This is a genomic window from Amaricoccus sp. W119, assembly GCF_047275745.1.
In the GTDB taxonomy this organism is placed as follows: Bacteria; Pseudomonadota; Alphaproteobacteria; order Rhodobacterales; family Rhodobacteraceae; genus Amaricoccus.
Map to the genome: position 1 here is coordinate 54,572 of NZ_JBKQWU010000008.1, position 53,352 is coordinate 107,923.

Annotated in this window: 60 protein-coding genes, 1 tRNA gene and 1 pseudogene (1 of these 62 running past the window's edge); 34 read left to right on the top strand and 28 right to left on the bottom strand. The window is 68.8% G+C overall.

What is annotated here, in order from left to right; all coding sequences use genetic code 11:
• Positions 1-310: 310 nt before the first annotated feature.
• The gene (locus ACLJK8_RS06880) at positions 311-1,849 is read left to right on the top strand and encodes a CHAD domain-containing protein (protein ID WP_413149365.1); all 1,539 of its coding nucleotides are present in this window, start codon (positions 311-313) and stop codon (positions 1,847-1,849) included.
• Positions 1,850-1,963: 114 nt separating this feature from the next.
• Here ACLJK8_RS06880 and ACLJK8_RS06885 read toward each other — a convergent pair whose 3' ends face one another.
• Both ACLJK8_RS06885 and phaR read right to left on the bottom strand, forming a co-directional pair.
• The gene (locus tag ACLJK8_RS06885; RefSeq protein ID WP_413149366.1) at positions 1,964-2,728 is read right to left on the bottom strand and encodes a Bax inhibitor-1 family protein; all 765 of its coding nucleotides are present in this window, start codon (positions 2,726-2,728) and stop codon (positions 1,964-1,966) included.
• Between the two features lie 396 nt (positions 2,729-3,124).
• On the bottom strand, positions 3,125-3,730 hold the full coding sequence (gene phaR, locus ACLJK8_RS06890) for a polyhydroxyalkanoate synthesis repressor PhaR (RefSeq protein ID WP_413149367.1): 606 nt from the start codon (positions 3,728-3,730) through the stop codon (positions 3,125-3,127).
• A 323-nt stretch (positions 3,731-4,053) separates the two neighbouring features.
• On the opposite strand from phaR, the gene ACLJK8_RS06895 reads away from it, so the two are divergent.
• From ACLJK8_RS06895 to ACLJK8_RS06910, 4 genes are all read left to right on the top strand, one after another.
• Complete coding sequence (locus ACLJK8_RS06895) at positions 4,054-5,322, top strand: alpha/beta fold hydrolase (RefSeq protein ID WP_413149368.1); 1,269 nt, start codon at positions 4,054-4,056, stop codon at positions 5,320-5,322.
• A 143-nt stretch (positions 5,323-5,465) separates the two neighbouring features.
• Positions 5,466-6,641: an acetyl-CoA C-acetyltransferase gene (locus tag ACLJK8_RS06900; RefSeq protein ID WP_413149369.1), complete on the top strand. Its 1,176-nt coding sequence runs from the start codon at positions 5,466-5,468 to the stop codon at positions 6,639-6,641.
• A gap of 117 nt (positions 6,642-6,758) precedes the next feature.
• Complete coding sequence (gene phbB / locus ACLJK8_RS06905; RefSeq protein ID WP_413149370.1) at positions 6,759-7,484, top strand: acetoacetyl-CoA reductase; 726 nt, start codon at positions 6,759-6,761, stop codon at positions 7,482-7,484.
• Positions 7,485-7,627: 143 nt separating this feature from the next.
• A complete protein-coding gene (locus ACLJK8_RS06910; protein WP_413149371.1) occupies positions 7,628-8,368 on the top strand; it encodes a glutamine amidotransferase-related protein in 741 nt (246 codons plus the stop codon).
• Between the two features lie 3 nt (positions 8,369-8,371).
• On the opposite strand, the gene ACLJK8_RS06915 is transcribed toward ACLJK8_RS06910, so the two are convergent.
• A complete protein-coding gene (locus ACLJK8_RS06915; protein WP_413149372.1) occupies positions 8,372-8,590 on the bottom strand; it encodes a hypothetical protein in 219 nt (72 codons plus the stop codon).
• A 136-nt stretch (positions 8,591-8,726) separates the two neighbouring features.
• Between ACLJK8_RS06915 and ACLJK8_RS06920 the strand changes: the two genes are divergently transcribed.
• Both ACLJK8_RS06920 and ACLJK8_RS06925 read left to right on the top strand, forming a co-directional pair.
• Positions 8,727-8,984 carry a DUF2312 domain-containing protein gene (locus ACLJK8_RS06920; protein WP_413149434.1) on the top strand — a complete coding sequence of 86 codons (258 nt, stop codon included), beginning with the start codon at positions 8,727-8,729 and terminating at the stop codon, positions 8,982-8,984.
• Between the two features lie 187 nt (positions 8,985-9,171).
• The gene (locus ACLJK8_RS06925; protein WP_413149373.1) at positions 9,172-9,348 is read left to right on the top strand and encodes a hypothetical protein; all 177 of its coding nucleotides are present in this window, start codon (positions 9,172-9,174) and stop codon (positions 9,346-9,348) included.
• 98 nt (positions 9,349-9,446) lie between these two features.
• On the opposite strand, the gene ACLJK8_RS06930 is transcribed toward ACLJK8_RS06925, so the two are convergent.
• Positions 9,447-9,857, bottom strand: coding sequence for a secondary thiamine-phosphate synthase enzyme YjbQ (locus ACLJK8_RS06930; protein WP_413149374.1), 411 nt, complete (start codon positions 9,855-9,857; stop codon positions 9,447-9,449).
• Between the two features lie 177 nt (positions 9,858-10,034).
• On the opposite strand from ACLJK8_RS06930, the pseudogene ACLJK8_RS06935 reads away from it, so the two are divergent.
• Positions 10,035-10,798 (top strand): annotated as a pseudogene (locus ACLJK8_RS06935) (dienelactone hydrolase family protein).
• Between the two features lie 46 nt (positions 10,799-10,844).
• Positions 10,845-11,513 (top strand): hypothetical protein, encoded by a 669-nt coding sequence (locus ACLJK8_RS06940; protein ID WP_413149375.1) that lies wholly within the window; start codon positions 10,845-10,847, stop codon positions 11,511-11,513.
• A 10-nt stretch (positions 11,514-11,523) separates the two neighbouring features.
• On the opposite strand, the gene recQ is transcribed toward ACLJK8_RS06940, so the two are convergent.
• A complete protein-coding gene (gene recQ / locus ACLJK8_RS06945) occupies positions 11,524-13,614 on the bottom strand; it encodes a DNA helicase RecQ (RefSeq protein WP_413149435.1) in 2,091 nt (696 codons plus the stop codon).
• 11 nt (positions 13,615-13,625) lie between these two features.
• Entirely contained in the window at positions 13,626-14,195 is a 570-nt protein-coding gene (gene rsmD / locus ACLJK8_RS06950; protein WP_413149376.1) for a 16S rRNA (guanine(966)-N(2))-methyltransferase RsmD, read from the bottom strand.
• A 169-nt stretch (positions 14,196-14,364) separates the two neighbouring features.
• Here rsmD and ACLJK8_RS06955 point away from each other — a divergent pair, with 169 nt between their 5' ends.
• Positions 14,365-14,853, top strand: coding sequence for a peroxiredoxin (locus ACLJK8_RS06955; protein ID WP_413149377.1), 489 nt, complete (start codon positions 14,365-14,367; stop codon positions 14,851-14,853).
• Positions 14,854-14,855: 2 nt separating this feature from the next.
• Here ACLJK8_RS06955 and ACLJK8_RS06960 read toward each other — a convergent pair whose 3' ends face one another.
• Positions 14,856-15,221: a 4a-hydroxytetrahydrobiopterin dehydratase gene (locus tag ACLJK8_RS06960; protein ID WP_413149378.1), complete on the bottom strand. Its 366-nt coding sequence runs from the start codon at positions 15,219-15,221 to the stop codon at positions 14,856-14,858.
• Between the two features lie 26 nt (positions 15,222-15,247).
• Here ACLJK8_RS06960 and ACLJK8_RS06965 point away from each other — a divergent pair, with 26 nt between their 5' ends.
• Both ACLJK8_RS06965 and ybaK read left to right on the top strand, forming a co-directional pair.
• Positions 15,248-15,625: a DUF4186 domain-containing protein gene (locus ACLJK8_RS06965; protein WP_413149379.1), complete on the top strand. Its 378-nt coding sequence runs from the start codon at positions 15,248-15,250 to the stop codon at positions 15,623-15,625.
• The gene (gene ybaK / locus ACLJK8_RS06970) at positions 15,622-16,098 is read left to right on the top strand and encodes a Cys-tRNA(Pro) deacylase (RefSeq protein ID WP_413149380.1); all 477 of its coding nucleotides are present in this window, start codon (positions 15,622-15,624) and stop codon (positions 16,096-16,098) included. Before ACLJK8_RS06965 ends, ybaK begins: the two co-directional genes overlap by 4 nt.
• 20 nt (positions 16,099-16,118) lie before the next feature.
• Here ybaK and ACLJK8_RS06975 read toward each other — a convergent pair whose 3' ends face one another.
• Positions 16,119-16,571, bottom strand: coding sequence for a MarR family winged helix-turn-helix transcriptional regulator (locus ACLJK8_RS06975; RefSeq protein WP_413149381.1), 453 nt, complete (start codon positions 16,569-16,571; stop codon positions 16,119-16,121).
• Positions 16,572-16,641: 70 nt separating this feature from the next.
• On the opposite strand from ACLJK8_RS06975, the gene ACLJK8_RS06980 reads away from it, so the two are divergent.
• Both ACLJK8_RS06980 and ACLJK8_RS06985 read left to right on the top strand, forming a co-directional pair.
• The gene (locus ACLJK8_RS06980) at positions 16,642-17,307 is read left to right on the top strand and encodes a glutathione S-transferase family protein (protein WP_413149382.1); all 666 of its coding nucleotides are present in this window, start codon (positions 16,642-16,644) and stop codon (positions 17,305-17,307) included.
• A 29-nt stretch (positions 17,308-17,336) separates the two neighbouring features.
• A complete protein-coding gene (locus ACLJK8_RS06985; RefSeq protein WP_413149383.1) occupies positions 17,337-18,056 on the top strand; it encodes a DUF1428 domain-containing protein in 720 nt (239 codons plus the stop codon).
• 16 nt (positions 18,057-18,072) lie between these two features.
• Here ACLJK8_RS06985 and ACLJK8_RS06990 read toward each other — a convergent pair whose 3' ends face one another.
• From ACLJK8_RS06990 to ACLJK8_RS07000, 3 genes are read right to left on the bottom strand one after another with little or no spacing between them, the layout of a single operon-like run.
• Positions 18,073-19,257, bottom strand: coding sequence for a GNAT family N-acetyltransferase (locus tag ACLJK8_RS06990; protein WP_413149384.1), 1,185 nt, complete (start codon positions 19,255-19,257; stop codon positions 18,073-18,075).
• A 45-nt stretch (positions 19,258-19,302) separates the two neighbouring features.
• Positions 19,303-20,091, bottom strand: a complete 789-nt coding sequence (locus ACLJK8_RS06995) for a glycerophosphodiester phosphodiesterase family protein (RefSeq protein WP_413149385.1) — start codon at positions 20,089-20,091, stop codon at positions 19,303-19,305.
• 21 nt (positions 20,092-20,112) lie between these two features.
• Positions 20,113-20,577: a RidA family protein gene (locus tag ACLJK8_RS07000; protein ID WP_413149386.1), complete on the bottom strand. Its 465-nt coding sequence runs from the start codon at positions 20,575-20,577 to the stop codon at positions 20,113-20,115.
• A gap of 254 nt (positions 20,578-20,831) precedes the next feature.
• On the opposite strand from ACLJK8_RS07000, the gene ACLJK8_RS07005 reads away from it, so the two are divergent.
• The 3 genes from ACLJK8_RS07005 to pdxH are packed head-to-tail and all read left to right on the top strand — an operon-like array spanning position 20,832 to position 22,785.
• A complete protein-coding gene (locus ACLJK8_RS07005) occupies positions 20,832-21,572 on the top strand; it encodes a VacJ family lipoprotein (RefSeq protein WP_413149387.1) in 741 nt (246 codons plus the stop codon).
• A complete protein-coding gene (locus ACLJK8_RS07010; protein ID WP_413149388.1) occupies positions 21,559-22,173 on the top strand; it encodes a phospholipid-binding protein MlaC in 615 nt (204 codons plus the stop codon). Before ACLJK8_RS07005 ends, ACLJK8_RS07010 begins: the two co-directional genes overlap by 14 nt.
• A gap of 6 nt (positions 22,174-22,179) precedes the next feature.
• Complete coding sequence (gene pdxH, locus ACLJK8_RS07015) at positions 22,180-22,785, top strand: pyridoxamine 5'-phosphate oxidase (protein ID WP_413149389.1); 606 nt, start codon at positions 22,180-22,182, stop codon at positions 22,783-22,785.
• Between the two features lie 30 nt (positions 22,786-22,815).
• Here pdxH and ACLJK8_RS07020 read toward each other — a convergent pair whose 3' ends face one another.
• Both ACLJK8_RS07020 and ACLJK8_RS07025 read right to left on the bottom strand, forming a co-directional pair.
• Positions 22,816-23,916 carry an alkene reductase gene (locus ACLJK8_RS07020; RefSeq protein ID WP_413149390.1) on the bottom strand — a complete coding sequence of 367 codons (1,101 nt, stop codon included), beginning with the start codon at positions 23,914-23,916 and terminating at the stop codon, positions 22,816-22,818.
• A 103-nt stretch (positions 23,917-24,019) separates the two neighbouring features.
• On the bottom strand, positions 24,020-24,955 hold the full coding sequence (locus ACLJK8_RS07025; protein WP_413149391.1) for a glutaminase: 936 nt from the start codon (positions 24,953-24,955) through the stop codon (positions 24,020-24,022).
• Between the two features lie 160 nt (positions 24,956-25,115).
• Here ACLJK8_RS07025 and ACLJK8_RS07030 point away from each other — a divergent pair, with 160 nt between their 5' ends.
• The 5 genes from ACLJK8_RS07030 (at position 25,116) to ACLJK8_RS07050 (ending at position 27,792) form a co-directional block, all read left to right on the top strand.
• Positions 25,116-25,442 (top strand): hypothetical protein, encoded by a 327-nt coding sequence (locus ACLJK8_RS07030; RefSeq protein WP_413149392.1) that lies wholly within the window; start codon positions 25,116-25,118, stop codon positions 25,440-25,442.
• Positions 25,443-25,571: 129 nt separating this feature from the next.
• Complete coding sequence (locus ACLJK8_RS07035; protein WP_413149393.1) at positions 25,572-26,306, top strand: SDR family NAD(P)-dependent oxidoreductase; 735 nt, start codon at positions 25,572-25,574, stop codon at positions 26,304-26,306.
• A 238-nt stretch (positions 26,307-26,544) separates the two neighbouring features.
• Positions 26,545-27,063, top strand: coding sequence for a cold-shock protein (locus ACLJK8_RS07040; protein WP_413149394.1), 519 nt, complete (start codon positions 26,545-26,547; stop codon positions 27,061-27,063).
• Positions 27,056-27,649 carry a DUF192 domain-containing protein gene (locus tag ACLJK8_RS07045; RefSeq protein WP_413149395.1) on the top strand — a complete coding sequence of 198 codons (594 nt, stop codon included), beginning with the start codon at positions 27,056-27,058 and terminating at the stop codon, positions 27,647-27,649. The genes ACLJK8_RS07040 and ACLJK8_RS07045 overlap by 8 nt, the downstream gene beginning before the upstream one ends.
• Before the next feature lie 66 nt (positions 27,650-27,715).
• A tRNA-Pro gene (locus ACLJK8_RS07050) sits at positions 27,716-27,792 on the top strand.
• A 21-nt stretch (positions 27,793-27,813) separates the two neighbouring features.
• On the opposite strand, the gene ACLJK8_RS07055 is transcribed toward ACLJK8_RS07050, so the two are convergent.
• From ACLJK8_RS07055 to ACLJK8_RS07075, 5 genes are read right to left on the bottom strand one after another with little or no spacing between them, the layout of a single operon-like run.
• Positions 27,814-29,547 (bottom strand): FAD-dependent oxidoreductase, encoded by a 1,734-nt coding sequence (locus ACLJK8_RS07055; RefSeq protein ID WP_413149396.1) that lies wholly within the window; start codon positions 29,545-29,547, stop codon positions 27,814-27,816.
• A complete protein-coding gene (locus tag ACLJK8_RS07060; RefSeq protein WP_413149397.1) occupies positions 29,544-30,365 on the bottom strand; it encodes a sugar phosphate isomerase/epimerase family protein in 822 nt (273 codons plus the stop codon). Before ACLJK8_RS07060 ends, ACLJK8_RS07055 begins: the two co-directional genes overlap by 4 nt.
• Positions 30,338-30,985: an NIPSNAP family protein gene (locus ACLJK8_RS07065; protein ID WP_413149398.1), complete on the bottom strand. Its 648-nt coding sequence runs from the start codon at positions 30,983-30,985 to the stop codon at positions 30,338-30,340. The genes ACLJK8_RS07060 and ACLJK8_RS07065 overlap by 28 nt, the downstream gene beginning before the upstream one ends.
• A gap of 12 nt (positions 30,986-30,997) precedes the next feature.
• On the bottom strand, positions 30,998-32,722 hold the full coding sequence (locus ACLJK8_RS07070; protein WP_413149399.1) for an FAD-dependent oxidoreductase: 1,725 nt from the start codon (positions 32,720-32,722) through the stop codon (positions 30,998-31,000).
• Between the two features lie 7 nt (positions 32,723-32,729).
• Positions 32,730-33,581, bottom strand: a complete 852-nt coding sequence (locus ACLJK8_RS07075) for an IclR family transcriptional regulator (protein WP_413149400.1) — start codon at positions 33,579-33,581, stop codon at positions 32,730-32,732.
• 267 nt (positions 33,582-33,848) lie between these two features.
• Here ACLJK8_RS07075 and ACLJK8_RS07080 point away from each other — a divergent pair, with 267 nt between their 5' ends.
• Positions 33,849-34,664: a shikimate dehydrogenase family protein gene (locus ACLJK8_RS07080; RefSeq protein WP_413149401.1), complete on the top strand. Its 816-nt coding sequence runs from the start codon at positions 33,849-33,851 to the stop codon at positions 34,662-34,664.
• An 8-nt stretch (positions 34,665-34,672) separates the two neighbouring features.
• Here the strand turns inward: ACLJK8_RS07080 and acpS are convergent, their stop codons facing one another.
• The 6 genes from acpS to folK all read right to left on the bottom strand — a co-directional run bounded on the left by acpS (position 34,673) and on the right by folK (position 40,024).
• Positions 34,673-35,098, bottom strand: coding sequence for a holo-ACP synthase (gene acpS / locus ACLJK8_RS07085; protein ID WP_413149402.1), 426 nt, complete (start codon positions 35,096-35,098; stop codon positions 34,673-34,675).
• Between the two features lie 80 nt (positions 35,099-35,178).
• Entirely contained in the window at positions 35,179-35,952 is a 774-nt protein-coding gene (locus ACLJK8_RS07090; protein WP_413149403.1) for a pyridoxine 5'-phosphate synthase, read from the bottom strand.
• Positions 35,953-36,017: 65 nt separating this feature from the next.
• Positions 36,018-36,665 carry a DUF2062 domain-containing protein gene (locus ACLJK8_RS07095; RefSeq protein ID WP_413149404.1) on the bottom strand — a complete coding sequence of 216 codons (648 nt, stop codon included), beginning with the start codon at positions 36,663-36,665 and terminating at the stop codon, positions 36,018-36,020.
• A gap of 56 nt (positions 36,666-36,721) precedes the next feature.
• Positions 36,722-38,908, bottom strand: coding sequence for a RelA/SpoT family protein (locus ACLJK8_RS07100; RefSeq protein ID WP_413149405.1), 2,187 nt, complete (start codon positions 38,906-38,908; stop codon positions 36,722-36,724).
• Positions 38,909-38,932: 24 nt separating this feature from the next.
• Positions 38,933-39,280 carry a DNA-directed RNA polymerase subunit omega gene (gene rpoZ / locus ACLJK8_RS07105; protein ID WP_413149406.1) on the bottom strand — a complete coding sequence of 116 codons (348 nt, stop codon included), beginning with the start codon at positions 39,278-39,280 and terminating at the stop codon, positions 38,933-38,935.
• 177 nt (positions 39,281-39,457) lie between these two features.
• The gene (folK, locus tag ACLJK8_RS07110) at positions 39,458-40,024 is read right to left on the bottom strand and encodes a 2-amino-4-hydroxy-6-hydroxymethyldihydropteridine diphosphokinase (RefSeq protein WP_413149407.1); all 567 of its coding nucleotides are present in this window, start codon (positions 40,022-40,024) and stop codon (positions 39,458-39,460) included.
• A 150-nt stretch (positions 40,025-40,174) separates the two neighbouring features.
• Here folK and ACLJK8_RS07115 point away from each other — a divergent pair, with 150 nt between their 5' ends.
• The 4 genes from ACLJK8_RS07115 (at position 40,175) to rnhA (ending at position 42,867) form a co-directional block, all read left to right on the top strand.
• Positions 40,175-40,750, top strand: a complete 576-nt coding sequence (locus tag ACLJK8_RS07115; protein ID WP_413149408.1) for an NYN domain-containing protein — start codon at positions 40,175-40,177, stop codon at positions 40,748-40,750.
• 160 nt (positions 40,751-40,910) lie between these two features.
• The gene (ispH, locus tag ACLJK8_RS07120; RefSeq protein WP_413149409.1) at positions 40,911-41,861 is read left to right on the top strand and encodes a 4-hydroxy-3-methylbut-2-enyl diphosphate reductase; all 951 of its coding nucleotides are present in this window, start codon (positions 40,911-40,913) and stop codon (positions 41,859-41,861) included.
• The gene (locus ACLJK8_RS07125; protein ID WP_413149410.1) at positions 41,858-42,316 is read left to right on the top strand and encodes a DUF3429 domain-containing protein; all 459 of its coding nucleotides are present in this window, start codon (positions 41,858-41,860) and stop codon (positions 42,314-42,316) included. Before ispH ends, ACLJK8_RS07125 begins: the two co-directional genes overlap by 4 nt.
• Before the next feature lie 68 nt (positions 42,317-42,384).
• Positions 42,385-42,867 (top strand): ribonuclease HI, encoded by a 483-nt coding sequence (gene rnhA / locus ACLJK8_RS07130; protein WP_413149411.1) that lies wholly within the window; start codon positions 42,385-42,387, stop codon positions 42,865-42,867.
• A gap of 46 nt (positions 42,868-42,913) precedes the next feature.
• Here rnhA and fmt read toward each other — a convergent pair whose 3' ends face one another.
• The 3 genes from fmt to ACLJK8_RS07145 form a co-directional block, all read right to left on the bottom strand.
• Entirely contained in the window at positions 42,914-43,831 is a 918-nt protein-coding gene (fmt, locus tag ACLJK8_RS07135; protein ID WP_413149412.1) for a methionyl-tRNA formyltransferase, read from the bottom strand.
• Between the two features lie 83 nt (positions 43,832-43,914).
• Positions 43,915-44,436 carry a peptide deformylase gene (gene def / locus ACLJK8_RS07140; RefSeq protein ID WP_413149413.1) on the bottom strand — a complete coding sequence of 174 codons (522 nt, stop codon included), beginning with the start codon at positions 44,434-44,436 and terminating at the stop codon, positions 43,915-43,917.
• 85 nt (positions 44,437-44,521) lie between these two features.
• Entirely contained in the window at positions 44,522-45,418 is an 897-nt protein-coding gene (locus tag ACLJK8_RS07145; protein ID WP_413149414.1) for a hypothetical protein, read from the bottom strand.
• A 128-nt stretch (positions 45,419-45,546) separates the two neighbouring features.
• Between ACLJK8_RS07145 and ACLJK8_RS07150 the strand changes: the two genes are divergently transcribed.
• From ACLJK8_RS07150 to ACLJK8_RS07160, 3 genes are read left to right on the top strand one after another with little or no spacing between them, the layout of a single operon-like run.
• Positions 45,547-46,260: a phosphatidylserine decarboxylase gene (locus ACLJK8_RS07150; RefSeq protein ID WP_413149415.1), complete on the top strand. Its 714-nt coding sequence runs from the start codon at positions 45,547-45,549 to the stop codon at positions 46,258-46,260.
• A gap of 3 nt (positions 46,261-46,263) precedes the next feature.
• Positions 46,264-47,067 (top strand): CDP-diacylglycerol--serine O-phosphatidyltransferase, encoded by an 804-nt coding sequence (pssA, locus tag ACLJK8_RS07155; protein WP_413149416.1) that lies wholly within the window; start codon positions 46,264-46,266, stop codon positions 47,065-47,067.
• A gap of 45 nt (positions 47,068-47,112) precedes the next feature.
• On the top strand, positions 47,113-47,745 hold the full coding sequence (locus ACLJK8_RS07160) for a class I SAM-dependent methyltransferase (RefSeq protein WP_413149417.1): 633 nt from the start codon (positions 47,113-47,115) through the stop codon (positions 47,743-47,745).
• 106 nt (positions 47,746-47,851) lie between these two features.
• Here ACLJK8_RS07160 and ACLJK8_RS07165 read toward each other — a convergent pair whose 3' ends face one another.
• On the bottom strand, positions 47,852-48,478 hold the full coding sequence (locus ACLJK8_RS07165) for a TlpA disulfide reductase family protein (protein ID WP_413149418.1): 627 nt from the start codon (positions 48,476-48,478) through the stop codon (positions 47,852-47,854).
• Here ACLJK8_RS07165 and argH point away from each other — a divergent pair.
• The 4 genes from argH to ACLJK8_RS07185 form a co-directional block, all read left to right on the top strand.
• Positions 48,477-49,871, top strand: a complete 1,395-nt coding sequence (gene argH, locus ACLJK8_RS07170; protein WP_413149419.1) for an argininosuccinate lyase — start codon at positions 48,477-48,479, stop codon at positions 49,869-49,871. The genes ACLJK8_RS07165 and argH overlap by 2 nt on opposite strands.
• A complete protein-coding gene (locus tag ACLJK8_RS07175) occupies positions 49,868-50,014 on the top strand; it encodes a hypothetical protein (protein WP_413149420.1) in 147 nt (48 codons plus the stop codon). The genes argH and ACLJK8_RS07175 overlap by 4 nt, the downstream gene beginning before the upstream one ends.
• A gap of 150 nt (positions 50,015-50,164) precedes the next feature.
• Positions 50,165-51,433: a diaminopimelate decarboxylase gene (lysA, locus tag ACLJK8_RS07180; protein ID WP_413149421.1), complete on the top strand. Its 1,269-nt coding sequence runs from the start codon at positions 50,165-50,167 to the stop codon at positions 51,431-51,433.
• A 48-nt stretch (positions 51,434-51,481) separates the two neighbouring features.
• Positions 51,482-53,352, top strand: partial view of a TIGR02302 family protein gene (locus ACLJK8_RS07185; protein ID WP_413149422.1) — the 5' portion only. 688 nt of this gene lie beyond the right edge of the window; 1,871 of the gene's 2,559 nt are visible here — the first part of the coding sequence; the start codon lies at positions 51,482-51,484; the stop codon falls past the right edge of the window.

Here is a 53,352-nt window from a genome sequence, read left to right on the forward strand (position 1 = left end):
CTCGGGTTCATGCGATCGGTTCTGCGGAGCTCCATGGTCACCTCATGCGCGGTTGCCGGGGGGGTCTCGGATTGGTAGGGGGTCTTGGGTTGATGGAAGCCCCCCGCGGGTCTCCGGGGAGCCGGAGGGCGCGGTAACGGGGGGTGCGACAATGGGAGGCGGGAGGACGCGTCTTGAGAATGGCAATATGCGCGGAGATCCCAGCCATCGATTCCCTTGGCAGAAAGCGGTTCCAACGACATAGCGTAACACGCTTTTCGCATTTCAGACAGCATTCCGCCGAGAGGGCATCCAGACGGGAGGGTGGGGCATGACGACCGAGGTCGAACTCAAGATCACGCTCGATCCGGGCGGCGACGCCCGTCTGCGCCGGGCGCCGGCGCTGGAGGATCGCGCGGCTCCGGCGCGCAACGCCGATCTGGTATCCGTCTATTACGACACGCCGGGCGAGGCGCTCGCCCAGGCCGGCATCGCGCTGCGCCTGCGGCGCGAGGGGCGGCGCTGGGTCCAGACGATCAAGATCAAGGCGGGTGAGGAGACCGGCGGGCTCTTCGCCAATCGCGAGGTGGAATGCCCGGCGCCGGGCGCCCGGCTCGTCCTCGAAGGCGAGGACCCCGCTTTCGCCACCGTGGTCGAGACGGCGGGCGACGCGCCGCTCTCGCCGCTCTTCGAGACCCGGGTCAAGCGCCGGATCGAACTGATCCGGGTCCCCGAGGGCCTCGTCGAACTGGCGATCGACAAGGGCGAAATCGTCGCCGGTTCCCGTGTCGAGCCGATCCTCGAGGCGGAGCTCGAACTGAAGGAGGGCGCGGTCGCCGCGATCTATTCACTGGCGCGCAAGCTCTTCCAGTCGGGCCCCGTCCGGTTCGCCCCGCTGAACAAGTCCGCCCGCGGCTACGCGCTTGCGCGGGGCGACGGCGACGCTTCGGTGAAGAAGCCGACAGGCCCCGATTTTTCGGGGGAGACCGGCGTCGAGAAGGTGGCACGCGACATCCTGCGCGACTGCTTCGCCCAGATCATCCGCGAACAGGAACGCCTCGCCGACACCACCGAACCCGAGGGCGCGCACCAGCTTCGCGTCGGGATGCGCAAGCTTCGCACCGCGCTGAAGCTGTTCGAGCCGGTGCTCGGCTCGGGAACCGCCGTGACGCGGCTCTCCGATCAGGCGCGCGAGCTCGGCAAGGCGATCAGCGCGCTGCGCGATCTCGACGTGCTGGAGGGGGAGATCAGCGAACTGACCGAGACCGGCCTCGACGCCCAGGCGCGCGACGCGCTGGTCGCGGCGCTCTCGGTCCGGCGGGAGAGCGAACGCGCGGCGGCGCGCGCGGCCATCGCGGGTCCGGACGGCGCCGCCTTCCTGTTCGATCTCGGCGAGTTCATCGAGACCCGCGGCTGGCTCGAACCCTCGGATTACGACCAGACCGCGCGGCTGGCACGACCGGTCGGCGAGGTGGCGCCGGAGATGCTCGGCAAGCGGTTGAAGGCGGCGCGCAAGCGGGCGAAGCATCTCGACCGGCTCGACGAAGCGGCGCTGCACGATCTGCGGAAGTCCCTGAAGAAGCTCCGCTATGGCGTCGAGATGCTCGCGCCGATCTACGAGGGCCGCGAGGTCGCGCTCTATCTCCGCGCGATCAAGGACATGCAGGACGGTTTCGGCAGCCTCACCGACGCCGCCATGGCCGCCGTCTGGCTGACCGGCGAGGACGCGCTGGGCGCCGGCGACCCGGCGGCGCAGCGCGCGGCGGGCTGGCTCCTCGGAACCATGGCCGCGCGGGTCGCCTCGGACCGGCCGCGGATCTTCGCCGCATGGCAGGAGCTCGCCGACCGCAAGCCCTTCTGGCGGAAATAGCACCCCGACTGGACCTGAATCCCGCATAGGGGGAGCCCAGCGCCCGCCTGTCCAACAAAAAACCCGCCGATCCGGAGATCGGCGGGTTTGGCGGTGGCGATAGACCGGTTCAGATCACTCGCGCTGGCCGAAGAGCTGCAGCAGCATCATGAACATGTTGATGAAGTTCAGATACAGGCTGAGCGCCCCCATGATCGCGGCCTTGCCGAGATAGGCTTCGCCCTCGGCGGCGCGCATCTGGAGGTAGGTGTTCTTGATGTTCTGCGTGTCATAGGCGGTCAGGCCCGCGAAGATCAGCACGCCGATCACGGAGATCGCGAACTGCATCGCCGAGGAGGCGACGAAGATGTTCACGATCGACGCGATGATCAGGCCGATCAGGCCCATGATCAGGAACGAGCCCCAGCCCGAGATGTCCTTCTTGGTCGTGTAACCCCAGAGCGAGAGGCCGGCGAAGGCGATCGCGGTGATGAAGAAGACCTGCGCGATCGACATGCCCGTGAAGACCGCGAAGATCCACGAGATGCTGAGGCCCATCAGCGCCGAGAACAGCCAGAACACGCCCTGCGCCGTGGCCTCGGACATGCGGTTGAGACCCGCGCCGAAGGCGAAGACGACGATGAGCGGAGCGAACATGATCACCCACTTCAGCGGCGAGTTGAACATCGCGACGATCAGCCCCTCCGGGATGATCGCGGTCGGCTGCTGGTCGACCACGCGGGCGAAGTCGCTGCCGACGATATAGGCGACGAGGCCGGTGATGATCATCGCAACGGCCATCAGGCCGTAGACCTTGTTCATATGCGCCCGCAGACCCTCGTCGATCCGCGCGGCGGTGGCGCCGGCTCCAGTCCGACGGATAGTCTCGTATTCGGCCATAAGGTTCCTCCGTGTGAGCCAAAGGCCGCGAGGCGCACTCGCGGACCCGTCTGATATTTGGATATTGCCCCGCCGGATTCAACGGGTCAGTGCTGTCAAGTCTTCGTATTCATGACAAAAATAGGCTGAAGAGTCCAACGCGGCGGAGGCCGCGCTCGCTTCCGTGATCGGCGGCCCGACCCGCCGAAAGCCCGTGATTGCGAATGCGCCGGTTCCGCCGTTTCGCAACGCCGCGACGCGCGCATCCGAAAACCGAGCGATTCGAGCCACTAACGGCGGGACCCGCGCCCGCCAGACCCCAGGAGGCAGGCCCGCCATCGACCCGCCGCCCAGAACAGTGCCGGGGTTGGCGGCCCTCGCGTACCGCCGCGGCGTGGGCGGGCGCCCCCGGGGTGGTCAGGAATCCTTGACGAGCTTCGAGAGCTGATCCTGCATCGCCGCGAGCTGCGCCTTCAGTTTCTCAAGCTCGGCATCCTTGCTCTGCTTGGCATTGTTGCCGCCGGCGCCCGCCGCTCCACCACCGCGCGCGTTCATGCCGCTCGCGAAGGGGGCGAACATCCGCATCGCATTCTCGAACCACTCCATGTTCGACCGCGCCAGAGCCTCGAAGTTGGCGAGCGCCGGATTGGCCTCGAAGGCCGAACGCACCTGCTCGCGCATCGCTTCCTGATTGCGCGCGAAGGTCTCCATCGACGCGTCGAGATAGCCGGGCACGAAGCCCTGCAGCGTATCGCCGTAGAGCCGGATCAGTTGACGCAGGAAATTCGCCGGCAACATCGTCGGCCCCTTGGCCTCCTCCTCGAAAATGATCTGGGCGAGCACGGCGCGGGTGATGTCCTCACCCGTCTTCGCATCATTCACGACGAAATCGTGTCCGTCGCGCACCATCTGCGCGAGGTGGTCCAGGGTGACGTAGCTCGACTTCGCGGTATTGTATAAGCGGCGGTTCGCGTATTTTTTGATGATGATCGGCTCGCCCGCGGTTTCGTTCTTTTCAGCCACGCGCGTGTCTCCTAAGTGAATATGAACTCCCTGCGGCCAGCTTACCGCCCGCGCGACGGTGCGGAAAGACATTTATCGCAGGTGCGAATGACCGCGGCGGGCAAATGCGGGGCGACGCGAGCGATGGACGTGAGGGCTCGGGAAAGGACAAGGCCGGCGGATATCTCGCCGGAGTCTCGGGCATCCGGACCCGGCGACGGCCGGCCGCGCCCGCCCGCGCGGACCGAGCGCGAAAGGGCCGCCGCCTATCTCGATCTCTGGGAACGCCATGTTTCCGGCACCGCGGTTCAAGGACACGGGCCCGTCACGCCCATGACCAAGCCTTGACGGCGATCGCCGCGACGCGCGACGCCTTGCCCGCGGCGGCGCATCGGATCGGCGAGCCGAGCCCGCTCATCTTCCACCTCAGCGCCGCGCTGGCGGCCTATGCCCAGGCCCTGTTCGCGGCGCCCCGCGCGGATTCGCCGCGGTTCCCCTGGCTCGACGAATGCGCCGCCGACGCGGCCGCGCTCGGCCCGGACCTCAGCCAGGTCGAAGTCGCGGCGGAGATCGCCGCCCGGCTCGGCGCGACGATCCGGGGTCTGGAAATCTGGCAGGCGCATCCCTATCGCCGCGCGATGGACGAGCCGCCGGTGATCTGGGCCGAAGGCGCGGCGCGGCTCATCGACTATGGCGCCACGGGGCCGAGCGATCCGACGGCCCGCCCGGTTCTGGTGGTGCCGAGCCTGATCAACCGCCCCTATGTCCTCGACCTCCAGCCGGAGCGGTCGCTGCTGCGCTGGCTCGCCGCGCGGGGCGCACGCCCGCTCCTCCTCGAGTGGGGCGTTCCGGGACCCGCGGAGACGGGCTTCGGCCTCGACGACTACGGGGTGAAGCGCATCCTGCCGGCTCTCGCAATCGCACGGAGGCTCGGCGGCGGACCCGTGCCGGTGCTCGGCTATTGCATGGGCGGCACGCTCAGCGTGGGGGTCGCCGCCCGGCGTCCCGATCTGGTCGCGCGGCTGGTCACGATCGGGGCGCCCTGGGATTTCGCGCCGGTGGATGGCATCGCCGGAGGGTTCCGCGCGCTCCTGCGCGCCGAGGGACCGGAGCGGATCGAGGCGATGCTGGAGACTCTGGGCCAGGGTTTCGGCGCGGTGCCGGTCTCGCTCTTCCAGATGCTCTTCGCCATCGTCAACCCGATCCAGGCGGCGCTGAAGTTCCAGCGTCTCTCGCGGCTCGATCCGGCGAGCGCCGAGGCACTGCATTTCGTCGCGCTCGAGGACTGGCTCGCCGACGGCATTCCGATGGCGGCGCCGGCGGCCCGGGAGCTGCTGGTCGACTGGCAGATCCGCAACCTCACCGCGCGCGGCGAGTGGCGGTTCCTCGGCGGCCCGGTCAGGGCGGGCGACATCCGCTGCCCCACGCTGATCGTCGCCGGGAGGAATGACACGATCGCCCCGCCCGCGCTGGCCGAGCCGCTCGCGGCCGCGATTCCGGGGGCGCGGCTCCTGAGCCCGGATACCGGCCATGTCGGCATGGCCGTCGGGAGCCACGCGCCGGCCCTGGTCTGGCGCCCGGTCGCGGAATTCCTCACTGCGAACCAGCCCTGAAACGCTCCTCAGGCACGGGGGACAGTTGTGGTGCCCTCCGACATGTGCGACGAGGGGTCCCGAGCCGCGCACGAATCGTGCGCAGGGGAGGCTCTCAGAATACTTTGAGTACGCGGCGCGCTTGCCCGTGGAAGGAGGAACGTATGACCAACATCGTAATCGCCTCGGCGGGACGTACCGCGGTTGGCAATTTCAACGGCGGCTTCGCGACCGTGCCGGCACATGATCTCGGCTCCGCCGTGATCAAGGGTGTGCTGGAGCGCGCCGGCGTCGATGCCGCGGATGTGTCCGAGACGATCCTCGGTCAGGTGCTGACCGCGGGCCAGGGTCAGAATCCCGCCCGTCAGGCGCATATCAACGCCGGTCTGCCGCAGGAAAGCGCGGCCTGGGGCATCAACCAGCTCTGCGGCTCGGGCCTCCGGGCGGTGGCGCTTGGCGCGCAGCACATCCTGCTCGGCGACGCGGAAGTCGTCGTCGCGGGCGGCCAGGAGAGCATGACCCTCGCCCCGCACACCGCCTTCCTGCGCGCGGGCCAGAAGATGGGCGACCTCAGCTTCCGCGACTCGATGCTGGCCGATGGCCTCATGGACGCCTTCAACCAGTACCACATGGGCGTCACCGCCGAGAACGTCGCCAAGGAATGGCAGATCACCCGCGAGATGCAGGACGAATTCGCGGTCGCGAGCCAGAACAAGGCCGAGGCGGCGCAGAAGGCCGGCAGGTTCGACGACGAGATCATCCCCTATACCGTGAAGACCCGGAAGGGCGAGACGATCGTCGACAAGGACGAGTTCATCCGCCACGGCGCGACGCTCGAATCGATCCAGAAGGTGCGCCCGGCCTTCCAGAAGGACGGCACCGTGACGGCGGCGAATGCGAGCGGCATCAACGACGGCGCCGCCGCCGTGCTGCTCATGACCGCCGAGAACGCCGAGAAGCGCGGCATCGAGCCGCTGGCCCGCATCGTCTCCTATGCGACCGTCGGCCTCGACCCGAAGATCATGGGCGTCGGCCCGATCTACGCGAGCCGCAAGGCGCTTGCGAAGGCCGGCTGGAAGATCGACGATCTCGACCTCGTGGAAGCCAACGAAGCCTTCGCGGCCCAGGCCTGCGCCGTGAACAAGGACATGGGCTGGGATACCTCGAAGGTGAACGTGAACGGCGGCGCGATCGCGATCGGCCACCCGATCGGCGCCTCGGGCGCCCGCGTGCTCAACACGCTGCTCTACGAGATGAAGCGCCGCGACGCGAAGAAGGGCCTCGCCACGCTCTGCATCGGCGGCGGCATGGGCGTCGCGATGTGCGTCGAGCGTCCGTGACTTCCGCGCCGACCCGGGCGCTGACCCCGGCGCCGGTCGGCTGACGGCTCCAACCGCCGCGCCGGGACGCAGGAGTCCCGGCGCGATCAAAAAAGCTTCTCAATCGGAGGAACGAACATGGGACGTGTGGCACTCGTCACCGGCGGGTCGCGCGGCATCGGCGCGGCGATCTCTCTGGCGCTCAAGGAGGCTGGCTTCACCGTGGCCGCGAACTACGCGGGTAACGACGAGGCGGCGAAGAAATTCACCGACGAGCACGGCATCAAGACCTACAAGTGGTCGGTCGCCGACTACGACGCCTGCGCCGAGGGCATCAAGCAGGTCGAGGCCGACAACGGCCCGGTCGAGGTGCTGGTCAACAACGCCGGCATCACCCGCGACGCGATGTTCCACAAGATGACGCCGCAGCAGTGGAAAGAGGTGATGGACACGAACCTCACCGGCGTCTTCAACATGACCCATCCGATCTGGACGGGCATGCGCGACCGGAAGTTCGGCCGGATCATCAACATCTCCTCCGTCAACGGCCAGAAGGGTCAGGCGGGTCAGGCGAACTACTCCGCCGCCAAGGCGGGCGACCTCGGCTTCACCAAGGCGCTGGCCCAGGAAGGCGCGCGCGCCGGCATCACCGTGAACGCGGTTTGCCCGGGCTACATCGGCACCGAGATGGTGCGTGCGATCGACGAGAAGGTGCTGAACGAGCGCATCATCCCGCAGATCCCGGTCGGCCGTCTCGGCGAGCCGGAAGAGATCGCGCGGATCGTGGCCTTCCTCGCCTCCGACGACGCGAGCTTCATCACCGGATCGACGATTTCCGCGAACGGCGGCCAGTTCGTCGTCTGACCGGCGGAAAGCTGCGACAATCCTTCAAGGGCGCCCGTCTGGGCGCCCTTTCGCGTTCCCGGGGCGCGCGCGCGCCCATCGCCACCTCTTGTCGGGGTGCGGTGAACGCGGCACATGGAGGAATGCGTGGACGGAGGCAGCCCATGAAGATCGGAATCCTGGAGACCGGCGAGGTCGCGGAAGAACTGCGGACCCGCCACGGCGACTATCCGGCGATGTTCCGCGAGCTTCTCGCCGCGGCCGATCCCGCGTTCGAATTCGGAACCGTCCGGGTGGTGGCAGGGGAGATGCCGGCCTCCCCGCGTCAGGCGGATGCCTGGCTCGTCACCGGTTCGCGCCACGGCGTCTACGACGATCTGCCCTGGATCGAGCCGCTGAAGGCCTTTCTGCGCGATTGCGTCGCGGCCCATGTTCCCGTCGTCGGCATCTGCTTCGGCCATCAGATCCTCGCCGAGGCGCTCGGCGGCCGCGCGGTGAAATCGGATCGTGGCTGGGGGCTCGGCGTGCATGACTACCAACTCGTCTCCCGGCCGGGCTGGCTGGCCGACGCTCCGGAGACCTTCTCCATGCGCGCCGTGCATCAGGATCAGGTGGTAACACAGCCGCCGGGAACGACGGTGCTGGCGAAGTCGGCGTTCTGCGATTTCGCCGCCCTCGCCTATGGCGATCCCGAGACGCCGGACGCGATCTCGCTCCAGCCGCATCCCGAATTCGGGGCGGAGTACATGGCAGAGCTTCTGGACCTGCGCGCGGGCACGTCCTTTCCGCTGCCCGATCTCGACGCGGCCCGGCCCGGGCTCGCGCGCGCGGTGGCGAATACGGACTGGGCGCGCTGGATCGCCGCCTACCTTCGGCGGGCGGAGGCCGCGCGGGACGCCGCCTGAGGCCTAGCCGAGCATCAGCCCGACAACCATGAGGCCGAGCCCGAGCGCCGCGAGCCCCACGGAGCCGAAATTGATCGCGAGCAACCGCCGCAGCCGGGCCTGGACCACTTCCGGCGCGGGTTTCTCGCGGCGGATCACATAGCCGGTACGCACGCAGTAGCCGAGCCCGACGAGACCGGCGGCGACCATCAGCCCCCCCAGAATGACCAGAAGCGTCATCATCGCGCGGCCCTCCCCTCCAAGGTGTTCGAGGGGCGCGTTTAGGGGCCGGTTTCCGGCGGCGCAAGGGCCTTGTTCCCGCGGGGGACGGAGGCTAGGTTCCGCGCCGCGTCTCAGAGGGGAAGATCAATTGGACGAAATGATCGAGGATGATGCCCCGGCCGCCTACAAGGTCACGGCGGGCGAACTGCGCCAGTTCATCGAGCGCTTCGAGCGGCTCGACGAGGAGAAGAAGGCGATCGCCGAGCATCAGAAGGAAGTCATGGCCGAGGCCAAGGCGCGCGGCTACGACACCAAGGTGCTGCGCAAGCTCATCGCGCTGCGCAGGAAGGACCCGGCCGACGTGTCGGAGGAGGAGGCGATTCTCGAGGTCTACAAGCAGGCGCTCGGCATGTGAGGGGGATCGGCGCGGGTGATTCGTCACGCCGCGTGACGAAATTCGCTCCCGGTAATGCGCGTTTATGCTCAGATATCATTGGACTTTCCTGATTGCGCGCATTTGTGAGCATTACCGCGCTTGCCTTTTTGCTGCAGGTGCGAAATGGTTTGCTCGTCAGGTCCGAGGGGACCGCAAGGAGAAGCCCATGCTTGAGCAGACCAAGACCGAACTGTTGCGTATCTCGATCGAGGACGAACTGGGTGGTTTCCGGCATTTCGCCGACCTGCCCTCCACCGAACTCGAAACCATGGCGGCGCGGATCGTTCGCGTCGTGACCGACGTGCTCGGCCAGTCCGAGGCGCCGGAAGCCAAGGCTGCCTGAATCCGGCCCGCCTGAGGCCCGCGGCGGAGCCGGAACACGGGGCCCCGCCCGCCCCCTTGGCCGCGCAGCCCGTCAGATCGCGGCGTCAAGTCGCAGCGTCAGGCGAAATGCGCGGCCACTTCGCGCCGGTGAGGCCGGCGCCTGTGCTCCCAGAGATAGATCCCCTGCCAGGTGCCAAGGAGCGGCGTCCCGTCGGCGACGGGGATCGACAGCGACACCGGCAGAACCGCGGCCTTCAGATGCGCCGGCATGTCGTCGGCGCCTTCCAGGACATGCGTGAGCCAGGACATCGCCGGATCGTCCGCCGAGGGCACGAACCTGCCGAGCCACGTCTCCAGATCGGCCCGCGCCGAGGGATCGGCGTTCTCCTGTATCAGGAGCGAGCAGGAGGTGTGTCGGACGAAGAGCGTCAGCAGCCCGTCCCCCGCCCCGCGGGTGAAGCGGCGAACTTCCGCCGTGAACTCGTAGAGTCCCGGCCCATCGGTCGCCATCGTGAAGATCGTTCGCATACTGTCACCGTGCACCCGCGCTGAGGTCCGATCACGATAACAAGAGAGCCTGCGATGACCAGACTGACCGCCAGGGATCTTCGTCCCGATCCGCTGGAACTCCACGACCATCACGCCCTTGGCAGGATCACGAAACGCGCGTTCCTCGGCCATGCCGCGAAATTCGCAGTGACGAGCATGGCCGCGACCGGACTGCTCGGCGCGTTGAGCCCGAACGACGCGCTCGCGCGGCAGGTGAGCGACACCGATCCCGATATCCTGGCGAACTACCTCACCTACGCCTCGCCACTCGGCCACGGCGAGGTGCGCGGCTATCTCGTCCTGCCGGCGAAAGTGGCCGGCAAGGTGCCGGGCGTCGTCGTGGCGCATGAGAACCACGGGCTGACCCCCCATATCGAGGATGTCGCGCGCCGCGTCGCCAAGGCCGGGTTCATCGCGCTCGCCCCCGACGGGCTGACCGCGGTCGGCGGTTATCCGGGCAATGACGAGGCGGGGCGCGAACTCCAGAGCAAGGTCGATCCCGAGAAGCTGATGAACGACTTCTTCGCGGCGGTCGAGTTCCTGATGGCCGATCCCCGGACAACCGGAATGTCGGGATCACCGGCTTCGGCTACGGCGGCGGGGTCGCCAACGCGGCGGCGGTCGCCTTTCCCGAGCTCGGCGCGGCGGTTCCGTTCTACGGCCAGCAGGCGGCGGCGACCGATGTTCCGAAGATCCAGGCGCCGATCCTGCTCCACTATGCCGGTCTCGACGCGCGGATCAACGAGGGCTGGCCGCCCTACGAAGCCGCGCTCGGGGAGTACGGCAAGACCTACGAGGCCCATGTCTACCCGGAGACGCATCACGGCTTCCACGACGACACCACGCCGCGTTACGACCCGACGGCGGCCGATCTCGCCTGGCAGCGGACGATCGACTGGTTCAACAGGTATTTGACCTGACCCCTGAAACTTGCGAAATCGCTTCGGAACATCTCGGAAGCGGATTTTGGCTCTCGGAAGGATCATCACCCCTCGCGCCCAGCGGCTCCGGCGTAGCCTCGCCGGCCTGCTCGCACTCGCGCTCGCTCTCGTGGCGACCGGCCCGGTCGCGGCGTGGTCACCCGACGAATTTTTCTCGCGTTGCGAAAACGACTGCGCCTTCTCCCTTTTCGCCGGCGACTATATCGAAGATTCGCTCAACGACATGCTGCTCATGAGACCGCCGCCGACCGGCTGGGACTTTACCGATGAGGACCAGTTCGTCGGGCTGGCCTTCTCGCGCCGGACCCGCCTCTACGCCAGGCACTTCACCTTCGAGCCGGAATTCGGCGTCGGCCAGCGTTACGGGCGGCAGGACGTGACGGAGGTCTGGGGCGCGCTCTTCCTACGCTATCAGGGCCTTCCGTGGGATGCCTATCTGCCCACGACCTTCGCTGTCTCGACCGGGCTGAACTGGGCATCCGAAATTTCGGAAACGGAGAGAGAGCGCGCCCGCGACGGCAAGGGCGACAACCTCATGCACTATCTGGCGCCGGAAGTGACCTTCGCCCTGCCGGACGCGCCCGACAGCCAGCTCTTTTTCCGCATCCATCACCGATCCGGCGTCTTCGGCCTCGTGAACGACGCCCACGGCGGCGCGCATTACGGCACGATCGGGCTCCGCATCTGGTTCTGAGCCCAGGGGCTCACTCGCCGGCGTTGAGCGCGTCGAGGAAGGCTTCGCCGAAACGCGCGACGCGGGGCGCGTCCATCCCCCGCACGCGGGCGAGCGCGGCGAGGCTCCCCGGCCGCTCCTCCGCGATCCGGGCGAGCAGCGCCGCCCCGCAGTCGAGCGGCTTCGCGAGCCCGTCCGCCCCCCGCGCCAGACGCCGATGCGCTTCCTCCAGCCGGTCATAGGCCGCCGCGCCCGAGGAACCCGCGAGTTTGCGCCGGGCCGGATGCGGCAGATCCGGCGCCGATCCGGCGATGACGGCGAGGAAGGTCGGCCCGAAACGCTCCAGCTTCGTCGCGCCGACCCCGGTGATGCCGCGCATCCGGTCGAGCGTTTCGGGCCGGACCGTCGCCATCTCGATCAGCGTCCGGTCCGGGAAGATCACATAGGCGGGCACACCCTGCGCCTCCGCGAGTTCGCGCCGCTTCGCCTTGAGGCTCGAGAGCAGCCCCTCGTCTTCCTCCGAAACCTGCGCCAGCACCCGCCGCTCGGGGCCGGCGGCGCGCGCGACGGTATCGGCGCGCAATTCCAGCGCCGCCTCGCCGCGCAGGATCGGCCGCGCGGCCTCGGTCAGCCGGAACGCGCCATGGCGCGCGGGATCGGGGCGGATCAGGTCGAGACCCATCAGCTGTCGGAAGATCGACTGCCACGCGGGTTTCGCGAGGTCCCGCCCGACGCCGAAGGTCGGAAGCTGCTCGTGCCCCCGGCGCAGCACCCGCTCGGAGCGATCGCCGCGCAGGATCGCGATCAGATGCTCGGCACCAAAGCTCTCGCCGGTCCGGAGCATCGCCGAGAAGGCCTTGCGCGCCGCGTCCGTCGCATCGAAAAGCGCGGGCTTGTCGCGGCAGAGGTCGCAATTGCCGCAGGGCTCCGCCATGTCCTCGCCGAAATAGGCGAGCAGCGTCTGGCGCCGGCAATGCTTCGCCTCGGCGAGCCCGAGGAGCGCGTTCAGCCGCTTGTGATCCGCGTCCTTTCGCTCTATCGGCGCCGCGCCCTCGTCGATCTGCGTCCGGCGCAGGCGGATGTCGTCGGCGCCGTAGAGCGTCAGCGTATCGGCGGGTTCGCCATCGCGCCCCGCGCGGCCGATCTCCTGGTAATAGGCTTCGATCGATTTCGGCAGGTCAGCATGGGCGACATAGCGGATGTCGGGCTTGTCGACGCCCATGCCGAAGGCGACCGTGGCGCAGACGACAAGACCGTCCTCGCGCTGGAATCGCGTCTCGCCGAGCCTGCGGTCCTCGTCGGAAAGCCCGGCGTGATAGGCGAGCGCGGTATGCCCCGCCTCGCCGAGCGCGGTCGCGAGGCTCTCGGTCCGCGCCCGGCTCGCGCAATAGACGATGCCGGAGAGGCCGGGGCGGGCCGCGACGAAATCGAGGATCTGGCGGCGCGGATTGTTCTTCGGCGCGAAGGCGAGCGAGAGGTTCGGCCGGTCGAAGCCGCGCAGAAAGACCCGCGGGGCCGCCTCGCCGAACAGCCGCGCGGCGATCTCGGCGCGGGTCTCGGCATCGGCGGTCGCGGTCAGGGCCACGGTCTGGACGCCGCCGAGCATCCGGCGCAGCGTGCCGACCCGGAGGTAGTCCGGGCGGAAGTCATGCCCCCACTGGCTCACGCAATGCGCCTCGTCCACCGCGAGCAACGAGACGCCGAGCCGGGTCATGAGCCCGCCCGTCCCGGCCGAGGCGAGGCGTTCCGGCGCCATGTAGAGCAGTTTCAGCGCGCCTTCATCGATCGCCTGGAAGACCTCCTCGGTCTCCTCCGGGCTGTTCGCCGAGGTGAGCGCCCCCGCCACCACCCCCGCGGATCGGAGCGCGCGCACCTGGTCGCGCATGAGCGCGATCAGTGGCGAGACCACGACGGTGACGCCGGGCCGGGTCAGCGCCGGAAGCTGGTAGAGCAGCGACTTGCCGCCACCGGTCGGCATGATGGCGAGCACGTCAGCGCCCGCCTCGATCGCGGTGACGATCTCCTCCTGACCGGGGCGGAAGTCGGGAAAGCCGAAGATTTCGCCGAGCAATCGCCTGGCGTCGCTCTCGCGGAGCGCCGTCGCACGGGTGACCTCGGTCATGGCGTGACCAGTCATGGCTCGGCGCGGAAGAGGCTGATCATCGTGTCTCCATACCGGCGGGCGTCGAGCAGGGTCAAGCCGGGCGGAGCCGCGGGCGGCGTGTTCTCCTCCCAGACGACGAGCGCGCCCTTCGCGATCCAGCCGCCCGTGAGCGACGCCTCCATCGCCCGCTCGCCGAGGCGCTTGCCGTAGGGCGGGTCGAGGAAGACCAGGTCATGCGGCGCCTCCGGGTTCGGGCCGGGCCGGGTCGCATCGCGGGCGATCACCCGCGTTTCCGCGCCGACGCGGAGCCGGTCGATATTGTCGCGCAGAAGTTTCAGCGCCTTCGCACCCTTGTCGATGAAACAGGCGCTTTCCGCCCCCCGCGACAGCGCTTCGAGCCCCAGCGCCCCGGTCCCGGCGAAAAGATCGAGCACGCGCGCGCCTTCGAGGGCCGGCACGTCTCCGAGCGGCGCATGCGCGATGAGGTTGAAAAGGCTCTCGCGCACCCGGTCCGTGGTCGGGCGCAGGTGCTCGCCCGCGTCGCCCGCGCCCACGGCGGCGAGCGCCGCGCCCCGGAACCGACCGGCGATGATCCGCATCAGGGCACCCGCGGCGCGGCGGAGGCGGAAAGGTCGGGACTCATCCGGTCGCGGCTCGTCCGGTCGGGGGTCATGGCGGTTTTCCGGGTTGGTCTTCGGGGGCTCTCCCCTCTATATCCGGAGCCGGGGGCGCGGCAACCGGCGCACCGGTCAAGAAGGAGAGGACGAGATGAGCATCAAGGTCGGAGACGCCCTGCCCGAGGCGAAGTTTCTGGAAGTCGGCGAGAACGGCCCGGCGGAGGTCGCCCTCTCGGGTCTGACAAAGGGGCGCAAGATCGTGCTCTTCGCGGTCCCCGGCGCCTATACCGGCGTCTGCTCGACCCAGCATGTCCCGAGCTTCATCCGTGTCGCCGACGACATCCGGGGCAAGGGCGTCGACGAGATCGTCTGCGTCTCGGTCAACGATCCCTTCGTGCTCAAGGCCTGGTCCGAGGCGACCGGCGGCGGCGCGGCGGGTATCCGCTTCGTCGGCGACCCGGCCTCGGAATTCACCAAGGCGGTCGGGCTCGACTTCTCGGCGCCGCCGGCCGGTCTCATCGATCGGTCCAAGCGCTATGCGATGCTCGTGGACGATGGCGTGGTGAAGGTGCTGAACGTCGAGGCGGCGCCCGGCCAGTGCGAGGTCAGCGCGGGCGAGGCGCTGCTCGCGGAGATCTGAGCCTAACCCCGGTGATGCGCCTCGCAGAGACAGAGCGCGGGTTCGGAATGGTCGGTCTGGACTTCCACCTCCGGCCCCGCGAGCTTGTCGAGGCGCTTCGCCAGCTTGATGTCGAACTCGCTCAGGCCCCCGCACGAATGGGTGGTGAGCGTCACGTCCACGACATTGTAGACGTTCTTCCACTCCGGATGATGGTTCAGCTTCTCCGCCGCGAGCGCCGCGCGGGACATGAAGCCCCAGGCCTCGGAGAAGGTCCGGAACTTCCAGATCTTGCGGATCGCGTCCCGCGCCGGATCGGCGCGCCAGCCGGCCGTGTCGAGGCCGGGAAGATGCTCCTCGCGTTCCCCTTGGGTCAGCGCCTCGGTCATGGCGATCTCCTCGCGCGATGTCGGTCATGGATCAGTTAACCGGAGAACCTCGCCTCGCGCCACTCCCGCGCCTCGCGACCTCCGCGTTCCGGCGGCGGTTCCGTCTCGGCGCGCGGGAACGGGACCATGCCGATCGCAAGGGCCGCGCGGAGATCCTCGCGCATGCGGGTGATTTCATCGCCGCCCGTCTCGCCCCGGCCGACCCGCCGAATGACGGGCGCCAGACGCCGATGCGCGGCCATCCGGTCTTTATCGCGCAACATGCGACGGCGACCTGCTGTCGGGGATGCCTCGCGAAATGGCACGGGCTGCCCGCGGGCCGCGCGCTGTCGAGGGTGGAGCAACGGGCGGTGGTCGGGCTGATCATGGCCTGGATCGACGCGGAAATGGGGTACCGGCCATGACGGCGGCGACGCAGGCGACCGAGGCGCTACGCAAGGCGGGCGTCGCTTTCGCGACATATGAATATGCCTATGACAAGGCCGCGACCCGGATCGGCGAGCGGGCGGCGGAGGCGCTCGGACTGCCGGCCGAGCAGGTGTTCAAGACGCTGATGCTCGAAGTCGATGGCCAGCCGCGCTGCGTCGTGATCCCGGTCGCGGCGAATCTGTCGATGAAACGCGCGGCGGCGGTCTTCGGGGGCAAATCGGCGAAGATGATGGAGCCCGCGAAGGCCGAACGGCTGACCGGATATGTCGTCGGCGGGATCAGCCCGGTCGGGCAGAAGCGGCGCGTGCCGGTGGCGCTCGACGATTCGGCGGTGGCGCGGGAGCGGATCGTGATCAACGGCGGCCGGCGGGGGTTCATGATCGAACTCGCCGCCGGGGATCTGCGCGCCGTGACCGGGGCGGAGGTGGCCCGCCTCACCGCCGATTAGCCGCCCCATCTGTCACCCGATCAGCCGAGCGCGCCGAGACCCGCGCGGAGCGGACCGGCGAGATCGCCAAGTTCACCGTCGATCGCGCCGTGCGTCTCGATCCAGATCGGCAGCGCGGCGGCGAGCAGCGCGCGCCCCGGCTCCGTCAGACCGATGAGACGCCCGCGCCGGTCGGTCTCGTCGGGCATGGTCTCGATCAGGCCGCGACGTTCCAGCGGTTTGAGGTTGGCAGTCAAGGTCGTGCGGTCCATCGCCAGCGTTTCCGCCACCGCGCCGAGCCGGGGCGGCTTCGGCCGGTTGAGCGACATCAACAGTGAGAACTGCCCGCTCGTGAGCCCGAGCGGCCGCAGCACGACATCGAACCGCCGCGCGAGCGTCCGCGCCGCCCGCTGCGCCGCGAGGCACAGGCAGTGGTCGCGCACGTGTAGCGTCGTCGCGTACGGAACCATCGGGTTGGGCGGAACATTGCTCATGGATGAATATGTTGACATCAACGGGAATCGTCAAGTACGTTGATATCAACCTAATGAGAAGGAGATTCGCATGACCGACCGTCACGAAGTCACCGCCTTCGACTGGGTCCCGCCCTTCGCCGCCGGGCTGGTCCGCGACCTTCGCGTCCGCTGGGCGCTGGAGGAGGCCGGTCTGCCCTATGAGGCGCGGCTGCTCAGCGCCCGAAGCGAACGGCCCGCCGCCTATTTCCGCGAACAGCCCTTCGGCCAGGTGCCGGCCTATCGCGATGGCGAGGTCGCGATGTTCGAGAGCGGCGCGATCGTGCTCCATATTGCCGAGCGGAGCGAGGCGCTGATGCCGCGCAACCCCCAGGGCCGGGCACGGACGACCTCCTGGGTCTTCGCCGCGCTCAACAGCGTCGAACCTCTGGTGTCGGAACTCGGCGCCGTCGATATCTTCCATCAAGGCGAGGAATGGGCGCGGCTTCGGCGACCGGGGCTGGTCGCGGAACTCGGCCAGCGGCTCGATCGGGTCGCCGACTGGATCGGCGAGAGCGACTATCTCGAGGACCGCTTCACAGCGGGCGATCTCATGATGACGACCGTATTGCGCAATCTGCGCGATACCGATCTCGTCTCGGAGCGCCCGGTGCTCGCCGCCTATCAGGCGCGCTGCGAAGCGCGGCCGGCCTTTGGCCGGGCGCTGGCCGGGCAGATGGGCGATTTCAGGAAAACCGAAGCCTCGGCGGCGCATTGAACCGTCCGTCGCGAACAAAGGAGAAGATCATGGCCTATACCGAAGGATTCCTCGTCGCCGTCCCGGCCGCGAACAAGGAACGTTACCGCGCGCACGCGTCCGATGCCGTGTCGCTGTTCAAGGATCTCGGCGCGACCCGCGTGGTCGAGGCCTGGGGCGACGACGTGCCGGACGGCACGACCACTGATTTCAAGGGCGCGGTGAAGGCCGAGCCGGACGAGGTCGTGGTGTTCTCCTGGATGGAATATCCCACCAAGGAGGCGCGGGACAGCGCGCAGGACCGGATGGAGAACGACCCGGAGGTTCAGGAGCGCATCGGGAAGATGGGCGAGATGCCCTTCGACGGCATGCGGATGATCTTCGCCGGGTTCGAGAACGTGCTCGACGAGAAGAGCCCGGGCGGGACCGGCTATGTCGACGGCTTCCTCGCTCCGGTGCCGAAGTCGCGCAAGGATGACTACCTCGCCTTCGCCACCGACATGGCCGCGAAGTTCAAGGAGCTGGGCGCGACCCGGATCGTCGAGAACTGGGCCGATGAGACCCCCGCCGGCAAGGTCACCGACTTCACCGGCGCGGTGAAGGCCAGCGGCGACGAGGGGATCGTGTTCTCCTGGGTCGAATGGCCCTCGAAGGAGGTGCGCGACGCCGCCTGGGCGAAGTTCATGTCGGAGGAGGACGGCTCGACGGAGATGCCCTTCGACGGCAAGCGGCTGATCTACGGCGGCTTCGCGCCCATCGTGGACGCCTGACCAACGCCGGCGGGGATCAATCCTGTTCGGGCTGCTCCCCGCCGCGGCGGAACGGGCCGTAATGGGTCAGGATCTCGATCTCCTGATCGACCGCGTGGGCCTCGGCGTCGAGATACTGTTTCACCGCCCGCGCGAGGCCGGGATCGGCGATCCAGTGCAGCGAATGCGTCTGCGTCGGCAGGTAGCCCCGAGCGAGCTTGTGCTCGCCCTGCGCGCCGGCCTCGACCCGGGCGAGGCCGCGCGCGATCGCGGCCTCGATGGCTTGGTAGTAGCAGAGTTCGAAATGCAGGAACGGGTGATCCTCGACACAGCCCCAATAGCGCCCGTAGAGCGTCTCGCGCCCGATGAAGTTGAGCGCGCCCGCCACCCAGCGCCCCTCCCGCCGCGCGAGAACGAGCAGGATGTCGTCGCGCAATGTCTCCTGCGCGCGGGCGAAGAAGTCGCGGGTGAGGTAGGGCGAGCCCCATTTCCGCGCGCCGGTGTCCTGGTAGAAGCGCCAGAAGGCGTCCCAGTGCTCGGGTTCGATCGCATCACCGGTCAGCGCGACGATCTCGCCGCCGAAGGCGCGCGCCCGCTCGCGCTCCTTCCGGATCGCCTTCCGCTTGCGCGAGGAAAGCTCGGCGAGGAAGGCGTCGAAATCGGGATAGCCATGGTTCAGCCAGTGGAACTGCTGGCTCACCCGCGGCATCAGCCCGATGGCTTCGCCCCATTCCGCCTCCTCCGCCGCGCAGAAGGTGACGTGGAGCGAGGAGCAGCGGTTCGCCTTGGCGAGCCTGAGCGCGCCTTCGGTCAGGGCGGCGCGGCCCTCGACCTCGAACCCGGGCCGGGTCAGAAAGCGCCGGCCGCTCGCGGGCGTAAAGGGCACAGCCGATTGCAGCTTCGGGTAATAGCGCCCGCCCGCGTTCTCATAGGCATGGGCCCAGTTGTGGTCGAAGATATACTCGCCCTGGCTGTGGCCCTTGGCGTAGAGCGGCATGACGGCGAGCACCTCGCCCTCCATCCGGGCGGCGAGATGGCAGGGGGTCCAGCCGGTGCCGGGGCCGACGGAGCGCGACTCCTCGAGCGCCTTGAGGAAGCGATGGGTGGTGAACGGGTCGAGCGGCCGCCCCGCTTCCGGCGCGGCGCAGCGGTCCCAGTCCTCGGCGGAGATTTCCGCGAGGGATGTCAGTACCGTGATCTCTATCGCACCGCGGTCGTCCATCGCGCCTCCCCGCCCGACCATCAGATGGGCGCGGGTGCGCAGAGGTCAACCCGCCGCCGGCAGGTATCCCTCGAAGGTGACGTTGTCCGCGATGCGACGCGCCACCGCCTCGGCCGCGGCCGAGCGGATGGTCCAGGTCAGGATCGGCACACCGCGATCCTTGAGCGCCACGACGGCCGGGTTCGCGAGGTCGGATCTGTCATGCGAGACGAAGCCGCAGCCGAGCGGATCGAAATCGGCGAGCGCCGCGAGATGCGCGCGCCGCGCGGCGTCGATGTGCCACTCCGCCGCGTCGAAGGCGCAGGAAGTCAGCCCGCGCGGCACCTCCGGCGCCGCCTCGGCGAGCGCGGCGACCGAATGCGGGTTGAAGGACATGAGCGCCACCGGCCCCTCGTAGCCTTCAAGCAACGCGGCGATGCGCCGTTCCAGCGGGCCGACCCCGGGTCCGAGCGCATGGCTCTGGTCCTTCACCTCGATCAGGAGCGGGACGCGGCCGGCCACGAGGTCGAGGAACTCGGCGAGCGTCGGAATCGTCTCGCCGTCCGCGGCGCCTGCGAGCGGGATCGTGGCGAGATCGGCGGCGGCCCGTTCCCGGACCGCGCCGGCCCGGCCCGTCAGGCGTTCGAGCACGTCATCGTGAAACACCAGGGCCTCGCCATCGGCGGAGGCCTGGATGTCGCATTCGATGCCGAACCCGCCCGCGACCGCCGCCCGCGCGGCGGCCCGGCTGTTCTCGATCACGCCGCGCGCGCGGTCGTGCAATCCGCGATGCGCGATCGGCACGCCGAGGAAGGTGGCGGGCAGGCGAACGGCCGGCCACGAAACGGCATCCAAGGGACCGGACCGGCTCATGGTTCAGGAGACCTGGAAGATCCCCTCGACTTCGACCGCGACGCCCGAAGGCAGCGAGGCGACGCCGACGGCGGCGCGGGCGTGGCGGCCTCGATCGCCGAAGACCTCGGCGAGCAGGTCGGAGGCGCCGTTCATCACCTTCGGGTGATCGGTGAAATCGGGCGCCGCGTTGACGTAGCCGTTGAGCTTGATCACTTCGACCACCCGGTCGAGATCGCCGTCGCAGGCGGCGCGGAGTTGGGCGATGAGCGCCAGCGCGCAGGCACGCGCGGCGCGGTAGCCTTCGTCCGGGCCGATATCGGCGCCGAGCTTGCCGAGAATGAAGCCGTTCCCGTCCCGGCTGACCTGGCCGGAAATGTAGATGAGATCGCCCGCGCGGGTATAGGGGACGTAGTTCGCGGCCGGCGCCGGGGCATCGGGCAGCGTGATACCGAGTTCGGCGAGTCGGGCATCGATGGACGAGGACATTCTGAGCGCTCCTGTTTTCCGGGGCCGGTCCGCCGGCCCGCCGGTGATGGGCGGAGGCTAGCCAAGAACGGCGCGCGATGAAACGCGCTTTCCGGGTCACTCTCCGTCTGATAGGCTCGCCACGGCGAGCATCCGCCCTTGCGGTGCGCGAAAACATGCATACTAAGCCCCCGAACGGGGTGACACGGGATGACCGCGCCCTAGTTGCATGGCCGCTAGATCGCAAACCGACGAACCGAGGGATTGATCCGAACATGATACGTCTCGCGCGCGCGACGCTGCCCCTTGGGGCGTTGCTGCTTCTGGGAGCCTGTGCCACGCCGCCGTCGGGTGACCCCAACGATCTGAGCTACGATCCGTTCGAAAGCTACAACCGCCCCGTTCACCGCACCAATGTCGCGATCGACGAGGCCGTCTACGGTCCCGTGGCGCGCGGCTACGGCGAGACGATGCCGCAGGTCGCGCGGAACGGGTTCCGCAACCTCCGCGACAACTGGAGCCTTCCCGGCGACGTCATCCAGTACGGGCTGCAGGGAGAAGGGATGCGGGTCGCCGAGACAACGACGCGATTCGCCGTCAACACCCTGCTCGGCCTCGGCGGGCTGCTCGATATCGCCAAGGACATGGGGCTCCCCTACCGCGAGACCGGCTTCGACGAGACCTTCTACAAATGGGGCGTCCCGGACGGTGGCTATGTCGAAATTCCGTTCCTGCCGCCCGGGACGCAGCGGGACTGGACGGCCTGGGTGCTCGACCAGTTCGCGGACCCGACCTACTACGTGCTGAGCGGGCCGGTGGTCGATGGTCTCTTGGTCGTGAGCGGCCTTGATATCGTCAACGACCGCTACGAACTGGATCCTGTTGTGGAGATGATGCACAACTCCGCCGACAGCTATTCCGCGCAGCGGTTGAGCTATCTGCAGAACAAGTGGGCGCGGCTGTCGGGCGGCGAAGCGGACGTGAACATGTTGGAGGATGTCTATGACTATGAATGACGCGGCCCTCAGCCGGCGGGCCCTGATGCGGGGCGCGGCGGGCCTGGGCCTCGCCTTCGCGCTCCATGGCCCGGCCTTCGCGCAATCCACCTCGGCCGCGCAGCAGCTGGTCGTGACGCTTTCGAACGAGTTGAGCCGGCTGGTCAATTCCGGCCAGTCCGCGAACCAGATCATTTCGGCTTTCCAACAGCTGCTCATGCGCTACGGCGACATGAACGCCGTTTCGGCGAGCGTGGTCGGCCCGACCTGGCGCGGCGCGAGCCCGGCGCAGAAGCAGGCCTTCGTGCCCGCCTTCACGAACTATTTCGCCAAGCGCTACGGGAAGACATTCTCGGAGTACAAGAACGCGACGATCCAGGTCGATGGCGCGCAGGATGCCGGTCGGGCCGGCGTTCTTGTCAACTCGACGGTGAAGCGGCCGGGCCAGGAGGACATCCGCGTCGGCTGGCAGATCTCGGACCGCTCCGGCAGCCCGAAGGTGGTCAATCTGGTCATCGAGGGCGTGTCGGCGCTCGCGAACGAACGGGCCGAGGTCGGGGCGATGCTCGACGCGCAGGGCGGCGATCTCGACCGGCTGATCGCCCAGATGCGGAGCTCCTGACCGGAGATGGCCGGCGAACGCGGTGGCATATTCGCGGGCGGGGACCCCTTCGTCCTCGCCCGCGCCTGGCTCGCCGAGGCCGAGGCGGTCGAACCGAACGATCACAACGCGATCGCGCTCGCGACCGTCGACGCCGACGGGATGCCCAACGCCCGCATGGTTCTCCTGAAGGAGATCGAGGACGACGGTTTCGTCTTCTACACCAATTACGAAAGCCGGAAGGCCAGCGAACTGACCGGCGGCAAGGCGGCCTTCGTCATGCACTGGAAATCACTGCGCCGGCAGATCCGGGCGCGCGGGACCGTGACCAGGGAAGATGGCCCGAAGGCCGACGCCTATTACCGCTCCCGCGGTTTGCAGAGCCGGCTCGGTGCCTGGGCGTCGAAGCAGAGCGCCCCCCTGTCGTCGCGGGCGGCGCTGGTCGCGGAGGTCGCGAAGATCGCCGCGCTGAAGGGAATCGACCCCGAACGGCCGCCGTTCTGGGGCGGCTACCGGATCACCCCCGTCGAGATCGAGTTCTGGGCGGACGGCGCGCACCGTCTGCACGACCGTTTCCGCTGGACCCGCCCGGGCCCAGGCGCGCCCTGGGAAGTGACACGCCTGCAACCCTGAAGCGCGGGATCGGCCGCGCTGGCAGATCCGTCAGGCCGGCGTCGGCTCGGTCAGGAACGGGTAGTCGGTATAGCCCTTCGCCCCGCCGCCATAGAAGGTGTCCCGGTCCGGCGCATTGAGCGGCGCGTCCCGGCGCAGCCGTTCCACGAGATCCGGATTCGAGATGAAGAGCTTGCCGAAGGCGACCGCGTCGGCCGCGCCGCTTTCGACCGCGTCGATCGCCATCTCGCGATCATAGCCGTTGTTGGCGATATAGACGCCCTTGAAGAGCGCCCGGAGCCGCGCGATGGCCTCCGGATCGGGCAGTGACCGCTCGCCGCCTGTCTCCCCCTCCACCAGATGAAGATAGGCGAGACCGTAGGCGCTGATCCGCTCGATGGCGCGGGAATAGAGCTCCTCGGCCCCATCGATTTCGACGCCGTTCGCATGCGAGAACGGGCTCAGCCGCACCCCGACCCGGTCGGCGCCGATCGCCTCGCTCACGGTCGCGACCACTTCCTCGAGGAAGCGCGTGCGATTCTCGACCGAGCCGCCATAGGCGTCCGTCCGGGTGTTCGACGAGGCGCGCATGAACTGCTCGATCAGATAGCCGTTCGCAGCGTGAATCTCGACACCATCGAACCCCGCCGAGCGCGCGTTCATCGCCGCGTGGTGGTAATTCGCGAGCACCCGTCCGATCCCGCCGATGTCGATCGCCCTCGGCTCGGAGGTCGGCATGAACTTCTCGCCATCGAAGGTCCGGGTCGCGGCGGTGAGCGCGGAAGGCCCGACCGGCTGCGCGCCATCGGGCAGCAGGGAACTGTGCGATACGCGGCCGACATGCCAGATCTGCGCCACGATCGTTCCACCCTCGGCATGGACCGCGTCCGTCACCGCGCGCCAGCCGTCGATCTGCGCCGGAGAATGGATCCCCGGCGTCCAGGCATAGCCCTTGCCCATCGGACTGATCTGCGTCCCCTCGGAGATGATGAGGCCGGCGGAAGCACGCTGGCGATAATAGTCCACATGCAGATCGATCGGCGCATCGTCCCTGGGACGCGCCCGGTTGCGCGTCAGCGGCGCCATGACGACCCGGTTGCGCAGCGACAGCGCGCCGGCCTTGAGGGGCGTGAAGAGTTTCGCATCCGTCATCGGATTATCCTTCGGAAGTCCTGTTCGCCGGGATGATCTGGCGTGCCGCGCGGAAATGCCAACCCCCGGCAAGTCACATTCCGCCGCGTCATGTCCGCTCACGTCAGCCGAAGACCGACCAGCCGGTGCGCTGCGCCAGCATCTCGAGCGCGACCGAGCCGAGCAGCGAATTGCCCTGGGCGTTCAGGCCGGGAGACCAGACGGCGATCGCCGCGTGGCCGGGCGCGATCGCGAGAATCCCGCCTCCGACCCCGCTCTTGCCCGGCAGGCCGACGCGATAGGCGAAATCGCCGGACTGGTCGTAATGTCCGCAGGTCAGCATCATCGCATTGATCCGCCGCGCCCGCGACCGGCTGACGACCGAGCCGCCGCCCACCGGATCGCGCCCGTCGTTCGCGAGGAAGAGGCCGGTCCTCGCGAGCTGGCGGCAGGTCATCGCGACGGCGCAGTGATGGAAGTAGACGCCCAGCACGTGATCGACCGGATGCCGGATCGCGCCATAGGCATGCATGAAATAGGCGAGCGCGCGGTTGCGGTCGCCCGTCGCCTGTTCGGATTTCGCGACCGCCTGATCGATCACGATGCCCTCGTCATCGGCGAGGGAACGCACGAAGCGGATCATCTCGCCGATCGCCTCCCGCGGCGTATGGCCGGCGAGCAGCAGGTCGGTCATGACGATCGCGCCGGCGTTGATGAACGGGTTGCGCGGGATGCCATGTTCGGCTTCGAGCTGCACGATCGAGTTGAAGGCGGAACCGGAGGGCTCGCGCCCGACCCGGTTCCAGATCGACTCGCCGTGCTTGCCGAGCGCGAGTGTGAGCATCAGCACCTTGGAGATGCTCTGGATCGAGAAGGCGGTCTCGGCATCGCCGACGAGATGCGTCGCGCCGTCGAGCGTCAGCACCGCCATGCCGAATTGCCTAGTATCCACCCGTGCGAGTTGAGGAATGTAATCGGCAACCTTTCCCTCGCCGAACCGCGGCGAAAGCGTTGCGTATATCTCACGAAGGATATGGTCTATATCGGGCTGTTCTGGCATAATGGGATTGTTAGCTGAAGTTTAGTTTTATTTCGCAGATCGATTTTCCTTGACGCCGCCGCCTGGTTGGCGACCACCATAATCCAGATGGGAGTGCGACGGAACAAGTCGCACTCTCCCGCACCGAAGGACACCGCGTCGTCGCGGTGGGAGGTTCCGCATGCATGCGCTTCTGTTCATGACCGTGGTGGTTATGGCAACCACGCTCGCCGATTACTGGCTCAAGATCGCCTCTGGGCGGGAGAGCATCCTCGGCAGTGTCCATTTCATCGGCGGCGCGCTGATCTACGGCCTGAGCGCGATCGGCTGGGTCTATGCGATGCGGCACCTCCCGCTGGCGTCGATCGGCGTCTACTATGCGATGCTGAGCATCCTGTTCCTCGCGGGGCTCGGCGTCGTCGTCTTCGAAGAGAAGCTGACCGCCCGCGAAGTGGCGGGGCTGTTTCTCGCCTGCGCCTCGATCGGGCTCATGACGCGGATTAACTGAGGGGGTTCTCGCCCCCGTTCGCGCCCTGGCTCGCTCTCGGGTTCGCATCCCGGTTCCCGCGCGGGCTCCCTTGATCCCCGGCTGTTCGACCTCTAGCTCTTGGAGGACGATCCAACCGCGGAGCGCGCGATGCCGGACCGCAAGACCCTGCTTCTGACCGGCGCGAGCCGCGGCATCGGCCATGCGACCGTGAAACGGTTCTCGGCCGCCGGGTGGCGTGTGATCACCTGCTCCCGCCATCCGTTTCCCGAGAATTGCCCCTGGCCCGCCGGGCCGGAGGATCACATCCAGGTCGATCTCGCCGATCCGAACAACACGATCGAGGCGGTGGCCGAGATCCGGCGGCGCCTGAAGGGTGGCCGGCTGGAGGCGCTCGTGAACAACGCCGGCATCTCGCCGAAGGCGGCGGGCGGCGGCCGGCTCGATACGCTCACCACCGACCTGCGGACATGGGGCCATGTGTTTCACGTCAACTTCTTCGCCTCCGTGGTGCTGGCCCGCGGGCTGGTCGAGGAACTCAAGGCGGCGCGCGGCGCCATCGTGAACGTGACCTCGATCGCCGGCGGTCGGGTCCATCCCTTCGCCGGCGCCGCCTATGCGACCTCCAAGGCGGCGCTCGCGGCCTTGACCCGGGAGATGGCACATGATCTGGGTCCACTCGGAATTCGCGTAAATGCAATCGCTCCGGGAGAGATAGAGACCGAGATCCTGTCGCCGGGAACCGAGGAACTCGTGACGGCGATACCGCTGCGCCGTCTTGGGCAAACAAACGAGGTGGCGGACACGATTTTCTTTTTGTGCTCGGCCGAAAGCAGTTATGTTTCCGGCGTGGAGATCGAGATCAACGGGGGACAGCATGTTTGAGCGTTCACGCGAGATGCGACCGGACGCCTCGATGCCCACACGCTCCGGTTGAAATGAGTCCTTGAGGCGGGCTGAACTCTCCAGTTTTCCGTTGCGCCTCCCCGTATTCGGGATATGACGGTCCGGTGCAAGGATTGTCGCAAGGTAGCCCCGGATTCGCGTGGTGGAGAGCAATATTAGTGTAGCGTTCGGCGGGAGGTCTGGGATCACCAGTGTCGAACAGTTAGAGTACTGTGAGATGGTAGTACGCGGTCACGTCAAATGGTTCGATACCACGAAGGGCTATGGCTTCGTGGTCGCGGAGGACGGCGAAGGCGATATCCTGCTTCACGGCAACGTTCTGAGGGTCTTCGGCTTCACTTCGGTGGCCGAGGGCGCCGAGATCGTGCTTCGCGTCCAGGTTACGGACCGCGGGCGTCAGGCGCTGGAGGTTCTGGATATCCTGCCCGGCTCCGCGCCCACGCATGATCCGGCGGCGGCGCTGCCGGCGCAGGGCGCCTCGGGCGGCCCGTTGCAGCCTGCGCGGGTCAAGTGGTTCGACCGCGTCAAGGGATTCGGCTTCGTGAACGTCTATGGCCGGACCGAGGATGTCTTCCTGCATATGGAGACATTGCGGCAGTATGGCTATGGCGAGGTTCTCGCCGGCGACGTGCTCGCGGTGCGGATCACCTCCGGTCCCCGGGGACCGATGGTCTATGAGGTCCGAAGCTGGGACTACGTGGCCCGTCAGCGTCAGGCCGGCGACACCGATGTCTGACCGTCCGGCGCCCGGCGGTCAACCCGATGGCCCGGCGCGCAATGACCGGGCGTCCGATGGTCGGGCTTCCGGCGACCGGGTGCGCGGGTGCCGCCAATTCGGGCTGTTGCTCGCTGGATCGCTTCTCGCCGGTTCGCTCGGCGCCCTGCTTCCGGCCGGCGCCGCCCGCGCCCAGAGCGCCTGCGATCCCGCCCGGGTCGATATCCGCGACGCGGACGGTTCGGCGCGGGTCTCGGTCGAGGTCGTCGACACCCCGGAGAGTCGGGAAATCGGGCTGATGCATCGCGAATCGCTGCCGCGCTACTCCGGGATGCTGTTCGTCTACGAATACGCCCAGCCCGTCGCCTTCTGGATGGAGAACACGCTGATCCCGCTCGACATGCTGTTCTTCGACGCCTCCGGCCAGCTGCGGCGCATCCATGAGAATGCCAAGCCGCTGGACCGAACGCCGATACCCGGCGGCGACGACATCCGCTTCGTGCTGGAGTTGAACGCCGGGATGGCGAAGACGCTCGGCATCGATCCCGGCGCCGAATTGCGTCATCCCGCCGTCGAACAGACCGTCGCCGCCTGGCCCTGCGGCTAGGAAACGGCGCGGGCGCTCACCGATTCCGCTTTTCTCACGCGGCGCTCCGGGCTAGAGCAGCCCCGTCGGGGCGTGGCGCAGCCTGGTAGCGCGACGGTTTTGGGTACCGTAGGTCGCTGGTTCGAATCCAGTCGCCCCGACCAGTTGACCCGATCAGCAGGTTCCTACCCCACCGCCGCGCGTTCGCCCGCGGGCTCGGCCGCCTCCTCACGGGCCGCATGCCTGGCCGCGCGCCAGCCGAAGACCATCGCGGGACCGATCGTCGTTCCCGGCCCCGGATAGGTGCCGCGGAAGATCGAGCTCGCGTCATTGCCGCAGGCGTAGAGCCCCGGAATCTTCTGGCCGGCCGTGTCGAGGACCCCGCCATTCACATCGACCCGCAGGCCGCCCGCGCCGGCGAGGTCGATCGGAACCACCCGCAGCGCGTAGAAGGGCGCGGTCGCGATCGGGCCGAGGCACGGGTTCGGCGATCCCGCCGTCTCATCGCCGTTGAACCGGTTCATCACTGAGGCGCCACGCCCGAACGCCTCATCGAGCCCGGTCTCGGCGAAGCGGTTGTTCGCCGCGATCGACCCGGCGAGACCGAGGGGATCGACCCCGATCGCGCGTGCCAGAGCTTCCGGGGTGTCGGCCCGGCGCAGGTAGCCCGCGCGCAGGAGCCGCCGGAGCCCGCGCCCGCCCGGCAGCACCAGGCCAAGCCCATAGCGGCGGATGAAACGGGCGTCGGCGATGAGCCAGGCTTCCCGAAGTCCCGCGCGGATCATTCCGGCGCAGAAATCATGGTAGCTGTCGGCCTCGTTCACGAATCGCCGCCCGTCCGCGCCGACCGCGATCAGGCCCGGTTTCGCCCGGTCGAGCAGGATATGCGGCCAGATCGACGGCGCGGCTCCGCGTTTCGGCACGAGAGAGCAGGGCATCCAGAGCGCCGGGCTGTCGCCGCCATCGTCGAGCGCGGCGCCGAGACCTTCCGAGGCGAGGGTGATGCCGTCGCCGGTATTGGCCTCGGGCGACTGGGACAGCGCGCCGACCTCGGCCGGGAAGAGCTTCTCGCGCAGCGATTCGCTCCAGCCGATGCCACCCGTCGCGAGCACGACGCCGCGCCGCGCCCGGACCCTGCGCGGGCCCTCGGGGGTTGTGATCACGGCGCCCACCACCGCTGCCCCATCGCGAATGATCTCGGCGATCGGGCTGTCGAACCAGATCGGCACGTGCCTTCGCCGCAAGCTCAGGAGCAGCCGGCCGACCAGCGCGTTGCCCATCAGCAGGCGCGTTCCCCGCCGGTGCCGCAGCCGCGCACGGAAGTGGCCGAAAAGAAGGTTCATCGCGGTCCGGAAATTGCCGCGGCTCGCCAGCGGATCGAGCAGCGCGCCGAGTTCCGCCCGGCCGACCATCATGCCGCCCAGCCCCATGAAAACGTCCCTGGGCGGCCTGACGCGGGCGAAATCGGCTCCGAGGCGGGTGCCGTCGAACTCGACCGGGGCCAGTGCCCGGCCGCCATAGGCGGAGCCCGGCCCATCGAGATAGTCGGGATGGGCCTGCGCCGCGACGAACCGCACCTCGGACTTGGCTTCAAGCTCGGCGATCGCCTCCGGAGCGGATGCGAGAAAGGCTTCGCGCAACTCATCCCCGCCCCGGTTTCCGACGACATGGCGGAGGAAGGCGGCCGCGTCCTCGACCCGGTCGGGCACGCCCGCCTTCCGGCTGAGATCACTGCCCGGAATCCAGGCGGTGCCGCCGGAGGTCGCCGTCGTGCCGCCGGCCATGCCGGTCTTCTCGCAGAGCAGCACGTCGAGGCCTGCGATCGCGCCGGTCAGCGCCGCGGTCATGCCGCCCGCCCCCGCCCCGATCACGAGCAGATCGACCTCGGTGTCGAAGCCTTCGGTGACCTCTCCGCTCATGCCGCGTCCTCCGCCGTCGCGGCGCGCAGGACGGCGAGCACCGCCTCGCGTGCCATCGCGGCCCGGCCGCGGGGATCGATCCGCCTCGCCCAGGCGAGGTTCGGGATCTCGACGCTGATCGTTACATCGGGCGGAATCCGCCGCGCCAGGCCGACGAGATCGATGCCGCCCATGCCGGGAAAGAGCCGCTCGCTGCGGGCGATCCGGATCAGCCCCTCGTCCGAGGGATCATAGGGTTTCGCTCCATCGCAGAACTGCACGTAGTGCATGCGCGCGGGCGCGAGGGAGGCGAGTTCTTCAAGCCTCACGCCAGCGCGATCGAGGTGGAGCGCGTCGACGAGCACGCCCGCCGTCGCGCTGCCGGAGGCATCGAGGATCTCGCGCGCCTCGGTGAGGTCGCGGACCGCGGTCCAGGGCATGAATTCCAGATCCGCCGTCAGCCCCCGCGCGTCGCACATCGCGGCGAATCGCGCGAAGGACTGGACGAGCCGGCCGCGATCCCGGTCGTCGCCCGCGACCAGCACATGCTTGCCACCAAGCTCGGCGCTCCGGTCACAGAACCGGTCGAAGAGATCCCAGTCGTTCTCGGCGCCGAGGCGGACGATCTCGATATCGGCGACCCCGAGCCCGGTCTCGGCGAGCGCGCGGCGGACATCGCGGAGCAGGGCCGCATCGGTCAGCAGCGGGTAGTCCGCCTCCCCGCCGGCGGGAAGCACGCGGAAACCGATCTTCTGATAGCCGGCCTCGGCGGCGGCATGGACGGCCTCGACGGGCCCGACGTCGGCGACCGTCAGGAAGGCGAGCGACAGCGGATGCATGGCGAGGATTGCCTGAGCGGCGAGAAGGGCATGGGCAGGGCGATGTCGGACCGCATCTCCGGCAGGAGCAGGTCCGGTCCGCCCTTCGGCGGCCATTTGCCGTCCTTGACTGAACGGCCGCGGGCGGCCGCGCGTTCCTCAAGGCTCGCATAGGGCCAGATCTGGGTCCAGCGGTGCGGCCCGTCCAGGGAGCGCATGACGACCGCCAGTTTCGAATAGGTCTCGCGTTCGGGCATCGCCTGTTCCCAGGCGGTGTCGAGCGCGGTCAGCGCCCCGATCCGCGGCCGGTAGGTGCGGATCTCGTAGACCGGCCCGAGCGCGCCTTCGAGGCATCCGGGCCGGAAGTCCGCGCCGCGATAGCTGTCCATCGCGATCCCGGTCAGCAGATCGGCGCAGCCGAAGGGATCACCGCTCCGGAGCGCGCGATCGCGTTCGGCCATCATGCTGGCGAAGTCATCGAACTCCCTGAGCAGGTAGACGCGGTTCAGCGTCCCGATTTCCGTGCCCCAGGCGCCGCGGAGCACACCCTCGCCGGCCTTCACCCAGGCCTCGATCGCGGGCGCCGCCTTGCCGCCGCCGAAGATCACCGTGTCGAGTGTCGTGAATTCGTAGTAGCTCATTTCGCCTTTTCCTCAATTCGTGTGGATGATCTGCCCGGCGAGCACGCACCCGGCGATGTAGCCGAAAGTCATCCCCGGCCCGAGGGTGATCCCTCCGGAGGGGTAGTGTCCGTTCATGATCGAGCTCATGTCGTTGCCGGCGGCGAAGAGGCCCGGGATCGGCGCGCCGTCGCGATCCAGCACACGCGCGGCGGCGTCGGTCGCGAGGCCGGCGAAGGTGCCGAGGCTGCCCGGCACGATGCGCACCGCGTAGAAGGGCCCGGTTCTGAGCGGAGCGAGGGAGGGGTTGGGGCTCTGCCCCGCGTCGCCCTGAATCCGGTTGTAGCGCGAACGGCCGCGGTGGAACTCCGGGTCCTCGCCCCGCTCCGCCGCCGCGTTGAACCGCTCGACCGTCGCGCCGAGCGCGCCCGCGTCGATGCCGCAGGCCGCCGCGAGGTCGCCCAGCGTGCGCCCGGTCCGCAGGTAGCCCGCGCGGATCGCGCCGCCGGTCGGAAACGGGAAGGGTTTCACCGCGCCGAGCCCCCAGCGCCGGCGCGCGGCGGCGTCGGCGATCAGCCAGCAGTGGGGCTCGGACCCCGGCGGCGTGGCCTTGAGGAGCGCGGAGACGAAATCGTGGTAACTGTCCGCCTCGTTGACGAAGCGGCGCCCATCGGGCGTGACCGCGATGATGCCGGGCTTGGCGCGCTCGACGAGATGCGGGAAGTTGCCCGGCCCGTCGCGGCGCGGCGCGAAGGAGACCGGCGCCAGCGCGGCGGCCGAGGCCAGATCGTCCCGCACCCACGCCCCCGCCGATTCGCCCAGGGTGAGGCCATCTCCGGTATTCCCCTTCGGCGCCGCCGAGTGATGGCCGCGTCCTTCGGGCCCCGCGTGCGGCACCAGCCGGGCGAGCCGGGCCCGGTCATGCGGGAAACCTCCCGCCGCCAGCACGACGCCGCGCGCGGCCTCCACCGACAGCGCCCGCCCTTCCGACCTCAGGATCGCGCCGGTGACGCGCCCCTGATCCTCGACGAGCGCGGTAACCGGCGCTTCGCGCAGCAGCGTCACGCCCTTGTCGAGCGCGGAGCGCAGGAGCCGCGCGGCGAGCGCGTTGCCGTTCACGAGGCGCATGTCGCGCCCGTGACGCATCCGGTCCCAGGCGAACCGCCCGAAGCGCCGCGCGACGACGAGCGCGGAGGCCGGCCGGCGGGTCGCGTTGAAGAAATGCCCCATTTCCGCGCCGCTCTGGATCGCCATGCCCCAGACCGTCGCCTCGGGCAGCGGCGGGCGGAGGTGATCGAACCACTCGCCGAGCGCGCGGGCGTCGAAGGGCTCGACCGAGACCGAGCGGCCGCCATCGGCCGCGCCCGGTCCCTCGTGAAAATCGGGAATCCGGTTGCCGTCGATCCAGCGCACTGCGGAATGCTCCGCGAAGAAGGAAACCATCTCGGGGCCCGTCGCGAGGAAGGCGCGCATCCGCGCATCCTCGGCCCCCGCGCCGATCTCGCTCCGCAGATAGGCGAGCGGCGTCTCGGCCGCCTCGTCGATCCCGGCGGCGACGGCGAGAGGGTTGCGCGGAATCCAGAGCCACCCGCCCGAGATCGCCGTGGTTCCGCCGAAGAGCGGCTCCTTCTCGGCGACGACGACCTTGAGGCCGAAATGCGCCGCGGTCACCGCCGCGGCGAGCCCCGCCGCGCCGGAACCAACGACGAGAACGTCGCAGCGGATCGGCGCTTCCGATTGTTGTTCGCGGCCAGTCATTTGCCCGTCATTTCCCCGTCGTTTCCCCGGCCAGTCCGGCGTTTCCGGGCGCCGCTTCGTGCTCCCGGACGATGTTTCGAAAATACTGCGAGCCATCCGCCACGGCGCCGAGATCGCGCGCGGCGGCGGCGAGCGCGGGGCCAAGCGCGGCCATGCGGGCCGGCGTCATCCGGACCGCCGGTCCGGCGATCGAGAGACAGCCGAGCACCGGCTCGCCGCCGCGGTAGCGGACCGGCACGGCCATCGCGCCCATGCCCGGAATGTAGCTGTCGACCGCGACCGAATGGCCGTCGCGCCGCGCCGCCTCGACCCGCTCGCGCAGCTCTGCGAGCGAGACCGGCGCGCCCGCGACCGGCTCGCCGCCGTCCCGCCGCAGGCCCTGCCGCGAGACCCGCGACAGCATCTCCTCCTCATCCATGGTCGACAGCCAGGCGATACCACCCGCGCTGCTCGCGAGATGCACGACGACGCCCTGTTCCTGACCGGGATCGTAGCGCAGGCCGGAGGTCGCACCCTGCGCGACCGCGACCCAGACGAGATCGCCGGCGTCGATCACCGACAGCCGGATGAGCTCCGCCGTCTCCCCGGCGAGCTGATCGAGGATCGGCTGGGCGACATCGGTGATCCCGCTCCGCGCGAGCAGCCCGAGCCCCATCGCCGGCAGCTTCATCGACAGCACATAGTCTCCATGCGCGCGCAACTGCCGCGCGTAGCCGAGCCGCGCCAGTTCCTGAAGGGCGCGGTGGATCCCGCTCGCCGGCTGATCGGTCCGCCGGGCCATCTCGCCGATCGACAAGCCGGCCGGATGCGCCGCCAGCAGTTCGATCAGGGTGAGGGATTTTTCCAGCGCGCTACTCATCGCCGTCCATGTCCGTTGCCTTCCATTCCCGGCGGCCTTCCCTTCCGGCGCCACGCCCCCGGTGCCGCGCCGGTCCCGGCGCTTGACCGGGGCGCCTTCGCCGCTACCGGCCCCGCCTTCGATAAGCGCAACCTGACACGATTCGGATAAAATTGGAAGATAATTCTAAACTTGAATATTATTATATTTTATGCGAGACGGTGAGACGACCGCTGGCGCATCCAGGCGCCGGCCGAGGCATTCGCATAGAGGAGAGATCGGAACCCCATGAGTGAACCCTTCGCGATCGACGGCGCCACGCGCATCTACCCAATCATCGGCGACCCGATCGCCCAGGTGAAATCGCCGGCGGGAATGACGGCGGCCTTCGTCGCGGCCGGACGCAACGCGGCGGTGATCCCGATCCATGTGCCGCCCGCGGATGTGGACGACTTCATCCGGACCGTCGGGCGGACACGCAACGTCGACGGGCTGATCGTGACCATCCCGCACAAGTTCGCCGCGCTTTCGCATTGCGCGACCATGTCGGAACGGGCGCGGATCGTCGGCTCGGTCAACGTCCTCCGCCGGAACCCGGACGGCTCCTGGCACGGCGACAATATCGATGGTCTCGGGATGCTCGGCGGCATCCGCTCCCAGGGCGGCGACCCGATGGGCCGGAAGACGCTTCTGGTCGGAGCCGGGGGCGCGGGAATGGCGATCGCCCAGACCCTGCTCGAATCAGGGGCGAGTGAACTCGCGATCCATGACGTGGACGCCGCGCGGCGCGACAGGCTCGTCGCGCGGATGCGCGCGCATTACGGCGAAAGGGCCCGCGTCGGCTCGGACGATCCCTCCGGCTTCGAACTCGTCGTCAACGCGACACCGATGGGCATGCGCCCGGACGATCCGCCACCGGTCCGGACCGACAGGCTGGCCGCCGGGACCTTCGTCGGCTGCGTCATCACCGCGCCCGCCGTCTCGCCCTGGGTCGCCGAGGCGCGGGCACGCGGGTGCCGGGGCAGCGTCGGTACCGACATGTACCGCGCGGAACAAGGGCTGATGATCGACTTCTTCCTCGAAGCCGCGATGGCCGAGGCCTGACGCCGCCATCAGACCACGACACTCGGCGGCGGACCCGGGTCCGGGATCGCCTCGAGAATGACGACCGCGTGGGCCCAGGGATGATCGTCGGTCAGGGTCAGATGCAGCACCGGAACATGCCCCGCCGGTGTCAGCTCGGCCGCGCGCTCCCGCGCCCAGCCGGTCAGCCGCAGGGTCGGCTGGCCGCTGGCGAGATTGACCACGCCCATGTCGCGCCAGGCGATCCCCATCCTGAGCCCTGTGCCGAGCGCCTTCGAACACGCCTCCTTCGCCGCCCAGCGCTTGGCGTAGGTCTCGACCCGGTTCGCGCGCCTGTCGGCGGTTCCCCGTTCGATCGGCGTGTAGACGCGGTCGAGAAAGCGCTCGCCGAAGCGCTCGATCGTCCGGCCGATCCGCTCGATATTGCAAAGATCGTTGCCGATCCCGATGATCATCCGCCGCTCCCGCTGACTGTCGCCGGTCTTTCTAGCCGCAAGGGCGGGCGGTATCCAACCGGAGAGGCACGACGGCGGATCTAATCCGGCCGGGCCGCCAGCGCCCGCGCCGCGTCCATGGCCGCGCGCATGCGCCGGATCGCCGCTTCCAGCCCGACGAAGATCGCCTCGCCGATCAGGAAATGACCGATGTTGAGCTCCGCCAGCTCCGGTATCGCCGCGACCGGCCCGACACTCTCGTAGGTCAGGCCATGGCCTGCGTGCACCTCCAGCCCCAGTTCCTTCGCGAAGGCCGCCATCTCGACGATGCGCGCCAGTTCCGCGTCGCGCGCCAGGGCGTCGCCCGCCACCTCGGCGTCGCAATAGCCTCCGGTGTGGATCTCGATCACCGGCGCGCCGATGCGGTGCGCCGCCTCGATCTGCGCCCGGTCGGCGGCGATGAACATCGAGACCCGGCAGCCCGCCTCGGCCAGCGGGGCGATGAAATCACGAAGCCGCGCCTCTTCGCGGAGAATGTCGAGCCCGCCCTCGGTCGTGCGCTCCTCCCGCTTCTCCGGCACGACGCAGACCGCGTGCGGCTTGTGACGGAGCGCGATCGCGCGCATCTCCTCGGTCGCCGCCATCTCAAGGTTGAGCGGCAGCGTGAGGCACTCCATCAGCGCGTCGATATCGGAATCGGTGATATGGCGCCGGTCCTCGCGGAGATGGGCGGTAATCCCGTCAGCGCCCGCCGCCTCCGCCAGACGGGCGGCGCGCAGCGGATCGGGCACCGGCCCGCCGCGCGCGTTCCTGACGGTTGCCACGTGGTCGATGTTCACCCCGAGCCTGAGCCGTCCGTTGAGCCTCGTCGTCATGATTGGTCCTTTCCGCCCGTCGCGCGCAGGTTAGACCGCGCGCGGCGCCACGCGCCAGTCAATGCTCATTCGGGGTCTTCCGGCCGGGTCGGCGCGGCGTCGAGCCGCTTCTTCGCCCGCCTCAGCATCAGCGCCCGGCGCCGCGCCTGATAGGCCGCGACCACCGGCCGGACGAGATAGTAGGACGCGATCCCGGCAACGATTCCAGGCAGCAGCCCGCCGACCAGATAGGGCCAGACCATGTCATAGGCGAAGAGGCTCAGCTTGTGCCATTGCGCGTGGCCGAAACCGAAGAGGCTGAGCAGGCTCTCCCAGAGCCCGGTCCCCGCATGGCCGAAGGCTTCCGCGATACGCCCGAAGTCACGGCCCGAGACGCCATGGCCGAGAATGCGGCGGCCGAGCGTCAGCGAGAGCGCCGCGATGAAGGGAAAGGTGAGCGGATTGCCGACCAGGGTCCCGATCAGGCTCGCCACCACATTGCTCCGCAGCACCCAGGCAAGCCCGGCGCCGAAGAGCAGGTGGAAACCGAAGAAGGGCGTGAAGGAGATGAAGACGCCGGCGGCGAAGCCGAGCGCGATCCGATGCGGCGTGTCCGGCAGGCGGCTGACGCGATGGCCGAGATATTCGATACTCCGGCGATAGCCGCGCCGCGGGTAGATCCACTCGCGCAGCCGGGCGAAGACCGGAGGCTTGTCGCGTCGCTTGAAGACCATCGCGCCTGGCTCGCCGCCACTTCCCCACCTGGCCCGGGGTCTCCCGCCGGGGATATTCAGCCGCCGGCGGCCGCCTCCTCCGTCGAAGGCGCCCGATAACGGCGCGCCTCCGCCACATCCGAATCAGCATCGAGCGCCGTCAGGATATGGGTGAGATGTTCCATATCCCGCACCTCCGCGTCTATCAGCAGTCGGTAGAAATCCGGCTTCCGATCGACGAAGACGATATTGGTGATGTTCGCGCGATGCTCGCCAAGAAGCGTGCAGATGCGCCCGAGCACTCCGGCGTCGTTCGCGATCACCAGTTCGACACGCACGACATGGTCGGCATGGGCGTGGCCCTCGGCCCAGCGCAGGTCGATCCAGCGATCGGGCGTGTCCTCGAAGGCGACGAGGCTCGCGCAGTCGATCGCGTGGATCACGACGCCCTTGCCGCGCACCGCGATGCCCACGATGCGCTCGCCCGGGATCGGGTTGCAGCAGGGCGCGGGATGCGCGGTCTGGCCGGTGCCGAGCCCGATCACCACCGATTGCTTCGGATCGGGCGCGCGCGGCAGTCCGACCTCTCGGATCAGCTCGGGATAGAGCGTCGCCACCAGATCCTTGCCGGTCATCTCCGCCCCGCCGAGACGGGCCAGCACGTCGTCGGCCTCGTCGAGCCCGAGCCTTCGCGCCGCGGCGTCGAGCGCCTTGTCCGTCGCCTTCTTGCCGACGCGCTCCAGCGAGACCCGGGCGATCTCGCGGCCGAGCCGCACCTGGGTCGCGCGCTGCTCGCCGCGGATCGACCGGCGGATCGCCGATTTCGCCCGGCCGGTGACGACCATGTCCTCCCAGGACGGCTGCGGCCGCTGCCCCTCGGCGCGGATGATGGTGATCTGCTGGCCATTGCGGAGCTTGGTCCAGAGCGGCACCCGCTGCCCGTCGATCTTCGCGCCGACGCAGGAATCGCCGATCCGGGTGTGGATCGCATAGGCGAAGTCGATCGGCGTCGCACCTTTCGGCAGGTTCACCACATCGCCCTTCGGCGTGAAGCAGAACACCTGGTCGGTGAACATCTCGAGCTTCACATGTTCGAGGAAATCGCTCGAATCCTCCTCCGCGCCCTCGAACCGCTCGGTGATCGCGCGAAGCCACTGGAATGGGTCGACGGCGAAGGGATTCTCGAACCGCTCGCCGTCCTTGTAGGACCAGTGCGCGGCGACGCCGGTCTCGGCGACCGCGTGCATCTCCGCCGTGCGGATCTGCACCTCGACGCGCTTGCCGTCGCGGCCCGAGACCGTGGTGTGGATCGAGCGGTAACCGTTCGACTTCGGCTGGCTGATGTAATCCTTGAACCGCCCCGGCACCGCCGTCCAGCGCTGGTGCACCGCGCCGAGCGCCGTGTAGCAGTCGGAGACCGAATCGGTGATGATGCGGAAACCGTAGATGTCGGAGAGCCGCGAGAAGCCTTCCTTGCGCTCCTCCATCTTGCGCCAGACCGAGAAGGGTTTCTTCTCGCGGCCGAAGACCACCGCCTCCACATCGGCATGTTCGAGCGCGACGCGGATATCCTCGGTGATCTTCGGGATCACGTCGCCGCTCTCGTTCCGGAGCGTCACGAAGCGGCGGATGATGGATTTGCGCGCCTCGGGGTTCAGGATGCGGAAGCCGATGTCCTCGAGCTCGTCGCGCATCCACTGCATGCCCATCCGACCTGCGAGCGGCGCGAAGATCTCCATCGTCTCGCGGGCCTTGCGCGCCTGCTTCTCCGGCCGCAGATGCCGGATGGTCCGCATGTTGTGCAGGCGGTCGGCGAGCTTGACGAGCAGCACGCGCGGATCGCGCGACATCGCCATCAGGAGCTTGCGGAAATTCTCCGCCTGCGCGTTCTGGACCGAAGAGAGTTCGAGATTGGTCAGTTTCGTGACGCCATCCACGAGCTGGGCGATCTCGTCGCCGAAACGCCTGGAGATCGCGCCGTAGGTCGAGCCGGTGTCCTCGATCGTGTCGTGCAGCAGCGCGGTGATGATCGTCGCATCGTCGAGCCGCTGTTCGGCGAGCAGCATGGCCACGGCGACCGGATGGCTGAAATAGGGCTCGCCGCTGCTGCGGAACTGGCCCGCGTGCATCTCGCGGCCGTATTCATAGGCCTCGGCGATCAGCGCGGAATCCGAGTTCGGATTGTAGGAGCGGACGAGATCCGTCACGCTTGCGACGGGAATGACACCGTCGGGGCCCGGCTTGACCGGGATGAGCTCCGCCATGGCAGTCGGGCCCCCCGGTCTTCCTCAGTTCTCGCCCTGCGCTTCCATCAGGGCGCGGAGCAGGCGCTCCTCGGACATGTCGTCCTCGACCGGGGCGTCGTTGCCCGCCAGAAGGGCCATGTTGTCCTCCTCCGGCTCGTCCACCTCGATCTGGCGCTGGAAGCTCTCGATCGCCGAGTCGCGCAGCTGGTCGGCGGTCAGCGTTTCCTCCGCGATCTCGCGAAGTGCCACGACGGGGTTCTTGTCATTGTCGCGATCGACGGTCAGCGGGACGCCGGAAGCGAGCGCGCGTGCGCGATGCGCGGCGAGCATGACGAGCTCGAACCGGTTCGGCACCTTGTCGACGCAATCTTCAACGGTAACGCGAGCCATAAGGCAGCCTCCAAGAAGGATCTGAGCGCGGGAAAAACGTTACCTAACCCCGTCCAGTCACAATGACAAGGGGGCTCGGCCAAACGTTTGGCGGCCATGGTGGAGCAGAGCACGGCGCGGCCCCGGCCGCAAGGCCGTCGATGTCCCACCCGCCGATGTCCCGCCCCTCGATGTCCCTCAGTGGCCGAGCGGCTGGACCGCCGCCCGCTCCGCTTCGGGAAGGGCGCGAAGGAGATCGCGCACCGAGAGGTCGAGCAGCGGATGGCGCCAGTCCGGCGCGATCTCGGCGAGCGGCGCCAGGACGAAGGCGCGTTCCCGCATCCGGGGATGCGGCAGGATCAGCCGGTCCGGCGTCATGCTCCGCGCGTCGGGTGCGATGTCCATCCATTGCCGCGCGGTCTCGGGATCGGGCAGGATGCGCTGGCCCGCCGCGATCAGGTCGAGGTCGCAGGCCCTGGGACCCCAGCGATGGTCACGCCTGCGGCCGAGTTCGGCCTCGACGGCGTGCAATCGCGCGAGGAACGCCTCGGCTTCGAGATCGCTCTCGGCCCGTGCCGCGCCGTTCACGAAATCGGGTCCGGACCCGGCCGGGAAGGCGGGCGTGCGGAACCATTGGCTGCGCGAAGTGATCATGCTATGGTCCCCGTTCAGGAGGTCCAAGGCGATAAGCAGGGTCTTTCGAGGTCCGCCGACGGGAGAGGATAGGTTAGCTCCCAAGGCGATCAGATATGTGTATTTCGGCATCTGTTGACTAAGCTCGCAAGCTGCTGGGCAAAAGCCATTGTCGGGGCTTTCGCCTGCGCGTGCGACGAAATATAACGACCTCGGCTGGAGGGGCGCCCACCTCCGGACAGTGGTCTGAAAGCTGATCATCTTTCAAGGAGGCATATGGGCATGTTCTATCGCGATGAGCGTCTCGCGCTGTTCATAGACGGTGCGAATCTCTACGCGGCGGCCAGGTCCCTCGGATTCGACATCGATTACAAGTTGCTGCGCACAGAATTCATGCGCCGTGGCAAACTTCTTCGGGCGTTCTACTACACAGCGCTTCTCGAGAACGAGGAATATTCACCGATCCGTCCACTCGTGGACTGGTTGAACTACAACGGCTTCGCGATGGTCACGAAGCCGGCAAAGGAGTTCACCGATTCCATGGGGCGCCGCAAGGTCAAGGGCAACATGGACATCGATCTCGCGGTCGATGCGATGGAGATGGCCCCGCACGTCGATCACATCGTGCTGTTCTCCGGCGACGGCGACTTCCGGCCGCTCGTCGAATCCCTGCAGCGTCAGGGAATCCGGGTTTCGGTCGTCTCGACCATCCGGTCGAGCCCGCCGATGATCGCCGACGAACTGCGTCGGCAGTGCGACAATTTCATCGAACTCGACGAGTTGCGCGAAGTGATCGGGCGCCCGCCCCGCGGCGAGTCCGCGCAGCAGACGACCGTGATGGCCGAGAACAACGACTGACGGGCCGTGTGGCGCTGGTCCGGAGGATCGCGCCCCCGCTCGCTCAGCGATAGTTGACCCCTTTTCACCGCCATACCATCCGGCCGAGCCTGTCATCCGGGCGGGCCAGCCCCTATAGTGCCGCCGACCGGATAGCGCCGCCGCGGAGACACGAGTCGACATGCCCGAGCCACTGACCCTCTATCTCGCCGCGCCCCGGGGCTTCTGCGCCGGTGTGGATCGCGCGATCAAGATCGTGGAAATGGCGCTCCGAAAATGGGGCGCCCCGGTCTATGTGCGCCACGAGATCGTGCACAACAAATACGTGGTCGACGAGCTTCGCGCGCAGGGCGCGGTCTTCGTCGAGGAACTGTCCGACTGCCCCCCCGACCGTCCCGTCGTCTTCTCCGCCCATGGCGTGCCGAAATCCGTTCCCGCCGAAGCGGAAGCGCGGCAGATGCTCTATGTCGATGCGACCTGCCCCCTGGTCTCGAAGGTTCATATCGAGGCGGAACGGCATTACGAGAACGGGCTCCGGATGATCATGATCGGCCATCGCGGCCACCCGGAGGTCATCGGCACGATGGGCCAGCTGCCCGAGGGCGCGGTCACGCTGGTCGAGACCGTCGCGGATGTCGCGGAACTGACGCCCGAGGACCCCGACCGGCTGGCCTTCATTACCCAGACAACGCTGTCGCTCGACGACACCGCCGAGATCATCACCGCGCTTCGTACGCGTTTCCCGAACATCGCCGGTCCGCGCAAGGAAGACATCTGCTACGCGACGACGAACCGGCAGGAGGCTGTGAAGGCGATGGCGCCGATGATCGAGGCGCTTCTGGTGATCGGGGCGCCCAATTCCTCGAATTCGCAGCGGCTGGTCGAGGTCGGCCGCCGCGCCGGCTGCGGCTACGCGCAACTCGTCCAGCGGGCGGCCGACATCGACTGGCGCGCGCTCGCGGGTGCGCGCGCCGTCGGGATCACCGCCGGCGCATCCGCGCCTCAGGTGCTGGTGGATGAGGTCATCGCCGCCTTCCGCGGGCGCTACGAGGTCACCGAGGAACTGGTCGAGACCGCGCGCGAGGATGTCGAATTCAAGGTGCCGCGCGTCCTGCGGGAAAAGGTCGCGTGACCCGCGTCCCCCTGCCCGCGCTGGTCCTCGGCTGGCTCGGCCTCATCCCGTTCGTCTACGCGGTGATGCTGCTCTTCTCCGTGCCGGGATCGCTTCCGACCTTCGGCCTCGCACCGCCGGGACCGGCGGGCGGGCTCCATGTGCTGCGCTTCTTCGGCGCGGCGATCCTCGCCTTCATGGGCGGCTGCCTCTGGGGCTTCGCCTCCGCCCCGCCACGCTTCCCGCGGTGGATCTTCCTGGCCGCCGCCGGGCTGCCGGCGATCGCCGCCTATCTCGCGATCCAGCCCAACCCCGCGCAAAGCTGCGTGTTTCTCGCCTTCGGCTTCATGATCCTGCAGGGGATCGACATTCTTTTCCAGCGGCTCAGCATCGCGCCCGCCTACTGGCTCAGTCTGCGCCTGCCGCTGACCGCGGGCGTCATGGCGTGCCTGCTCGTCGGCGCGATCCATGGTTGAGCGGATCATGGGTGGGTCGATGGTGCCCGAGTCGATGGTAACCGAGTCGATGGCGACCGGGTTGATGGATGGCTGAACTCCTCGCCTATACCGATGGCGCCTGTTCCGGCAATCCCGGGCCCGGCGGCTGGGGCGTCCTGCTCATCGCGCGCGACGGCGACCGGGTCGTGAAGACGCGCGAGCTCAATGGCGGCGAGCCGATGACGACCAACAACCGCATGGAGCTGATGGCCGCCATCGCGGCGCTCGAGGCGCTGTCTCGGCCGTCCGAACTGACGCTGGTCACCGATTCGAATTATCTGCGCGACGGCGTGACGAAATGGATTCATGGCTGGCGCAAGAACGGCTGGCGCACGGCGGACCGGAAGCCGGTCAAGAACGAGGATCTCTGGCGCCGGCTGGAGGCCGCGACGGACTCGCACCGGATTCGCTGGGAATGGGTCAAGGGACACGCCGGGCACGCGGAGAACGAGCGGGCCGATGAGCTCGCGCGGGCGGGAATGGCGCCGTTCAAGCCCCCCCGCGAGGAGGGCAAGGCCGCGACGGGCTGAGAGGGGCGCCGGAGCGTTCGGGATACCGTCTCGACGCGAGCGGGGCTCAGCCGAGGTGGGCGCCGGGCCGGATCGAGAAGCCGCGCAGGAAATCGATCGCCCCCATCGGGCTCTTTCCCGCGCGCTGCAGGCGCGAGAGGCGGACGGAGCCCTCGCCGCAGGCGATGGTCAGCGCGTCGTCGAGCACGGTCCCCGGTCCCGCCCCGCCCGGCGATTCATCGGCCAGCACCGAGCCGAGCAGCTTCACCCGTTCGCCCGCGATCTCGCACCAGGCGCCCGGGAAGGGCGAGAGGCCGCGGATGCGACGGTCCACCTCGCAGGCCGGGCGGGTCCAGTCGATCTTCGCCTCGCCCTTGTCGATCTTCGCCGCGTAGGTCACACCTTCGGCCGGCTGCGGCAGCGGGTGCAGCGCGTCGAGCCGGTCGATCACCTCCACGATGAGTTCGGCGCCCATCTGCGACAGCCGGTCATGGAGATTGCCGGCCGTGTCCTCGGGGCCGATGCGGATCGCGCCCTCCAGCCAGACCGGGCCGGTGTCGAGGCCGGCTTCCATTCCCATGATCGAGACGCCGGTCCGCGGATCGCCGGCCAGGATCGCCCGCTGGATCGGCGCCGCGCCGCGCCAGCGGGGCAGCAGCGAGGCATGGATGTTGAGGCATCCGAGCACCGGCGCGGCGAGGATCTCGGGCGGGAGGATCAGCCCGTAGGCGACCACCACCGCGAGATCCGCGCCGAGCGCGGCGAAGGCCTCGCGCTCGGCCGGGTCACGGAAACTGGCGGGGGCGCGGACGGGCAGGCCAAGCTCCTCGGCCGCGCGGGCGACGGGACTCGGCCGGGCCTTCTGCCCCCGCCCGGCGGGCCGCGGCGGCTGGGTATAGACGGCGGCGATCTCATGACCCGCGTGGACCAGCGCGCGGAGCGGCGGAACCGAGAAATCAGGCGTGCCCATGAAGATCAGCCGCATCGGGCCTCCGTTCGGTCGGCCGGGCGAACCGGCGCGCGCCCGTTCTTCTCGCCCGGTCTCTGCGCCCGTCCCTCGCCGGTGGCTCAGGCCCGGGCCTTCTCGCGCTTCAGCTTCTTCATCTTCGAGGTGATCATCGTCCGCCGGATTGGGCTCAGATAATCGATGAAGAGTTTGCCGCGAAGGTGGTCGAGTTCGTGCTGCACGCAGGTCGCGGGACGATCCGAGAACTCCTCCTCGCGCACATGGCCCTCGAGATCCATCCACCGCAGCCGCACGCGGTCGGGCCGGGACACATCCTCGAAGATGTCGGGAATCGAGAGGCAGCCTTCCTCGCTCACGACCCAGTTGTCGGAGGCCCAGGTGATCTCGGGGTTGAGGAACACCATCGGATCGGGCTCCTCGTCCTTGCCGGCGCAATCCATGACGAAGATCTGCTTCATCACGCCCAACTGCGTCGCGGCGAGGCCGATCCCGGGGGCGTCGTACATCGTCGCGAGCATGTCATCGGCGAGCTGGCGTACCGAATCATCGACGCCGCGAATGGGCGCCGCCGTCTTGCGGAGCCGCGGGTCGGGATGGATGAGGATCGGACGGAGCGTTGCCATGCTGGCGAAATAGGCGATGGCGCTGGCGTTGACAAGGATCGCGGCCCCCCCGACCCCGGCGCGGTGCGCGGGGGGCGGCGCCGCGTCAGTAGAGTCCGGCTCCCGGCTCGGCGATCAGCGGCTTCGCCTCGCCGAGCAGCGGGCGGCCGCTGGTGAGCAGGGCTCCGGCGCTCTGAGCGAGGATACCGCCGCCGGCCGGCCCGGCGGGCACCCGGGCGACGGAGCCGGGCATCGCCGGCATCGGCGGGCCCGCGCGGGCGATCTGCTCCGCGAGCGCCCGGCGCTGCGCCTCGCGGCGCTCGGAGCGGGTACTGCGGCGGGCATCCGGCGTCGCGCCTGCGACCAGGGTTTCCGGATCCGGCGCCACCGGCGAGCCCTCGGCCCCCGGCAGGTCCTCCGGTTCGAGGCCGGCGAGCAGTCGGTCGAACCGCTGCCGGTAGACCGCGGCCAGGTCGGGCGTGAGCGAATGATAGGCGCCCGCCGCCTCGGACCAGCTGCCGCGTTCCTCATAGAGATTTCGCAGGAACTGCGCGGCGTAGGTCGCGGTCCATTGCGGGTCGAACATGTCCTCGAGGCTCGGGAAGGCATGGCCATGCCAGCGGTAGTTGATCTGCACGCAGCCGACATCGAAACTCTTGCGCCCCGCGGCGAGGCTCTCGCGGCCGAAGGCGGTCGCCTCCTCGCGGGTCTTGAACCAGTGCCCCTTGCCCTCGCGGTTGATGGCCCAGGGGTAGGGGCGCACGCGTCCGTTCGATTTCCGCCCCGTTTCGGTCAGAGCGACGGCGTAGAGCACCTCGACCGGAACGCCGCCCCGACGGGCGCCGGCGGCGATCGCGGCCTCGCAAAGCGCGGCGTCGGGATCGTCCTCGGCCGCCGCGGAACCTGTAAAGGCCAAACCCGAGAGAGCCGCCGCCGAAACCGCCAGATCCGCGAGAAGGAGCCCGAGAAGGAGCGCGACTGCGTGCGCGGCGCGGCGAAACATGACCGGGGTCCCATCGACTGAACGGAACCTCCCTGCCACGGGATGGTTACCCCGGGGTTAGCCCCGAGCTTGTCATGGCGCTTCCAACCAGCGCGCTCATACCCTAATTAACCATCGTAACGGAAACGGTGGAGGGGAGCGACCGCCGAATGGACATGATTTCGACGGTCGTGAAGCCGATTCACCGGGAGGGATGGAAGTTCATCCCCGCCTTCGGGATCGTCGCGCTGCTGCTTTTCTTTCTCTGGGAGCCGCTCGGCTGGCTCGGGCTCGGGCTGACCGTCTGGTGCTACTACTTCTTCCGCGACCCGGATCGCGTCACGCCGACCCGGCCCGGTCTCTTCGTGAGCCCGGCGGATGGCGTCGTCTCGCTGATCGAACGCGCGGCGCCGCCGCCCGAGCTCGGCCTCGGCGCGGAGGAGCGGACACGGGTCAGCGTCTTCATGAACGTCTTCAACTGCCATGTGAACCGTGCCCCCATCGCCGGCACGGTAACGAAGATAGCCTATCGTCCGGGCAAGTTCCTCAACGCCTCGCTCGACAAGGCCAGCGAGGACAACGAGCGCAACGGGCTGGCGCTGAGGCTGGAGGACGGCCGCGAGATCGCCGTGGTGCAGATCGCGGGCCTCGTCGCCCGGCGCATCCTCTGCGAGGTGGCCGAGGGAACCCCGCTCGCGACCGGCCAGCGCTTCGGCATGATCCGCTTCGGCTCTCGCGTCGATGTCTATCTGCCGGAGGGGGTGGCCCCGCTCGTCGCGGTTGGACAGGGAACGATCGCGGGCGAGACGGTCATCGCCGATCTGGCGTCGGCCGAGCTGGCCCGGCAAGGGGAGGTGCGCTGAGCCATGATCGCCCGCCGCCGCGACAAGCTGCCGTTCCTTCATCTGCTGCCGAGCCTCGTCACCATCATCGGCCTCTGCGCCGGTCTGACGGCGATCCGCTTCGCCTATGCCGAGAAGTTCATGCTGGCGATCGTGCTGATCCTCGTGGCGGCCGCGCTCGACGGCGTGGACGGGCTGCTGGCGCGGCGACTGAACAGCGTGAGCCCCTTCGGCGCGGAACTCGATTCGCTCTGCGACTTCCTCGATTTCGGGGTGGCGCCGGGTATCATCGTCTACCAGTTCGCGCTCGCGGATGCGAATGACCTCGTCTGGGTGCTGGTGCTCATCTACATCGTCTGCTGCTGCCTGAGGCTCGCCCGGTTCAACGTGAACCGCGACGCACCGAGCCGCGGCAAGGTGCCGAGCTTCGTGGGCGTTCCGGCCCCCGCCGGGGCGCTTCTCGCGCTCTTCCCGATGTTCGGAACCTTCGCCGGCATCTGGGACGCGCGGGACGCGCCGATGCTCGTCGCGCCCTGGCTCGCGATCGTCGGCCTCCTGATGGTGAGCCGCCTGCCGACCTTCAGTCCGAAGGCGCTGCGCATTCCGCGCGACAAGGTGCCCCTGCTCCTGATCGGCACCGCGATCATCGTCGGCCTCGCCGTCACGCGGTTCTGGCTGCTGACGGTGCTCGTCACGCTCGCCTACATGGCGACGCTCGTGCACGCCGCCGTGCGTCTGCGCCGCGCGGTGCCTGCCGAGGGGCGCGACCTACCGGACGGGCCCGGGGAGGGGCCCGAGTCCGAAAACCCGGATTCCCAGAACCCATAATCCGAAACCAACGAGAACAACGGCGAAACCATCCGAGGGTAGCTAATGGAACTTAAGGCAGTCGGGACTTCCTATCGCCGCTGGGCCCCGGTCTACGATCAGACATTCGGCGCGTTGACCCGCGTCGGCCGGGCGAAGGCGGTCCGCCACGTCAACACCCGCCAGGGCAAGGTCCTCGAGGTCGGGGTCGGCACGGGGCTGGCACTCCGCCACTATGCGAACGGCGTCGAGGTCACGGGGATCGATTTCTCGCCGGAGATGCTGCGGAAGGCCCGCGCCAAGGTCACGGAGCACCGTCTCTCGCATGTGACGGAGCTGCGCCGGATGGATGCGCGCAAGCTCGACTTCTCCGACGACACCTTCGACACCGTGGTCGCGATGTATCTCGTCTCCGTGGTGCCGGAGCCGGAGAAGGTGGTGGCCGAGATGGCCCGCGTCTGCAAACCCGGCGGAGAAGTGGTGATCGTCAATCATTTCGCCCGGGACGAAGGCCCGCTCGCGCGGCTCGAGCGCGGATTCGCGCCCTTCGCCGACCTGCTTGGCTGGCATTCCGATTTCGCCATCGAACGGGTGCTCGGGAGCGAGGATCTGGAGATCGTCGAGCGGCGCAGGTTCCCGCCCTTCGGGATGTTCACCTTCCTGAGGCTCCGCAAGAAGCCCCGCGGACCTCTCGTCTGAGGGGCGATCCCGCCCCAGATCCCCCCGCCGCGTCCTCGTACTGGCGCCGGGCCTCAGCCCGGAGCTTGTTTCGGGGGCCTTGGCTCGGGGCCTTGGCTCGAGGATCTCAGCTCGGGGCCTGGGCGAGATAGTCGAGAATAGCCTTCGCCTCGGCGCCGCTCCAGTCGGCGCCGCCCATCAGGCGGGCGATCTCGGCGCCTTCGCGGTTGAGGATCACCGTCACCGGCAGGCCCATCACATCCATTCCGCGCGCAAGCCGGCTCTTCGGATCGAGCCAGGTCGAGAGCGTGGTGATGTTCGCCTCCTTCAGGAACCGGTCGATACTCTCGGCCTCGTTGCGCCCGGTCGCGATCGGGATCACCGCGAAATCCGCGCCGCCCCGCTCCCGCTCCAGCGCGTCGAGCGCGGGATATTCCTCGCGGCAGGGCGCGCACCAGGTCGCCCAGAAGTTCACCAGCCGGATCTTGCCGTCGCTATCGGCGAGCCGGTGCTCGCCCTCCTCGCGGTCGAAATAGACCTCGTCCGGCACGGCGACCGGCTCGGTATGGATCACGAGCTTGCGCATGTCGCCGGCGCGCATCGCTTCGAGATCGGCCCGTTGCTCCGCCGTCAGGCTCTGGGCGAGGGCGGGGTTTGCGCCAATGATCGCGGCGGCGTATAGCAGGCCCGCGATCAGCGCGCCGGAGGCGTGGCGGAAACTGGTCCCGGCGAAGCGAAAAGCAGGCAGGCGCATGACTGAAAAGACCTCGAACGCGATGTGGGGCGGCCGGTTCGCGGCCGGGCCGGACGCGATCATGGAAGCGATCAATGCCTCGATCGGCTTCGACAAGCGCCTCGCGGCCCAGGACATCGAGGCCAGCCGCGCCCATGCCGCGATGCTGGCGCGGCAGGGCATCCTGACTGATACCGACGCGGAGCTGATCCGGGAAGGTCTGCTCACGGTCTTGTCAGAGATCGAAGCCGGAGAGTTCCGCTTTTCGACCGCGCTCGAAGACATCCACATGAACGTGGAGAGCCGGCTGAGGGAGCTGATCGGCGAGCCCGCCGGGCGGCTTCATACCGCGCGCTCCCGCAATGACCAGGTGGCCACCGACTTCCGGCTCTGGGTCCGGGGTCAGTGCGATGCCGCGATCGAGGGGATCGAGGCGCTGATGCGCGCGCTCGTCACCCAGGCGGACGCGGGCGCGGATATGGTGATGCCGGGCTTCACCCATCTCCAGGTCGCCCAGCCCGTGACCTGGGGCCATCACATGCTCGCCTATGTCGAGATGCTGGCCCGCGATCGGGCGCGCTTCGCCGATGCCCGCGCGCGGATGAACGAGAGCCCGCTCGGCGCCGCGGCGCTCGCCGGAACCTCCTTCCCGATCGACCGGGAGTTCACCGCGCGCGAGCTCGGCTTCGACCGGCCGATGGCCAATTCGCTCGACGCGGTCTCGGACCGCGATTTCGCGCTGGAATTCCTGTCCGCGGCCAGCCTCTGCGCGACCCATCTGAGCCGGATGGCCGAGGAACTGGTGATTTGGTCCACGGCGCAGTTCCGCTTCGTGACACTCTCGGACCGCTTCTCCACCGGTTCCTCGATCATGCCGCAGAAGAAGAATCCGGACGCGGCGGAGCTGATCCGGGCGAAGGTCGCGCGGATCAACGGCGCGCTGGTGGCGCTCCTGACGGTGATGAAGGGCCTGCCGCTCGCCTATTCGAAGGACATGCAGGAGGACAAGGAGCAGGTCTTCGACGCCGCCGACAGCCTGATGCTCGCGCTCGCCGCGATGACAGGCATGGCAGGAGACATGCGACCCAACGCCGAGCGCCTGCGCGAAGCGGCGGCGAGCGGCTTCTCGACGGCGACCGACCTCGCCGACTGGCTGGTGCGCGCGCTCGGCCTGCCGTTCCGGGACGCGCATCACGTGACGGGCGCGCTGGTGCGGCGGGCGGAGGAACTCGGGATCGACCTGCCGGACCTGAGCCTCGACGACATGCGGGCGGTCCATGAGGGGATCACGGCGGAGGTCTACGAAGTGCTGGGCGTAGACAACTCGGTCGCGAGCCGGACGAGCCACGGCGGGACCGCGCCGTCCCAGGTCCGCGCTCAGATCGCCCGCTGGCGCGAGAGCTTTCCGGCATGAACCGCGCCACCATCATCCCCGCGCTCGTTCTCGCGCTCCTGGCCGCCGGCTGCGGCATCAAGGACCAGCCCGGGACACCGAGCGGACGCCCGCTCCCCGTCGAGGAGCCCCAGCCGGCGCAGGCGGACCTGCCGACCGATTGAGGGCGTTCGGGGCGGCGAGGTGGAAAGGCGGACCGAGAGTCGACCTAACCTCGGGTAGGCCGTGAACCAAGATCCGCCTCACGCGCGTTCTTGCTTTCGCGAGCGCGCGACGCTACACCCCGCCGCCGGATTTTCGCGAAGGGGCGGAGCGTGGACCATTTTCTCTACCGAGACGGCATCCTTCACGCGGAGGACGTGCCGCTGACCGAGATAGCGACCGCGGTCGGAACCCCGGTCTACGTCTATTCCGCGGCGACCCTGACCCGCCACTACCGCGTTTTCCAGGAAGCGCTGGCGGGGATGGATCACCTGATCTGCTACGCGATGAAGGCCAATTCCAACCAGGCGGTGCTGCGCCTCATGGCGAAGCTCGGCGCCGGGATGGACGTGGTCTCGGGCGGCGAATACCTGCGCGCCCGGGCGGCGGGCGTGCCGGGTGACCGGATCGTCTTCTCCGGCGTCGGCAAGACGCGGGACGAAATGCGTCTGGCGCTGGAACAGGGCATCCGCCAGTTCAACGTCGAATCGGAACCCGAACTTCGCGCGCTCTCCGAGGTCGCGGCCGGGCTCGGGACGCGCGCGCCGATCGCGATCCGGGTCAATCCCGACGTCGATGCGAAGACCCACGCCAAGATCGCGACCGGCAAGTCGGAGAACAAGTTCGGCATCCCGATCGCCCGCGCCCGCGAGGTCTACGCCGAGGCCGCGCGTCTCCCGGGAATCGAGGTCGTCGGCGTCGATGTCCATATCGGCAGCCAGCTCACGGAACTCGCGCCGTACCGCTCGGCCTTCACGAAGGTCGCGGAGCTGACCGGGGCACTCCGGGCCGACGGCCACGACATCCGGCGGCTCGATCTCGGCGGCGGGCTCGGCATCCCCTACCGCCGCGACAACGAGGCCCCGCCCCTGCCCTTCGACTATGGCGGCGTGATCCGCGAGACGCTCGCCCATCTCGGCTGCGAGATCGAGATCGAACCGGGACGGCTCATCGCCGGTAACGCGGGCATCCTGCTCGCCTCGGTGATCTGGCGGAAAGAAGGCGAGGGGCGGACCTTCCTCGTGCTCGACGCGGCGATGAACGATCTCGTGCGGCCGGCGATGTACGACGCCTTCCACGAGATCATCCCCGTCAGGGAGGCCGCGCCGGGCGTCGAGCGGGACCCGGTCGATATCGTCGGCCCGGTCTGCGAGACCGGGGACACTTTCGCCCGCGAACGGCCCATGCCGCCGCTCGGCGAGGGCGATCTCGTCGCCTTCCGCTCGGCCGGGGCCTATGGCGCGGTGATGGCCTCGGAATACAACTCCCGTCCGCTGGTGCCCGAGGTGCTGGTCTCGGGGGATCACTTCGCCGTGGTGCGGGCGCGCCCGAGCTTTGACGAAATGATCGGGCGCGATACCATCCCTGACTGGATCGACTAGATTCCCGCGCGGGCGGGTGCTCCGCCGCGTGCCCCGGAAGCGAGGCGGATGAGGCAGAGGCCAGAGGACGAGACCCCGAGGGACCGCGGACTTGCCACGACGATCCGGCGTACCCGCGCCGGAATGGCCGGGGAGGCGCTGCTGCGCGCCTTCTGGCCCTTCGCCTCGCTCCTCGCCGTCTTCTGGTCCGTCATGGCCTTCGGCCTGCCGGAGCTTCTGACCCGGGGTCAGATGATCGGCGTGCTCGCCGCGTTCGGCGTGGGGGCGCTCTGGCTCGGCTGGCGCGGCTTCCGCGGCCTGCGCTGGCCGAGCGCGCGCGAGGCCCGCGACCGGATCGACGCGACGCTGCCCGGAACGCCGCTCGCCGCGCTCGAGGACGCGCAGGCCCTCGGGACCGGCGACGCGGGCGCGCGCGCAGTCTGGGCCGCGCATCTCGAACGAATGCGGCGCGCCGCGGCCGCCGCGCGTCCCGTACCGCCCGATCTCCGCCTCGCGAGCCGCGATCCATGGGCGCTCAGGCTCGCGGCGCTGGTGCTGCTCGGCGCGGCGCTCCTCTTCGCAGGCGGCGAGGGCATTCGCGGCGTCGGCGCGGCGATCAAGCCCGCGGGACCTTCCCAGATCGCGACGGGACCGAGCTTCGAGGGCTGGGCCGAACCGCCCGACTACACCGGGCGTCCGACGCTCTACCTGCCCGACATCCGCTCCGCCGAACCGGTGAGCGTGCCCAGCGGCACGGAGATCACGCTGCGGGTCTACGGCGCCGAGGGAAGCGATTTCGCACTGAACGAGGATGTGTCCGGCGGCGACCCGGTCGCGCTCGCCGAGAGCGCCCCCGGCATCGCGGGCGCGGAATTCGAGGTGCGCGAGGGTGGCGAGATCACCCTGAGCCGAGGCGGCGCAGCGCTCGGCCACTGGGTCTTCGCGGCGGAGCCCGACATGGCGCCGACGATCGCGCTCTCCCAGCCGGTGACCGCGATCGAGGAGGGCAAGACCCGGATCGCCTATGTGGCGAAGGACGACCACGGCATCGCCCGCGCGCAGGCGCGCATCGTGCTCGACGCCGCGCGCGCCGACCGGCGCCATGGGCTGGAAATCGACCCGGCTCCGCGGCCGCCGCTCGTGATCGACCTGCCGATGCCGATGACCGGGGCGGGCGCCGAGGTGAACGAGGCACTGGTGGATGATTTCGCCAAGGACCCGTTCGCCGGCCTGCCGGTCACGCTGACGCTGAGCGCCGAGGATGCGATCGGCCAGCGCGGCGACAGCGGCCCGATCGCGACGATCCTGCCCGCCCGGCCGTTCTACGACCCGCTGGCCGCCGCGCTGATCGAGCAGCGGCGCGACCTGCTCTGGTCGCCAGGGAATGCGACCCGCGTCACACGCGTCCTCCGGGCCGTTTCCGCCGAGGCCGACGAGATCTTCGAGAGCCCCCGCGCCTATCTCATCACCCGCGCCGCGATCCGGGACCTGCACCGGGCGAATACCGAAGGCCGCGCCGGGGAAGTCGTCGAGGACGTGGCCGAGGCGCTGTGGCAGGCGGCGCTCCTCATCGAGGATGGCGGGCTGATGAGCGCCAAGGCCCGGCTCGACCGCGCCCGCGAGCGGCTCTCGGAGGCGCTCCGCAACGACGCCCCGGACGAGGAGATCGCCCGGCTCATGGACGAACTTCGCGACGCGACCCGCGAGTACATGCGCCAGATGGCCCGCGAGGCGATCGAGCGCGGCGAACAGCAGCGGGCGGAGAACGCGCCCGACGGCCAGACCATGAGCCAGGACCAGATCCAGGAGCTGATGCGCCGGATTCAGGAACTGTCGGAACAGGGCCGCAAGGCCGAGGCCGAGCAGTTGCTCGGCATGCTGCAGCAACTGCTCGACAACATGCGGATGCAGGTCACCGAGGGTGGCGAAGGCGAGGGGCA

Coding starts and splice junctions, on each gene's coding strand:
- ACLJK8_RS06880 (WP_413149365.1), top strand. CDS start 311: ATGACGACCGAGGTCGAACTCAAGATCACGCTCGATCCGGGCGGCGAC.
- ACLJK8_RS06885 (WP_413149366.1), bottom strand. CDS start 2,728: ATGGCCGAATACGAGACTATCCGTCGGACTGGAGCCGGCGCCACCGCC.
- ACLJK8_RS06900 (WP_413149369.1), top strand. CDS start 5,466: ATGACCAACATCGTAATCGCCTCGGCGGGACGTACCGCGGTTGGCAAT.
- phbB (WP_413149370.1), top strand. CDS start 6,759: ATGGGACGTGTGGCACTCGTCACCGGCGGGTCGCGCGGCATCGGCGCG.
- ACLJK8_RS06910 (WP_413149371.1), top strand. CDS start 7,628: ATGAAGATCGGAATCCTGGAGACCGGCGAGGTCGCGGAAGAACTGCGG.
- ACLJK8_RS06915 (WP_413149372.1), bottom strand. CDS start 8,590: ATGATGACGCTTCTGGTCATTCTGGGGGGGCTGATGGTCGCCGCCGGT.
- ACLJK8_RS06920 (WP_413149434.1), top strand. CDS start 8,727: ATGATCGAGGATGATGCCCCGGCCGCCTACAAGGTCACGGCGGGCGAA.
- ACLJK8_RS06925 (WP_413149373.1), top strand. CDS start 9,172: ATGCTTGAGCAGACCAAGACCGAACTGTTGCGTATCTCGATCGAGGAC.
- ACLJK8_RS06930 (WP_413149374.1), bottom strand. CDS start 9,857: ATGCGAACGATCTTCACGATGGCGACCGATGGGCCGGGACTCTACGAG.
- recQ (WP_413149435.1), bottom strand. CDS start 13,614: ATGACCGAGGTCACCCGTGCGACGGCGCTCCGCGAGAGCGACGCCAGG.
- rsmD (WP_413149376.1), bottom strand. CDS start 14,195: ATGCGGATCATCGCCGGTCGGTTCCGGGGCGCGGCGCTCGCCGCCGTG.
- ACLJK8_RS06955 (WP_413149377.1), top strand. CDS start 14,365: ATGAGCATCAAGGTCGGAGACGCCCTGCCCGAGGCGAAGTTTCTGGAA.
- ACLJK8_RS06960 (WP_413149378.1), bottom strand. CDS start 15,221: ATGACCGAGGCGCTGACCCAAGGGGAACGCGAGGAGCATCTTCCCGGC.
- ACLJK8_RS06965 (WP_413149379.1), top strand. CDS start 15,248: ATGGATCAGTTAACCGGAGAACCTCGCCTCGCGCCACTCCCGCGCCTC.
- ybaK (WP_413149380.1), top strand. CDS start 15,622: ATGACGGCGGCGACGCAGGCGACCGAGGCGCTACGCAAGGCGGGCGTC.
- ACLJK8_RS06975 (WP_413149381.1), bottom strand. CDS start 16,571: ATGAGCAATGTTCCGCCCAACCCGATGGTTCCGTACGCGACGACGCTA.
- ACLJK8_RS06980 (WP_413149382.1), top strand. CDS start 16,642: ATGACCGACCGTCACGAAGTCACCGCCTTCGACTGGGTCCCGCCCTTC.
- ACLJK8_RS06985 (WP_413149383.1), top strand. CDS start 17,337: ATGGCCTATACCGAAGGATTCCTCGTCGCCGTCCCGGCCGCGAACAAG.
- ACLJK8_RS06990 (WP_413149384.1), bottom strand. CDS start 19,257: ATGGACGACCGCGGTGCGATAGAGATCACGGTACTGACATCCCTCGCG.
- ACLJK8_RS07000 (WP_413149386.1), bottom strand. CDS start 20,577: ATGTCCTCGTCCATCGATGCCCGACTCGCCGAACTCGGTATCACGCTG.
- ACLJK8_RS07005 (WP_413149387.1), top strand. CDS start 20,832: ATGATACGTCTCGCGCGCGCGACGCTGCCCCTTGGGGCGTTGCTGCTT.
- ACLJK8_RS07010 (WP_413149388.1), top strand. CDS start 21,559: ATGACTATGAATGACGCGGCCCTCAGCCGGCGGGCCCTGATGCGGGGC.
- pdxH (WP_413149389.1), top strand. CDS start 22,180: ATGGCCGGCGAACGCGGTGGCATATTCGCGGGCGGGGACCCCTTCGTC.
- ACLJK8_RS07020 (WP_413149390.1), bottom strand. CDS start 23,916: ATGACGGATGCGAAACTCTTCACGCCCCTCAAGGCCGGCGCGCTGTCG.
- ACLJK8_RS07025 (WP_413149391.1), bottom strand. CDS start 24,955: ATGCCAGAACAGCCCGATATAGACCATATCCTTCGTGAGATATACGCA.
- ACLJK8_RS07030 (WP_413149392.1), top strand. CDS start 25,116: ATGCATGCGCTTCTGTTCATGACCGTGGTGGTTATGGCAACCACGCTC.
- ACLJK8_RS07035 (WP_413149393.1), top strand. CDS start 25,572: ATGCCGGACCGCAAGACCCTGCTTCTGACCGGCGCGAGCCGCGGCATC.
- ACLJK8_RS07040 (WP_413149394.1), top strand. CDS start 26,545: ATGGTAGTACGCGGTCACGTCAAATGGTTCGATACCACGAAGGGCTAT.
- ACLJK8_RS07045 (WP_413149395.1), top strand. CDS start 27,056: ATGTCTGACCGTCCGGCGCCCGGCGGTCAACCCGATGGCCCGGCGCGC.
- ACLJK8_RS07055 (WP_413149396.1), bottom strand. CDS start 29,547: ATGAGCGGAGAGGTCACCGAAGGCTTCGACACCGAGGTCGATCTGCTC.
- ACLJK8_RS07060 (WP_413149397.1), bottom strand. CDS start 30,365: ATGCATCCGCTGTCGCTCGCCTTCCTGACGGTCGCCGACGTCGGGCCC.
- ACLJK8_RS07065 (WP_413149398.1), bottom strand. CDS start 30,985: ATGAGCTACTACGAATTCACGACACTCGACACGGTGATCTTCGGCGGC.
- ACLJK8_RS07070 (WP_413149399.1), bottom strand. CDS start 32,722: ATGACTGGCCGCGAACAACAATCGGAAGCGCCGATCCGCTGCGACGTT.
- ACLJK8_RS07075 (WP_413149400.1), bottom strand. CDS start 33,581: ATGAGTAGCGCGCTGGAAAAATCCCTCACCCTGATCGAACTGCTGGCG.
- ACLJK8_RS07080 (WP_413149401.1), top strand. CDS start 33,849: ATGAGTGAACCCTTCGCGATCGACGGCGCCACGCGCATCTACCCAATC.
- acpS (WP_413149402.1), bottom strand. CDS start 35,098: ATGATCATCGGGATCGGCAACGATCTTTGCAATATCGAGCGGATCGGC.
- ACLJK8_RS07090 (WP_413149403.1), bottom strand. CDS start 35,952: ATGACGACGAGGCTCAACGGACGGCTCAGGCTCGGGGTGAACATCGAC.
- ACLJK8_RS07095 (WP_413149404.1), bottom strand. CDS start 36,665: ATGGTCTTCAAGCGACGCGACAAGCCTCCGGTCTTCGCCCGGCTGCGC.
- ACLJK8_RS07100 (WP_413149405.1), bottom strand. CDS start 38,908: ATGGCGGAGCTCATCCCGGTCAAGCCGGGCCCCGACGGTGTCATTCCC.
- rpoZ (WP_413149406.1), bottom strand. CDS start 39,280: ATGGCTCGCGTTACCGTTGAAGATTGCGTCGACAAGGTGCCGAACCGG.
- folK (WP_413149407.1), bottom strand. CDS start 40,024: ATGCCGAAATACACATATCTGATCGCCTTGGGAGCTAACCTATCCTCT.
- ACLJK8_RS07115 (WP_413149408.1), top strand. CDS start 40,175: ATGTTCTATCGCGATGAGCGTCTCGCGCTGTTCATAGACGGTGCGAAT.
- ispH (WP_413149409.1), top strand. CDS start 40,911: ATGCCCGAGCCACTGACCCTCTATCTCGCCGCGCCCCGGGGCTTCTGC.
- rnhA (WP_413149411.1), top strand. CDS start 42,385: ATGGCTGAACTCCTCGCCTATACCGATGGCGCCTGTTCCGGCAATCCC.
- fmt (WP_413149412.1), bottom strand. CDS start 43,831: ATGCGGCTGATCTTCATGGGCACGCCTGATTTCTCGGTTCCGCCGCTC.
- def (WP_413149413.1), bottom strand. CDS start 44,436: ATGGCAACGCTCCGTCCGATCCTCATCCATCCCGACCCGCGGCTCCGC.
- ACLJK8_RS07145 (WP_413149414.1), bottom strand. CDS start 45,418: ATGTTTCGCCGCGCCGCGCACGCAGTCGCGCTCCTTCTCGGGCTCCTT.
- pssA (WP_413149416.1), top strand. CDS start 46,264: ATGATCGCCCGCCGCCGCGACAAGCTGCCGTTCCTTCATCTGCTGCCG.
- ACLJK8_RS07160 (WP_413149417.1), top strand. CDS start 47,113: ATGGAACTTAAGGCAGTCGGGACTTCCTATCGCCGCTGGGCCCCGGTC.
- argH (WP_413149419.1), top strand. CDS start 48,477: ATGACTGAAAAGACCTCGAACGCGATGTGGGGCGGCCGGTTCGCGGCC.
- ACLJK8_RS07165 (WP_413149418.1), bottom strand. CDS start 48,478: ATGCGCCTGCCTGCTTTTCGCTTCGCCGGGACCAGTTTCCGCCACGCC.
- ACLJK8_RS07175 (WP_413149420.1), top strand. CDS start 49,868: ATGAACCGCGCCACCATCATCCCCGCGCTCGTTCTCGCGCTCCTGGCC.